The 44,410-nt window shown below is 47.6% G+C and carries 28 protein-coding genes and 1 tRNA gene; 8 read left to right on the top strand and 21 right to left on the bottom strand.

Annotated features, from left to right (window positions below; genetic code table 11):
• Positions 1-346: 346 nt before the first annotated feature.
• Positions 347-1,192: an Rpn family recombination-promoting nuclease/putative transposase gene (locus tag GKG43_RS02890; RefSeq protein WP_129879253.1), complete on the top strand. Its 846-nt coding sequence runs from the start codon at positions 347-349 to the stop codon at positions 1,190-1,192.
• Positions 1,193-1,446: 254 nt separating this feature from the next.
• Here the strand turns inward: GKG43_RS02890 and GKG43_RS02885 are convergent, their stop codons facing one another.
• From GKG43_RS02885 to GKG43_RS02870, 4 genes are all read right to left on the bottom strand, one after another.
• On the bottom strand, positions 1,447-3,972 hold the full coding sequence (locus tag GKG43_RS02885; protein WP_129879252.1) for a heavy metal translocating P-type ATPase: 2,526 nt from the start codon (positions 3,970-3,972) through the stop codon (positions 1,447-1,449).
• Between the two features lie 10 nt (positions 3,973-3,982).
• Complete coding sequence (locus GKG43_RS02880) at positions 3,983-4,285, bottom strand: metal-sensing transcriptional repressor (RefSeq protein WP_050641870.1); 303 nt, start codon at positions 4,283-4,285, stop codon at positions 3,983-3,985.
• Positions 4,286-4,805: 520 nt separating this feature from the next.
• The gene (locus GKG43_RS02875; RefSeq protein WP_129879251.1) at positions 4,806-5,960 is read right to left on the bottom strand and encodes a malic enzyme-like NAD(P)-binding protein; all 1,155 of its coding nucleotides are present in this window, start codon (positions 5,958-5,960) and stop codon (positions 4,806-4,808) included.
• 72 nt (positions 5,961-6,032) lie between these two features.
• Positions 6,033-7,487: an aspartate ammonia-lyase gene (locus tag GKG43_RS02870; RefSeq protein ID WP_129879250.1), complete on the bottom strand. Its 1,455-nt coding sequence runs from the start codon at positions 7,485-7,487 to the stop codon at positions 6,033-6,035.
• A gap of 280 nt (positions 7,488-7,767) precedes the next feature.
• Between GKG43_RS02870 and GKG43_RS02865 the strand changes: the two genes are divergently transcribed.
• Positions 7,768-9,648 (top strand): DUF4914 family protein, encoded by a 1,881-nt coding sequence (locus GKG43_RS02865; RefSeq protein ID WP_050641873.1) that lies wholly within the window; start codon positions 7,768-7,770, stop codon positions 9,646-9,648.
• A 113-nt stretch (positions 9,649-9,761) separates the two neighbouring features.
• Here the strand turns inward: GKG43_RS02865 and GKG43_RS02860 are convergent, their stop codons facing one another.
• The 3 genes from GKG43_RS02860 to GKG43_RS02850 all read right to left on the bottom strand — a co-directional run bounded on the left by GKG43_RS02860 (position 9,762) and on the right by GKG43_RS02850 (position 15,543).
• A complete protein-coding gene (locus GKG43_RS02860; RefSeq protein WP_050641874.1) occupies positions 9,762-11,876 on the bottom strand; it encodes a glutamine synthetase III in 2,115 nt (704 codons plus the stop codon).
• Between the two features lie 214 nt (positions 11,877-12,090).
• A complete protein-coding gene (gene fba, locus GKG43_RS02855; RefSeq protein WP_050641875.1) occupies positions 12,091-12,957 on the bottom strand; it encodes a class II fructose-1,6-bisphosphate aldolase in 867 nt (288 codons plus the stop codon).
• A gap of 537 nt (positions 12,958-13,494) precedes the next feature.
• A complete protein-coding gene (locus GKG43_RS02850; RefSeq protein WP_055154880.1) occupies positions 13,495-15,543 on the bottom strand; it encodes an FAD-dependent oxidoreductase in 2,049 nt (682 codons plus the stop codon).
• 371 nt (positions 15,544-15,914) lie between these two features.
• Here GKG43_RS02850 and GKG43_RS02845 point away from each other — a divergent pair, with 371 nt between their 5' ends.
• A complete protein-coding gene (locus GKG43_RS02845) occupies positions 15,915-16,511 on the top strand; it encodes a TetR/AcrR family transcriptional regulator (RefSeq protein ID WP_055154881.1) in 597 nt (198 codons plus the stop codon).
• Positions 16,512-16,660: 149 nt separating this feature from the next.
• Here GKG43_RS02845 and GKG43_RS02840 read toward each other — a convergent pair.
• From GKG43_RS02840 to GKG43_RS02815, 6 genes are all read right to left on the bottom strand, one after another.
• Positions 16,661-16,732 (bottom strand) — tRNA-Glu (locus tag GKG43_RS02840).
• Between the two features lie 471 nt (positions 16,733-17,203).
• Entirely contained in the window at positions 17,204-19,153 is a 1,950-nt protein-coding gene (locus tag GKG43_RS02835) for a beta-L-arabinofuranosidase domain-containing protein (RefSeq protein WP_129879248.1), read from the bottom strand.
• Positions 19,140-20,786 carry a DUF5597 domain-containing protein gene (locus GKG43_RS02830; protein WP_129879247.1) on the bottom strand — a complete coding sequence of 549 codons (1,647 nt, stop codon included), beginning with the start codon at positions 20,784-20,786 and terminating at the stop codon, positions 19,140-19,142. Before GKG43_RS02830 ends, GKG43_RS02835 begins: the two co-directional genes overlap by 14 nt.
• Positions 20,787-20,792: 6 nt before the next feature.
• Positions 20,793-21,629, bottom strand: a complete 837-nt coding sequence (locus tag GKG43_RS02825) for a carbohydrate ABC transporter permease (RefSeq protein WP_050641880.1) — start codon at positions 21,627-21,629, stop codon at positions 20,793-20,795.
• Complete coding sequence (locus GKG43_RS02820) at positions 21,626-22,486, bottom strand: sugar ABC transporter permease (protein WP_070102501.1); 861 nt, start codon at positions 22,484-22,486, stop codon at positions 21,626-21,628. Before GKG43_RS02820 ends, GKG43_RS02825 begins: the two co-directional genes overlap by 4 nt.
• A gap of 194 nt (positions 22,487-22,680) precedes the next feature.
• On the bottom strand, positions 22,681-23,979 hold the full coding sequence (locus GKG43_RS02815; RefSeq protein ID WP_173020064.1) for an extracellular solute-binding protein: 1,299 nt from the start codon (positions 23,977-23,979) through the stop codon (positions 22,681-22,683).
• Positions 23,980-24,352: 373 nt separating this feature from the next.
• Here GKG43_RS02815 and GKG43_RS02810 point away from each other — a divergent pair, with 373 nt between their 5' ends.
• Together GKG43_RS02810 and GKG43_RS02805 are read left to right on the top strand one after the other, a co-directional pair.
• A complete protein-coding gene (locus tag GKG43_RS02810) occupies positions 24,353-25,240 on the top strand; it encodes a helix-turn-helix transcriptional regulator (RefSeq protein ID WP_050641883.1) in 888 nt (295 codons plus the stop codon).
• A 156-nt stretch (positions 25,241-25,396) separates the two neighbouring features.
• Entirely contained in the window at positions 25,397-27,346 is a 1,950-nt protein-coding gene (locus tag GKG43_RS02805; RefSeq protein WP_173020063.1) for a glycoside hydrolase family 43 protein, read from the top strand.
• Positions 27,347-27,359: 13 nt separating this feature from the next.
• Here the strand turns inward: GKG43_RS02805 and GKG43_RS02800 are convergent, their stop codons facing one another.
• The 5 genes from GKG43_RS02800 to murB form a co-directional block, all read right to left on the bottom strand.
• Positions 27,360-28,301: a YegS/Rv2252/BmrU family lipid kinase gene (locus GKG43_RS02800; protein WP_050641885.1), complete on the bottom strand. Its 942-nt coding sequence runs from the start codon at positions 28,299-28,301 to the stop codon at positions 27,360-27,362.
• Positions 28,302-28,475: 174 nt separating this feature from the next.
• Positions 28,476-28,733 carry an HPr family phosphocarrier protein gene (locus tag GKG43_RS02795; protein ID WP_050641886.1) on the bottom strand — a complete coding sequence of 86 codons (258 nt, stop codon included), beginning with the start codon at positions 28,731-28,733 and terminating at the stop codon, positions 28,476-28,478.
• Positions 28,730-29,689: a DNA-binding protein WhiA gene (gene whiA, locus GKG43_RS02790; protein WP_050641887.1), complete on the bottom strand. Its 960-nt coding sequence runs from the start codon at positions 29,687-29,689 to the stop codon at positions 28,730-28,732. The genes GKG43_RS02795 and whiA overlap by 4 nt, the downstream gene beginning before the upstream one ends.
• 9 nt (positions 29,690-29,698) lie before the next feature.
• Positions 29,699-30,577: an RNase adapter RapZ gene (gene rapZ / locus GKG43_RS02785; RefSeq protein WP_050641888.1), complete on the bottom strand. Its 879-nt coding sequence runs from the start codon at positions 30,575-30,577 to the stop codon at positions 29,699-29,701.
• Between the two features lies 1 nt (position 30,578).
• Complete coding sequence (gene murB / locus GKG43_RS02780) at positions 30,579-31,484, bottom strand: UDP-N-acetylmuramate dehydrogenase (protein WP_050641889.1); 906 nt, start codon at positions 31,482-31,484, stop codon at positions 30,579-30,581.
• Between the two features lie 1,259 nt (positions 31,485-32,743).
• Here murB and GKG43_RS02775 point away from each other — a divergent pair.
• The 3 genes from GKG43_RS02775 to GKG43_RS02765 all read left to right on the top strand — a co-directional run bounded on the left by GKG43_RS02775 (position 32,744) and on the right by GKG43_RS02765 (position 37,778).
• Entirely contained in the window at positions 32,744-34,096 is a 1,353-nt protein-coding gene (locus GKG43_RS02775; RefSeq protein WP_243125857.1) for a hemolysin family protein, read from the top strand.
• Between the two features lie 160 nt (positions 34,097-34,256).
• Positions 34,257-35,021, top strand: a complete 765-nt coding sequence (locus tag GKG43_RS02770) for an N-acetylmuramoyl-L-alanine amidase (protein WP_050641891.1) — start codon at positions 34,257-34,259, stop codon at positions 35,019-35,021.
• Positions 35,022-35,195: 174 nt separating this feature from the next.
• On the top strand, positions 35,196-37,778 hold the full coding sequence (locus GKG43_RS02765; RefSeq protein WP_129879244.1) for a PEP/pyruvate-binding domain-containing protein: 2,583 nt from the start codon (positions 35,196-35,198) through the stop codon (positions 37,776-37,778).
• Between the two features lie 835 nt (positions 37,779-38,613).
• On the opposite strand, the gene GKG43_RS02760 is transcribed toward GKG43_RS02765, so the two are convergent.
• From GKG43_RS02760 to GKG43_RS02750, 3 genes are all read right to left on the bottom strand, one after another.
• The gene (locus GKG43_RS02760; RefSeq protein WP_129879243.1) at positions 38,614-41,094 is read right to left on the bottom strand and encodes an excinuclease ABC subunit UvrA; all 2,481 of its coding nucleotides are present in this window, start codon (positions 41,092-41,094) and stop codon (positions 38,614-38,616) included.
• Between the two features lie 289 nt (positions 41,095-41,383).
• A complete protein-coding gene (gene glmM / locus GKG43_RS02755) occupies positions 41,384-42,730 on the bottom strand; it encodes a phosphoglucosamine mutase (protein ID WP_050641896.1) in 1,347 nt (448 codons plus the stop codon).
• 202 nt (positions 42,731-42,932) lie between these two features.
• Positions 42,933-44,333: an FAD-dependent oxidoreductase gene (locus tag GKG43_RS02750; protein ID WP_129879242.1), complete on the bottom strand. Its 1,401-nt coding sequence runs from the start codon at positions 44,331-44,333 to the stop codon at positions 42,933-42,935.
• Between the last annotated feature and the right edge of the window lie 77 nt (positions 44,334-44,410).

Here is a 44,410-nt window from a genome sequence, read left to right as displayed (position 1 = left end):
AGTCATTGTCTGATACTTTATCAGTACATCATGGGTGAACTCTACACCATTATTTCCGAAGGTAAATTTACGCAATCATGGTTTATAAGTCTGATTGCCAAAAGGATATATGACGTGATATACTAGAAATCAGAGATATCGAAAAGCAATCGCTTTTCATTTTCCAAACGGCGTTTCGCCGAAGTATACCAACACAAAAACTTATTTAACAGCGGAAAAACTTTGATTGAACTTTGTAAGAAATTCTAGTCTTTTATACCTTCTAAATCCGTGGTATGATAAATAAAAAGCAGGGGATTTCCTTTTGTGTACAATTGCAGCTTTTTCTGCACATGAAAGGAGATTTATGGCAAATGATAACTTTATCATGTTACCGACTGTAGACTTCTGTTTTAATAATCTAATGCAGAATTCTAAAGTCAGAAGAGGCTTTATAGCAGCTCTATTAAAAGTTTCACCCAATGAGATCGAAGATACCTGTATTCTTCCAACTCTGCTTTCCAGGGACACCCCGGATGATAAGCTGGGTATTCTGGATGTGAGGGTACTGCTAAAGGATCGAACCCAGATGAATCTGGGAATGCAGGTAAAATATTTTGAATACTGGGATGAACGTATCCTGTTCTATCTCTGTAAAATGTTTGACAGTCAGCTTAAAAAGGGAGACTCTTATGACAATCTGCAAAAATGTATCCATGTAAGTATCCTGGATTTCAACCATTTTCCTGGTGACAACAGTTGTTACCGCAGTTTTCATTTCCGGGATGACCGGACGGGCAGCCTTTACACTGATAAAATGGAGATTCATATACTGGAACTCAAGAAACTGCCTGCAGGTATACATACCGAGGAGGATATTATTGCATGGATGAAGTTCTTCAATGGGAAAGACAGAAAGGAGTTTGAACGAATGGCTAAAACGAACGAATATCTGGATAAAGCGTATCATACACTGGTAAATTTGAGTGCGGATGAACAAAAGCGGCTCGAATATGAGGCGAGGGAAAAAGCTCTCAAGGATTATAATACTCAGATCAGCAGTGCCGAAAAGAGAGGGATTCAAATTGGACAGCACGTCGGGGAGCAACGTGCCCGCCAGGTTTTCAAACTGCATATTCGGGGAAAATCTTTCGATGAGATCGCCGAATACTGTGATTTAACTGTTGAGAAAGTAAAAGAAATTCTGGAATAAACCTTGTTAAAAACATCCATTTGGATAAACGAAGCCTGTGCTGTCCCGGTGAAATATTTGACAGCCAGCACTTGGATATCTGAATATTGTGCAAAAAAAAGTCTTGCAGGTATATACAGCATTAAAAAATGCTGTATATACCTGCAGATTAACATTTGGCAGCCAAAAGCTCTTTTTTCATAAACACCAGAGATTATATATCAGCTTAATCCCTCTGTTTTATCATCATTTTCCAGCTGTTCCTAAGTTTCTGTTTACTTTATCTCCAGTACTTTATAGTCCTGATCTTCTACTGTCTTTTTTAATTCTTCATCTGAGATCTCTGCACTTAAGGTTACGACTGCGGTTCCTGACTCGTGGCTTACTGCCGCTTCATCCACCTGTGAAAGCGCCTCCAGGCTCTTCTTTACTCTGGCCTCACAGTGTCCGCACATCATACCCTCAATTTTCATAGTTTTTTGCATCGTTGTTTCCTCCTCTTTCTTTTTGATTTTTATTTTTTTATCTTTCGCTGCATCATACATTTTAAATAAGTTAAGCCTGAGTGCATTTGTTACTACACAGAAACTTGACAAGCTCATTGCGGCTGCACCGAACATGGGATTTAACTTCCATCCGAGCAGCGGGAACCAGACACCGGCTGCCAGCGGAATACCTATGACATTGTAGATAAATGCCCAGAATAGATTCTCATGGATATTCCGGAGGGTAGCCCTGCTTAACCGGATTGCAGCCGGCACGTCGCTCAGGCGGCTTTTCATCAGGACTACATCTGCCGCATCGATTGCGATATCTGTACCAGCGCCGATGGCAATTCCGATATCCGCCCTGGTCAGTGCGGGTGCATCATTGATTCCGTCTCCCACCATGGCGACTCTGCCCTTACGCTTCAGAGAACGGATCACGTTTTCCTTGCCGTCCGGCAGTACGCCCGCGATCACCTCATCCACTCCGGCCTGACGACCGATGGCCTTCGCTGTCCGCTCATTATCACCGGTCAGCATTACCACATGAATCCCCATGTTCTGTAATTCTTTGACAGCCCGGGGACTGTCTTCCTTAATAACATCTGCTACTGCAATGATGCCAATGAGCTGATTGCTGCGGCTGAAGAATAACGGTGTCTTTCCGTCTTCGGCCAGCTGTTCTGCCTTCTTTCTCATTGCTTCCGGAACTTTGGTATTCTCACTGATAAACTTGAAGCTGCCTCCTGTCAGAAGATCTCCGTCCATTCTGCCGGAAAGTCCATTGCCCGGGAGCGCCTGAAAGTCTGTGATCTCCTGGACATTTTGTATGTCCCGCTCCTCTGCAAGCATAAGGACAGCCCGTGCCAGGGGGTGTTCGCTTTTTTTCTCCAGCCCATAAGCCATAGCCAGGAGCTCTTCTTCTTTCAAGCCTTCTGCCGGAAGCATATCTGTTACTCTGGGCTCACCGCTTGTTATTGTCCCGGTTTTATCAAGTGCCACGATCTGCATCTTTCCGGTCTCCTCAAGGGAAACCGCTGTCTTGAACATGATCCCATGCTTTGCCCCCATACCGTTGCCGACCATGATCGCAACCGGCGTCGCCAGGCCCAGGGCACATGGGCAGCTGATAACCAGTACGGAGATTCCTCTTGCAAGAGCGAAGCCGATGGTCTGCCCGGCAAACAGCCATATCAGAATTGTCAATGCTGCAATCGCAATAACCACCGGCACAAATACACCGGATACCCGGTCTGCAACCTTGGCAATGGGCGCCTTTGTTGCCGCCGCATCGCTGACCATCTGAATAATCTGGGAAAGTGTGGTGTCTTCACCGACCCTGGTCGCCTCACACTTGATAAAACCAGAGTGGTTCAGCGTTGCTGCCGATACCGGATCCCCTGCAGCTTTGTCAATCGGAATGCTTTCTCCGGTCAGAGCAGACTCATTTACTGCACTGCTTCCTTCTATAATAATACCATCCACCGGTATATTTTCCCCGGGTCTTACTACAAAGATATCCCCTTTTACTACCTGATCAATGGATACCACTATCTCTGCTTCTCCGCGCAGAACAGTCGCTGTCTTCGGCGCCAGTTTCATCAGGCTCTTAAGCGCATCTGTGGTTCTGCCCTTGGATCGTGCTTCCAGCATTTTTCCTACGGTAATCAAGGTCAGAATCATAGCCGCTGATTCGAAATAAAACTCATGCATGTAGTTCATCACCCCAGCCATATCGCCGTGCATCTGTGCATCAGTCATTGCAAACAGCGCATAGGTGCTGTAGATGTATGAGGCCCCCGCGCCAAGCGCGACCAGAGTATCCATATTCGGCGCCCGATGCCACAGGCTTCTAAAGCCGCTGATGAAAAACTTCTGGTTCACTACCATGATTACCGTGGTAAACAACAGCTGAATCAGTCCCATTGCCACATGATTTCCATCCAGAACTGCCGGAACAGGCCAGTTCCACATCATATGTCCCATCGATACATACATCAACGGAACCAAAAAACAGAGCGATGCGATCAGCCTCTTTTTTAGTATTGGAGTTTCTCTGTCTTTTAAAAGATCATTTTCCGCCGGAGCCTTCGTTGAAGCGCCTGATTTGTCACCGGAAACTTTCGGGGCAGCTTCATAACCTGCCTCTTCTACTGCTGCAATAATATCAGAAGCCGAAGCGCCGCCTTCTACTCCCATGGAATTTGTCAGCAGGCTGACCGAACAGGACGTAACTCCCGGAACTTTGGCGACTGCCTTTTCCACACGGGCACTGCAGGCTGCACAGCTCATTCCTGTTACTGAATATTGTTCCATCTTCTGCCTCCTATCTCATTAATTTCTGTAAAGTTACAACCAACTCGTCTATCGTCTCTTCCTTTCCTGCCCTGATGTCATCCGCAACGCAGGTTCTGATATGATTCGCAAGAAGTACTTTATTAAAACTGTTCAGAGCGGCATTAACTGCCGACACCTGTATCAGAATGTCTGTACAGTAAGTATCGCTCTCCACCATTCTTTTTATACCACGGATCTGCCCCTCAATCCTGTTCAGACGGTTTACGAGATCCTTATATTCCTTCTCTGAACGTTCTTTTTTCTTGTGGCAGCATTCCTTGTTCTCTTCCATTTGTATCACCTCTTTCCAAGGTCATTATATACCCCCACCAGGTATATTGCAAGTGGAAATATTAAAAAATATATTCAAAGGGGGGAGCCGGACTTCTGCGGGGCAGGAAACTTCTGGGCACCTTTTCGAAGGCTGGCCGTTTGCCTAGAGTCACTAGATAAAAACCACAGCGAATAGGGAGGCACCAACCGGCATTCACCCCGCAATTCTGATGAATTGCGCGGCTCAGGCCGGTTTAAATGCTGCTTCGAAAGCAGCATTTATCCTCCCTATCCGCTGTGGTTTTTATCAAGTGACTCTATGGCGCTCTCTATGCCTTCCGAAAAGGTGCCCAGAAGTTTCCTGCCCCGCAGAAGTCCGGCTCCCCACAGGCTGTGTGCTTCCAGTAGGATGGATATGCTTTTTTGGAGGAGGTTCTTGCGGTTGAAGCGGATGGGATTGGATACACGGTGGTTGTAATCTTTTGTTTGGTAATAGCTTTTTGGGATTTTGTTCCTTCTTTTGTTTTATTTTAAACAGCTTATTTTTGAACGCATTTTGCGACTTCCTGAGCTACTTTGGCGGCTACCCGTTTGTCGAATGGGGAGGGGATGATATAGTCTGGGTTCAATTCTTTTTCGTTTACCAGTGATGCTATTGCACGGGCGGCTGCCAGCTTCATGTCGTAGGTGATGTCTCTTGCTCCTGCGTCCAGTGCTCCCCTGAAGAGACCGGGGAAGGCAAGGACGTTGTTGATTTGGTTCGGGTAGTCGGAACGTCCGGTTCCGATTATTTTTACTCCTGCTTCTTTGGCATCTTCGTAAGTAATTTCCGGCGTGGGGTTTGCCATTGCGAATACGATTGGTTCCGGCGCCATCGTGCGCACCATTTTTTTTGTCAAAATGTTTCCCGCGGAAACTCCTATGAAGACATCTGCCCCCCTGACTGCATCCTGGAGGGTTCCGGTGATTTTCTCCGGATTTGTAAGTCTTGCTAGCTCCAGTTTATGCCCAACGGCAAAGGAACATCCTTCCGCCAGTATCCCTCCCAGGTCACAGATCGTCATATGCTTTACGCCTGCATGAAACAGCATTTTGGCAATTGCGGTGCCTGCGCTGCCCGGACCGTTAAGTACAACTTTTATGCCGTCTATTTTCTTGCCCACTACCTTAAGCGCATTCATCAGCGCAGCCGTCGTTACAATTGCCGTTCCGTGCTGGTCGTCATGGAAAACCGGTATGTCCAGTTCCTTTTCTAGTCTCTGCTCGATCTCGAAACATTTGGGCGAACAAATATCCTCCAGGTTAATACCGCCGAAACCTGGGGCAATACGTTTCACGGTCTCAATAATTTCTTCCGTATCTTTCGTATCCAGACATATGGGAAATGCATCCACACCTCCAAACGCTTTAAACAGGATGGCTTTTCCTTCCATGACCGGCATCGCTGCTTTCGGGCCGATGTCACCCAGTCCCAGCACTGCCGTACCATCCGTTACAACAGCTACTAAATTGCCTTTTGCGGTATAGTTATATGCTTTTTTCTCATCCCTGTGTATTTCCATACAGGGCCGGGCAACGCCGGGCGTATAGGCGGTACTTAGGTCTTCCCTTGTTTCCAGGGGAACTTTACTGCAAACCTCGATTTTCCCATGGAATTTTTCATGCATATGCAGTGCTTCTTTTTCGTAATCCATAACTGACACCTCTTTCTTCTTCCTTTACCTGTTATTTGTCTATCCTGTTGTACGATTCACCTTTTTGCATCCTTATGCTTCTATTTGTTTTTTGAGCAGCAGCTCTTTCCCTGATATCCCGGGCTCTGTCATATTCTTCACATCCAGTATTTCATTCAGCTCCGCCTCATTGAGCAATCCCTCATCCAGGATCAGCTTTCTGACAGGGACTTTACTTTTCAAAGCCTCTTTCGCCAGAGCAGCAGATTTCGCATAGCCGACATGAGGACAGAGAGCCGTCACGATCCCCACGCTGTTATCCACTAATTCCCTGCAGCGTTCCTTGTTTGCTGTAATCCCATTTACACAATTATCCACAAAAGTCTCCACCGCATATGCCAGTGTATCAATTGACTGAAACAGGCAGTAGAACACGATCGGTTCAAAAGCATTTAATTCCAGCTGTCCTGCTTCGGCAGCCATTGTGATTGTCATATCATTTCCAATAATAAGAAAGGCAACCTGGTTCACAACTTCCGGGATGACCGGATTCACCTTCCCCGGCATTATGGAAGAACCATTCTGTTTTGCTGGCAGATTGATCTCCCCAAAACCGCATCTTGGCCCCGAAGACATCAGACGGAAGTCATTTGCAATTTTAGAAAGCGTTACGGCACAGGCCTTAACTGCCCCCGATACAGCCACAAACGGATCCAGATTCTGGGTGGCATCGATCAGATCATATGCCTGCACAAAATCCATTCCGCTGATCTGTGCAAGGTTCGGAACGATCCGCCGCAGGTATGCTTCATCCGCATTAATGCCGGTCCCGATCGCCGTCCCGCCTAAATTCAGAGTCCGCATCTCCTCCTGCGCTTTTTCCATACGGTTAAGATCTCTTTGTATTGCCGCGGAATAAGCCCTGAACTCCTGCCCGAGCCTGATCGGAACTGCATCCTGCATCTGCGTCCTGCCCATTTTTACGATAGAGTCAAATTCCTCCGCTTTAACGCGCAGAGCCTTATGTAAACGCTCCAATTCCTTCCTGGCATTCTTGAGCAGCTTCAGAGAAGTCATCTTCCCCGCCGTAGGTATTACATCGTTGGTTGACTGTCCGCAGTTGACATGGTCATTCGGATGCACAATGGAATAGTCCCCCTTCTGCCCGCCCAATATCTCAATTGCACGGTTGGCAATCACCTCGTTAGCGTTCATATTAATGGAGGTTCCTGCGCCCCCCTGAATCGGGTCTACTATAAAAGCATTGTGCAGCTTTCCCTCCAGTATTTCATCACAAGCTTTTACAACCGCCTCAGCAATATGTTTATCCAGCAGTCCGGCCTCACAATTAGTGATCGCCGCTGCCTTCTTAATCTGCGCCAGACTGTTGATAATCTCCGGATGCATTGACAGCCCCGTAATCCTGAAGTTTTCTGCAGCCCGCAGAGACTGAACCCCATAGTAGACCCCTTCCGGAATATCCTTCGTTCCAATCGAGTCCTTCTCAGTCCGGCACTCCATTCCATCCACATTTTTTGTCATAACCATAACATAAGACCTCCTAACCATAACTTCCATTTGCTAGCCATATTATAAATCCAGAATTTTCTATAATCAAAGACATATATTTGTATATCAGATATAAGTATTTGATTATATTCGGGGCATCCATCTGTTTTCTCAATATTCTCAAATTTCGTTTTGCAAGTTTTATGTTAAGAACTTGCAAATTTATATTGACAGCATTATGTGGAAGGTGGTAAAGTACTCTGAAATACCCTAATTTCAAATACGCAAAAATATTATATGAAAGTCAGGAGGTAAAATTATGCATTCCTTGATTCAAAAGTTTATTCTTCCCAAAGAACTTGAAAACATTGTCTCCAACAGCCCAAGTGTGATCATTCCAGAAAGCAAAGAAATGCTCTTTGAACTAATCTTTGGAAATGAGCACACCGACGAAATTGAAGTCCTCTATAATGTAGAAGGCAGAATGGTGCTGGAAGCCACGGTCGCCCGCTGCCGCAATGGCGCTGCCGTCAATTTTGCCGAAGATTATATGCGCCGCCGCGATGCGGATTCTATGCGGATTGGGGATGATCTGCCAACTGATAAGCTCCGGTTTCAAGATGCTTATGGTTATGAATTTTCTTCCGTCAAAGAGCAGACTTTTCAGTGGCTTTCAGGTCAGGAGATAATCATCATACCGTTTAAAGCCGGAGGGGTTGAGTATGGCTACAATTCATTGCTGGTCTGTCCCCGCAACGCTGCATTTTTTGCATTTGCCGTTTCACAGCTTCAGGCGTTTGTGAATGCAAGAACGATAGAAGAACCGTACAGGCCGCGGGCAATTGTCTATGTGGCGCCGCCGTTCCGGCATACTCATTTTCACGGCAGACAGGTCTGTGTACACTGCCGTACCAGCGAATTGCATGAAGTATTTTCCTACAATCTTTATCCCGGCCCTTCTGCCAAAAAAGGGATTTACAGTGTACTTCTTGACATTGGTGAGCAGGAAGGCTGGGTAACGGCCCATGCTTCAGCAGCCCGCATTATTACGCCCTATGAGAATGAAATGGTTATGATGCATGAAGGTGCATCCGGAGGCGGTAAGAGCGAACTGCTGCAGGATGTGCACCGTGAGTCTGACGGCCGCGTCCTTCTTGGCGTCAATACACTGACGGGAGATAAACGCTATATCACCATGAGCGATACCTGTACAATCGAGCCGGTTACGGATGACATGGCGAACTGCAATCCCCGCATCCAGACAGGCAGTGGGAAACTGGCGCTTACAGATGGCGAGGATGGCTGGTTTGTCCGGGTAGACGGAATTACAGAATACGGATGCGATCCGCTTTATGAAAAAATTGCTGTTCACTCTAAGGAGCCGCTGGTATTTTTTAATCTTCAGGCTGTTCCGCGTTCGACCTGTCTTCCGTGGGACCATACCATTGAGTCAGATGGAAAACCATGCCCGAACCCCCGGGTCATCATACCGCGCCGCTTGATTCCGAACATCGTCACCAGCCCGGTGGAAGTCAATGTGCGGAGCTTTGGCGTACGGACTCCTCCGACCACCGCAAAACATCCGGATTACGGCATACTCGGACTGATGCAGGTCATTCCGCCGGCAATTGCATGGCTGTGGCGTCTGGTCGCGCCGCGCGGATACAATAATCCAAGTATTAACGGAAGCTCTCCGCTTGCCGCCGAGGGAGTTGGTTCCTACTGGCCATTTGCGACCGGGCAGCGGGTAAAACAGGCGAATTATCTTTTAGAGCAGATCCTAAGCTGCCCGAAAACAAGATATGTATTGATCCCCAACCAGCACATCGGGATTTACAAAGTTGGATTTGCTGCCGAATGGATTTCCCGGGAATACCTGGCCCGCCGCGGAGGCGTTAATATGAAAATGGACCGTCTGACCCCGGCCCGCTGTTCCCTGCTTGGATATTCACTGAAACAGATGAAAGTAGACGGCCAGTCGATTTCTTCCAAATTCCTTCGTCCGGAAAACCAGGAAACCCTTGGAGAAGCAGGCTATGATAAAGGCGCGGGGATTCTTTACGACTTCTTTGAAAAAGAACTTTCTGTTTACGATACAGAGGAACTTCATCCGGTAGGAAAAGAAATTCTGGAATGCTTTAAAAACCGAGGTTCTGCAGAGGATTACTGCAAGATAATCAAATTAGGACTCCAGCCGTAAGATGACAGATTAGATGGCGGATCAGGAAAAAGATCACAAAAAGAAGGCTGTGCACAGCTGATATGAATCAGTCAGTGCAGCAGCCCCCTGTTTACATCCTTTTATAGAATTTCTTACACTTCGAATATCAAATCGCCATAGGATGGCATCGGCCATACATCTTTATCCACGATCATCTCCAGCGCATCTACCGGTTTCCGTAGATTTTCCATAGCCGGAAATACAGCGGAATGATAGAAGTTCGCCTGTACAGCGCCCTCTTCCTTCTCTGCTGCTTCTTCCGTCACTTTAATCAGTGTTTTCAGATTGGTTTTCGTTTCGACAAGAAGCGCTGATACTTCATTAAGCAGTTCACTCTGCACACTGGTATCTGCCCCGGCAGCCTTTACTGCAAGAATTGTATCTGCAAGTGTCTTTGTATAGTTCATGATTGCAGGGATGATCTGCTTGCTCGCCATATCGATCATGGTGCGGGCCTCAATGTTGATGGCCTTGGCATAGCTTTCGTACTGGATTTCCGCACGTGATTCCAGTTCAGCCCTTGTAAAGACATTGAACTTCTCAAACAAGGTTACCGCCTTTTCAGTCGTCATTGCCGGAATTGCTTCGACCATGGATTTGATGTTCGGAAGCCCCCGTCTTTCGGCCTCCGCTACCCATGCTTCTGAGTAGCCGTCACCATTGAATACGATCTTCTGGTTTTCTATCGCATATTCTTTGATCAGATCGTGAACAGCCATATCAAAGTCGTCAGCTTTCTCAAGCACATCGCATGCTTCTGAAAATGCCTCCGCTACGATTGTGTTTAACACAATATTCGGGGCAGCTACAGAGTCGCGTGAACCAACCATGCGGAATTCAAATTTATTTCCGGTAAATGCAAACGGGGAGGTTCTGTTTCGGTCCGTTGCGTCCTTCGCAAGATCCGGCAGAGTCTTCACTCCGGTCTCCAGCTTTCCGCCCTTAAGGCTATGTGTTGCCTCGCCTGTGCTGACCAGCTGCTCCAGTACATCCTCGAGCTGTTCGCCGAGGAAAACAGAAATGATAGCCGGCGGAGCCTCATTTGCACCTAATCTGTGATCATTTCCCGGGTCTGCAGCCGATTCACGCAGCAAATCTGCATGCCTGTTAACCGCCTTCAGAATACAGGTCAGCACCATCAGAAACTGTGTGTTTTCATGCGGGGTCTTTCCCGGTTCGAGCATGTTGATTCCATCGTCCGTAGTCAGGGACCAGTTATCGTGCTTGCCGGAACCATTCACACCTGCAAAGGGCTTTTCATGGAGCAGGCACTTCATGCCATGCTGGCATGCTACCCTCTTCAGAGTCTGCATTACCAGGTGATTGTGATCTACTGCAATATTCGCTTCCGCATAGATGGGAGCCAGCTCATGCTGTGCCGGGGCTACTTCATTATGCTGTGTCTTTGCCGATACACCTACCTTCCAGAGTTCTTCGTTGACATCCTTCATGAAGGATGCAACTCTCTGGCGTATCGTTCCGAAATAGTGGTCATCCAGCTCCTGCCCCTTCGGAGGCATCGCCCCAAACAGCGTACGTCCTGTATAGATCAGGTCCTTCCTCTGTCTGAATTTCTGCGCATCTACCAGAAAATACTCCTGTTCCGGTCCAACAGATGGAGTCACTTTTTTAGATGTCGTATTTCCAAACAGACGGAGCAGTCTGAGAGACTGTTTGCTGACAGCCTCCATAGAACGGAGCAGAGGTGTCTTCTGATCCAGTGCCTCCCCCTTATAAGAGCAGAATGCCGTCGGTATACAAAGTGTCGCTCCCGCAGCGTCCTGTCTCACAAATGCCGGTGAAGTACAGTCCCAGGCCGTATATCCTCTCGCCTCAAATGTAGCGCGCAGCCCTCCCGACGGGAAGGAGGATGCATCCGGTTCTCCTTTGATCAGTTCTTTTCCAGAGAAGCTCATCAGCACTTTGCCGCTCGGCAGAGGCGCTGAAATGAAGGAGTCATGCTTCTCGGCGGTCACACCTGTCAGAGGCTGGAACCAGTGCGTGTAGTGAGTTGCCCCCTTCTCGATCGCCCATTCCTTCATTTCATGTGCAATGACATCGGCTGTTTCAAGATCCAGTTCCTTTCCTTCCTCTATCGTTCTCTTCAGGTTTTTATAGATTTTTTTCGGCAAACGTTCCTGCATCACAGTATCGTTAAAAACATTTTCCCCAAAAATCTCTGCAACATTGACTAGTTCTGCGCTCATAAATCCTTCCTTTCTCTTCGCTTTTCAAATTTGTAGAACCGGGCAGACTTGCGAATCCCCGTTTTCAATTACTTTATTTTATGGGCCGGCATAAGGCTTATGTATACCCATAAAGTAAAAGGGCACTCCAAGTTATCTTGGAACGCCCTTGTTCGTATCTACGTTTGTCAGTATACCTCAATCGTCCAGGAAATTCAAGTAAAAATTAAAATTTTTATTCAGCTTTACCAACTGATCCAAACAATTCCATTTTTTCCTTAACGGTCTCCATAATTGCATCTGTACCTGGTTTCAGTAACTTACGCGGGTCAAAGCCTTTTCCTTCCAGGTCTTTTCCAGCCTCAATATATTTACGTGTAGCAGCCGCGAATGATAACTGGCATTCTGTATTTACATTGATCTTTGCTACGCCCAGATCAATTGCCTTTTTGATCATATCTTCCGGAATTCCTGTACCGCCATGAAGCACCAGAGGCATGTCCCCAGTCAGCTGCTGGATTGCATCCAAAGTCTCAAAGCTCAGCCCTTCCCAGTTGTCCGGGTATTTTCCATGGATATTGCCGATTCCTGCTGCCAGGAAATCAATTCCAAGGTCTGCAACCATCTTGCATTCCTGCGGATCAGCACACTCGCCCTTACCGATCACGCCGTCCTCCTCGCCGCCGATGGAGCCGACTTCTGCTTCCAGAGACATTCCGTGTTCTTTTACGATCTGCACAAGCTCTTTTGTCTTTGCAACGTTCTCCTCGATTGGATAGTGGGAACCGTCAAACATGATAGAAGAAAATCCTGCTTCCACACACTTCAGGCATCCTTCGTAGCTGCCGTGATCCAGATGAAGTGCAACTGGGACAGTGATGTTGAGTTCTTCCATCATCCCATTTACCATACCTACCACTGTCTTATAACCTGTCATATATTTTCCTGCGCCTTCCGATACACCTAAAATTACCGGAGAGCTGCACTCCTGGGCTGCTGTCAAAATTGCTTTTGTCCATTCCAGGTTGTTGATGTTAAACTGTCCGACTGCGTAATGGCCAGCCTTTGCCTTTTGAAGCATTTCTTTTGCTGATACTAACATATAATCCTCCTTCACTACTATGACTTGCCGGGGTAAACCGGTAAGCATGTTTGTTATCAAATCTTTTTACATTATAGCTTATTGATGGGGAAAAGACAATCTAAAAATCATAATTAATGCTGGCAGGGGGGACGCCAGAGGCGGAACGGGACGGGGACAGACGGAAGCATCTATGTGTCTGGTATGCGGACGCTGCGCTAAGCAGCAGTAAGAGGAAACGCACAAAATCTGCCGGCACTGTACACATTCACCGCCTACTCTGATGAGTAGACGGCTCAGGTGTACAGAAAAGTTGCTTCGGTAGCAACTTTTCTCCGGCAGATTTTGTGCGTTCCCTCTAACTGCTGCTAAGCTCGTTTTATGCATACCAGACACATAGATGCTTCCGTCTGTCCCCGTCCCATTCCGCCCCTGGCTGGCTCATCCTGTCAGAAGGAATTATGACCGTCTCCGACGGTATCTTAGGCCGGGTACGGCGGATGGGCGGAGATGTTTCGGCGGTGGTATTTAGGGGGGGTTATATTTTTTTGGACAGGTTTATATTGTCATTGCGGACTCGTAGGCTGCCCATATTGCGTCCATTACGTTGGTGGGCTGTTTGGCGTCTCCTATTAGGTGGACATTGTCTGCTTTGATTTTTTCATATAGGTTCTGATCCGGGGTATAACCGACGGATACTACTATGTGGTCGGCTGGGATTTCGTGTTTTACTTTCATTCCCTGCGGGCCGAGGGCGAACATGCGCTTTGCACGGTTGGCAGCGTTCGGATAGTTCTTTTCTGTTTCACATACAACGGCAATCCCTTCTTTGTAGCTCTCGACTACTGCGTTTTTGATTACTTTGACTTTGTAGTAGTCAAGCAGTTCCATTAACATGTTGTAGTTTGCTGCGGCAAGGCCGAAGGCGTTCAGAATGGTGTCGGCCATTTCTACTATGGTTACTTTTTTGCCTTCCCGGCCTAACATGTAGGCTATCTCGCATCCTGTCAGACCGCCTCCTACGATTAGGACGTTGTCGCCTTTTATGTCGGCGCTTCTGAGGGTTTCTATGGCGTATGTGACGTTTTCGGCATCGAATCCCGGTGTGTCCAGTTTCCTTTCGTTGGCTCCTGTTGCTACGAATATCTCGTCGTATCCTGCGGACATTTCTGCTGTTGCTTCTGTATTCATATGTACATTGACCGGAAGGTCGCTCATTTGTTTTTTGTACCATTTCAGGAGATTTTTATCATCGTCTTTGAAGTCGGGGGTTGCTGCGGCTACAAAGACGCCTCCGAGTTCTCCTGTTTTTTCAAACAGATCTACTTCATGGCCGCGCAGTGCGCAGACTCTTGCTGCCTCCATGCCTCCCAGGCCGCCTCCGATTACCATGACTTTTTTCTTTGTCTCTGCCGGTTTTAATGCGTAGCTCTTTTCTCTACCGCAGGCCGGGTTGACCGCACAGCTGATGTCTTTGCCCTGGAAGATTCTTCCCAGGCACCCCTGATGGCAGGATATACATGGACGTACGTCATCCAGGCGCTCTTCATAGAACTTGCGGCCCAGCTCCGGATCTGCCAACAGCGGTCGGCCCATGCCCATGATATCGATCTGGCCCTCAGATATTGCTTTTTCGGCAAGTTCAGGATCATCAAAACGTCCTGCGCATACGACTGGTATATTTACTGCTTTTTTAACTGCCGCCACATCCTTTAAGTTGCAGGCTTTTGGCATATACACCGGCGGATGCGGCCAGAACCAGGAATCATAGCTTCCATTATCGCAGTTGAGCATATCGTAACCGTATTCCTCCAGCATTTTTGCAACTGTTACGCCTTCCTCTAAATCCCGACCCATTTCTTCGAATTCTTCTCCCGGAAGCGCTCCGCGGTTGTAATCCTTCACATAGCTGCGCACACTGTAGCGCACGGATACAGGGAAATCTTTTCCACACTTTTCTTTGATGGCCTCCACGATCTCTTTGGGGAATCTTAAACGGTTCTCCAGGCAGCCGCCATACTCGTCCGTACGTTTGTTATAGAATCCGATTGCAAACTGATCCAGCAGATAGCCTTCATGGACGGCGTGGATTTCAACGCCATCGCAGCCAGCCTGCTTCACCAGATACGCTGCCTGTGCAAAATTTTCTACGTATTTGTGAATCTCCTCTTTGGAGATTCCCCTGTTCTTTATGGTTGGATCCCATACATTTTGAATCGGCGCCGGCGCCGGAAGCATCTTCCAGTCTGTTTCGCTCTCAATATGCCCTGCTCTCCCCGTCATGGCCGTCAGTTGGACAAATACCTTGGAACCATATTCATGGACTCCGTCCGCCAGATATTTCATCGCAGGTACATATTCATCCGGAAAATTAACTGGATTTCTTACCGGAATCGGTATAATCGGCACTAATCCTGTCACGATCAGACCGGTACCGCCTTTGGCACGCTCAATATAATAGTCCGCGCCGTCCTTTGTATATGCTCCGGTCTTCTGATTCATCAGACGTGGTGAAAACACACCCATCGGCATCATGGCAATGCGGTTTGGCACCTCTGTGTTTCCTACTTTAATCGGCGAAAATAAATGTTTGTACTTTGTAGACATAGACAACTCCTTTCAGCTTTTCAACAAGTTCTGTTAAAATTATAACACTTTATTTGGTGCAAATCTATTGACACAGAATACAATTCGCCGAATGTTATTTTGTTAAAATTGACTATAAACGATACTGTTCAGACCGTGCCGTGCACCCCGCTGCACGGCACGGAGCCGATGACGTGATGGTCTCGGGGCATCTGCACCTCGCCATAGGCGACTTTAAATGGGCAGATGCCGTTACTGTGCACGCCGGCAGGGTGTGCACAATAACTTATAATTGTACTACCGCCTTGTCAAAAAGGGAATACTCGTGTTATCCTAAAAAAAGATTTACACAACATAGACACGGCATGTATCATACCGAATTAGGGGGATTTATGAAGCCACAGACTAACCGCCAGAGACAGGCAATTGCAACAAAACATAAGATTTTCTCCTGTGCAGTATCTCTGTTCGCAGAGAAGTCTTATGAAAACGTAACGGTCCAGGATATCTGTGATAAGGCAGAGGTATCCGTAGGCGCCTTTTATCATCATTTTAAAAGCAAGGAGAATATATTGGACGAGGGTTACCGTCTGTTTGACCAGCAGTCCGAAGAAGCCTGGAAGAACGGACACCCCGATTCTCCGCTGGAGGCCATCCATTTTCTTATCTCAGGGCAGGCCCGCTCTATGGAAGATATGGGCGCCATGGCCGCACTCCAGTATTTTAAACATCAGCTGTCCAGCAAAGAAAAATATATCCTGAACAAGGACCGATTCTTTTATCAGACGATCTATCACGCCGTGCTGGAAGAGACTTCCGCCGGCACCCTTCTGGGCGATCCGGCCGCGATCACAGAAGACATCCTGGGAATTACCAGGGGAATGATCTATGACTGGTGTCTCCACGAGGGCGGATACGCCCTGTCAGAACGTACAAACCACGCGCTGGATATGATTCTCAGCTATTACCAAAAACAGGGGACGAACTAAGGGGGAGAGCTGTCATTAACGCAGTATTTTCTCGACATAGAGGGAGGTAAATTGAACATTACCAGACGATTTGCCCCCCTTTTTGAAATTTTAAGAACAAAAAAATACCGGAACCCTCATTCTCAAAGGATTTCCGGTAATTAGTTAAATGACTCCAAGGGGAATCGAACCCCTGATTCCAGCGTGAGAGGCTAGCGTCTTAACCGCTTGACCATGGAGCCATGTTCTATATTGCTTTTACAAGCGAATTTCATTATACTACACCATTTCCAAATATGCAAGCACTTTTTAAAATCTTTTGTCGATTTTTTCAACGATTTTTTTAATATTTAAAAATCCCTAAAAACGATGTCAAATTTCACCCCCTATTATAACCCTCCCCAATCGACGCTCTTAACATCTGATCGGATGCACTCAGCGAAATAAAGGGATAGCCGCCAGCCTCCTAAGGGCGCATATGCCGTTGCGAATTGCTAAAGCAGGCCTAAGAAATTCTAAGAAGCAGCCAGCTGCGAAAGTGGGGAGCATTTATGATTCCGAATCATAAATGCGGATGGCCCAGCGCGAGAAATCATGGGATTTCTCGTGATGTGCCATCCCGTGCCCCACTTTCGCGGCTGGCTGCTTCTTAGAATTTCTTAGGTTTGTGTCCGCAATTCGCAACGGCATATGCGCCCTTAGGAGGCTGGCGGCTATCCCTTTATTTCGCGCCCCCCTCCAGTCATTTCCGGCATCCACACCCTCATATCCCCTTCTTCCCGGTTCCCCCAGGCAAAATAGGGCACAGCAGTGAGCCGGACCTTTTCAGCGAAAGGCTTTGTTTCCGAATATAAGGAGTCCCATCCCTTCATATGTAATCCGTCCGCCTTAAGAAGCACCATTCCATTCAGTATCCCGCTGCTGCACGTGTACGCTTTTACCTCTGCGTCACATGGAATCCGATAGGCATGCAAAGGCCCCTCCTGGTCCACGGTCTCGAAACAGTATACCACAGGCCCTCTAAGGAAGGCCGCACATCCTGTATCTGCACGCACTTCCGGATTGGCGTACACTCTTCTTATTTTCAGGTCAAACTGTATCCGGACTGTATCCCCTTCCATCCATTCACGCCGCAGATACAGGTAACCTTTTTCTATTTTATCTGCCGCATCTGCTCTACTTCCGTTTACAAGCAGGGTAAACTCTTCTATATAATCAGGTATATGGATTGCAAGCGTAAAATTTTTCTTCGCCTTCGGGTATACCGTATAACATACATCCCCCTCCCACGGGTACCTGCTTTCCACATGAATCTCTGCTTTTTTCAGGTCAGCAGCCTGGCCCAGATATAAATGTGAATAAATGATATCCTCTTTTTCAGACCATGCATACGTCCCCAATGATGTCATCAGGCGCACAATATTCGGCGGGCAGCAAGCACAGGTATACCATTTCGGACGTCTGGGCAATACATGTTTATAACCTGCCTGCTTTCCCGATACCCCCTGCACAACCTCCAGCGGATTGACATAAAAAAATGCTTTTCCATCCAGCTGCATCCCGCTCAGAATCCCATTATAGAGCTCTCTTTCCATGATATCCGCATATTGTCCATGGGCCTCAATATCCAGCATTCTCTTTGCAAACATGACCATGGCAATGGACGCACAGGTTTCGGCATATGCGGTGTCATTCGGCAGGTCATAATCAAGAGTGAAGGCTTCTCCTTCCGCTGTGGATCCGATCCCTCCGGTAATATACATTCTTTTATTGACGATATTGTCCCAGAGCCTCCTGCATGCATCATACATGGATTCATCTTTCATCTCCATCGCCAGATCTGCCATTGCCATATACATATAGACCGCTCTCACACTATGCCCCACAGCCTTGTCCTGCTCCCTGACCGGAGCATGGCACTGGGAATACTCCCGGTCCTCAGGATCCATTCCAAAATGTATCCATCCCCGTTTCTTTTTTTCCTCCAGAAAATAATCAGGATTCTTCCCCCGTTCCTCAATAAACCATGATGCAAGCCTTAAGTATTTCTCTGCCCCTGTTGCCTTATACAGCTTTATCAGCCCTACCTCGATCTCCTGATGCCCCGGAATTCCCTGCACCCTGCCGGGCCCGAACCGTTCCTCTATATGATCTGCCAGTCGTTCTGCAACTTTGAGCAGACTGGTCTTCCCCGTCTCATTATAATAGGCTGCGGCGGCCTCCATCAGGTGCCCTGCACAATATAACTCATGACACTCCTGCAGATTCTGCCACTTATGTTCCGGCTCCTTCAGTAAAAAATACGTATCCAGGTATCCGTCTTCTTCCTGGGCTGAAGCGATGCACTCTATGACTTCATCTGCACGTTTTTCCAATTCCGGATTGCTTCTTACCGATAAAGCATACGCAACTCCTTCCAGCCATTTGACCACATCGCTGTCTTGAAATACCACCCCATAAAACCCGTCTTCCCCCTGTCCGGCCGCATTCTTAAAGTTCGCTATGGCATGGCTTTTTTCGATACCGGGTATTTCATCCTTTAAAACTTTTTCCTGATAGGGGATGGCTTCCTCAATAATCAGGTTCTGTATTTTTGACCAAAATGCATCCTTTACTTCTATGTCACTCACTTTTGTCTGGTAAATACTTTCAAATGTCCTCATGTCGATTCTCCTCGTTCCAGCCGCATAGGCGCACCCTTACAACCTTTACATCCGGCTCCACCCAGATTCCAAAGTCTGCCTCATCTCCGTTTCTTCTTCTGTGCACCTCAAACTCTCCGTCTTCATTAAATACGCCTTCTTCTATCGATATAAAATCCAGGCTCCGGGTCAGATGAAAATCACTGCCCGCCAGGTAATTAACAGGCGTCTCACCGTCCGCCGGCAGCAGGTTCAGTTGAAATCCGTCCCCTGCAATTAAGAATTCATTCTCATCACTCTGAATGATAATCCCCCGACCGCGGCATCCTCCCCGCTGCTGCCTCTTAAGATAGTCTTTGTGCTGATAATTATGCCAGTTCCAATCAGTCCCCATGCGCCCTACAAGGGAATTGCAGTTTGTAAAATAAGCAATCCCGACGTAATGACCCAGTTCCAGGTATTGGTACTGGGCGTACTCCTCCTGCATAACCGCCGTCATAGGTTTATCGTGGTAGCGGACAAGCCCTGGCGCCAGCGCCCCCAGAATCTGCAGACTTTCCGCAACAGCCTGCTCCTGGGCGCCAATCTCCCCATCATTCAGGATACTTTCAATCCCAAAGGCACAGATTCCGATTGCCCTATAGTCTGCAACCGCAGAAAACATGAACCTTGAATTCCACTCCAAAAGCCCGGACTCCGGGATAAAAAGAGGATTATCATTTCTGCTGTAGCAGTCACAGCAAGCCATATACCCCTGATTTGTCTGCTGATAGTTATCGGGAGAAATAAAATCAAGCGCATCCGCCACATACTTCCATACATCCATTACCAGGCTGACCGCGCCTCCGGAAGGGTAATCCTTCCCCGGAATCTTTAATCTGTGATTGTCCACCCACACGTTCGTGTATACCGTCGTTTGATAGCATGTACGTCCTCTGCGGGCAACTTCGTTTACATACCCTGCAACCGCATATGCGGTGAATATCTCCTCCGCATGCCTGCCGAAAGCTTCGCTCCAGCTTTGGGTCTTTCTGCCATTCGCTTCCCAGCATCCCGCAACCTGTGAATCCGGAAATGCGACCAGCATTCCCAGCATTTTCTCCGGCAATGGACAAGTAAACGCCTCTGTTGCCCGGCTCCCATAATCTCTTGCGGGGCCGTTCATAATGCCGGGTTCATTCTCTGCCTGAACAGCAAGGATGGTTTCACCCTCAGGATCCAGGATGGCAAGACGCTCCATTAACTTTTGAAAAGCCTTCCCGTCCGCCTCCATCGTTTCCCGGCAGTGCGGCGATAAAACAGGGATCTTCGCCCCATTTTCTGCTACTACCCTGTGAAAACGGCGGCCGTCCAGTTTTACCCAGGACGGTGCATACTTGCAGGTACCGTTTTTCCATGTACCAAACCAAAGCACGATCAGATAGAGGCCGTTTTCTCTCACTTTATGGTATATCTGTTCCACATCACCAAAATAAAACTGTCCTTCCTTCGGCTCAATATTCTCCCAATAGACCGGTATCTCTACCGTGTTGCCGCCAACCGCCCTGACTGCTGCGCACGCTTCATCGACCGACGCGCCGTAAGAACTGGAGTTATGGGCCTGGCCTCCTACTACGAACACCTTTTTCCCTTTACTTTCCATAAATGTTTTCATACTTCATCATCCTTTCACTGCCCCGTTTGTGATCCCGCTGATTAACAGTTTCTGTGCAAACAAAAAGAAAATAATAACCGGTATCATGGACAGGCAGGCTGATGCAAACCCAAGATTCAGATTAATGGTAAACTGTCCGAAAAAGTGATACTGCTGAATGGGCAGTGTCCGCATGGCCTCCTTCTGCAATACGATAAATGACATATTGAATTCATTCCACATCCAGAGCACATGCAGAATCCCCACAGTGGAGGTAATCGGCTTCAACAGCGGAAATACAATTTTCCAAAAAGTCTGCCAGATATTGCACCCGTCAATCCGCGCAGCGTCCTCCAGCGCCACCGGTATAGATTTGATGAATCCCATGACCAGATACGATGCGTATGGAAGACTTGTGCCGATCATCAAAATGATGATTCCCCGGTAAGTGTTGAGAAGCCCCATATTCTTAAACATCTTATAAACCGGTATCATAATCACCTGAAAAGGTATCATGATACCAATAAACAAGGCGCTTCCAAACATTCTGTACAGCCGGCTTTCCTGATTACGGCATATACTGTAAGCCATCATTGCGCTAAATAACACAATTCCCAAGGTAGATACTACCGTTATAAAGATACTGTTTCCAAAAGACTGCAGGAAATTGCTTTTCTCCATAGCCTCCGCAAAGTTGCTCAAATCAAGCCCCTTTGGCAGGCTCCACGTAGATACCGCCGTTTCCGCCGGGGTCTTAAAGGCTGTTACAATACAGATATAGAAGGGGACCAGGAAGATAACCGCCAGCAAAAAAAGCAGTATATTAATCCACATTCCTTTTTTAGAAAATCTTTTTGTTCTCATGCCTCTACCTCCCTGCTCCTGAGTACTTTGGACAGGATTCCCCCGCAGACAATCAGAATCAGTACAAATACAATTGCCACAGCCTGCCCATATCCTGCCTGATAGTATGAATACAGGTTTTTATAGATATGTATGGACACCATCTCACTTGCTTTCCCCGGTCCCCCTCCTGTTGCCGCCATTGTGGTCGCAAATTCTTTGAGACCTCCGATCAGGGTCATTGTCACGCATACTGTAATAGACGGCATCAGCATCGGAACCGTCACACTTTTAAAACTTTGCAGGGCATTCGCTCCATCCACTCTGGCCGCCTCATATAGTTCACGGGAAATATTAGACAGCCCTGCGAGATAGATCACCACATTAATTCCCAAGCCATTCCACAATGCAATTAATACAATACCCGGTATTACAGTCTTATAGTTTCCGAGAAGGCTCATCCCGCCGAACAGAGGGGCCAGCGATTCCCGAAATAAAAAGCTCCAGATAAATGCAGCCAGTACCGTACTCAGGCATGTCGGAAAGAAGAACGCAGTCCTAAGCGCGCCTCTGCCTTTAAATGCACGGTTCAGCCCCAAAGCCACCGCCAGAGACAGCACATTATTCGATACAGTAATTAAAATAGCAAAATAAAAACTATGGCCTACTGAATTCCAGAAATCCGGCGACCTCAGCAGCAGCAGGTAGTTTTTAACACCCACATATTTCATAACCTGGCCGATTCCGTCCCAACTGGTAAAAGACACCTGGATTCCGGAAATAAACGGAATAACGATGGAAAAAATAAACAGGGCGAAACCGGGCAGAAGCAGCGCCGTATACCAGAATTTTTCTTTCGCTTTCTTTCGCTTTTGCATATCATGCCTCCATATGTCAGAATGTGCTTCCTTGTTCTTGCTTCCCGCAGCACGGAATCTGCAGCTCATGTTTACGTCGCCGCAGGGTCCGCGTGCAGGTATAGTAACAGATCAGGCAAGCCCGAACTATTGTAACAGTTCAGACAGGCCTGAACTGTTACCAGTTATAAGCATTACGTGTAAAATCTGCTTGTCTACTGTCTTGATTGTATCTCGTCAAACTTCTTATCCAATGCAGCGGCTGCATCCTCGGGTGTTTTAATTTCCCCAAGCAGATATTTCGTCAGAATCTCCACATTTGCATCGTAATATTCGCCCGTAAACTCATTCTGCATGGATGATACATCGAAGAGTTTTCCTTTATTCATATATGCACTGATTTCACCAAGCGCAGGATCGGCCGCGTCCGGGAGATCTTTGATAACGGATAGCCTCTTGGCGTCGTTCTGCCAGATATTTCCTGACTCCTTACCTGTCATTACCTTTAAGAAGTCCATGACCTCTTGTTTTACCTCTGAGCCTGAATATACGACAAATCCGTCGCCGCTCCATGTCGTCAGCCTGGTATCTTCCGGTTTTTCTGTAGCCGGCACAGGGAAACACTTAATTTCTACATCAGGATTCTTTTCCTGTATGGCACTGATTGACCAGCTGCCGTTAATAACCATTGCCGCTTCTCCTGTAGCTACCATTTCTGTGGCCTTATTCCAGTCTGTGCCAAATTGCTCTTTATTTCCATAATTATGCCGTTCTTTGAACTTTTCCAGGGTCTCCAGAAATGTCTTATCGTCCGCGAATTTGGCATCCCGTGCTTCCAAGTCTTTCATCCAGTCAGGATTCTCCCCCAGAACCTGCTGTAGCATGTCCGCACGGTAATCATTTGTGATTGTCCATGCCTCCTGCGCTCCAAATGCAATCGGAACAACTCCGCTGCCCTCCAGCTTCTTTAACACATCAATAAACTCTGTATATGTCTCCGGAAGCTCTGTAATTCCTGCTTTTTCAAAGACTTCTGCATTATAATAGGCGGCCGACGCATTTGCTTCGAATGGCATAAAGTAGTTCACTCCATCCACTTTTGAGCTTTCCTTTGCACTCTCAATCAGATTGTCCCAGAATTCTGCGCCGCTCAAATCCTCCACATAGCCATTCTCTTTAAACTGTTTCAGGTCTGACGCTGTCAGGTCGAACAGATCCGGGGCATCATCACTTGCAATTTTTGCTTTTAATAAAGTCTGGTATTCATCATAGGAAACCGCCTGTATGTCAAACTCGACACCTGTTTCCTCCGTATATTGCCGGGTGATCTCCTCGATCCATTTTCTGGTGGAATCCTCACTGTAGTGATGAAGCCATTTAATTGTCTTTTTATCTGCTTTCGCTGAGCTGCCGCCAGAAGCATCCTCTGACTTTCCGCCGGAGCATCCCGTTGCAAGTATGGCTGCTGCCATTCCTATGGCAAATAATCTTTTGAATTTCTTGTTCTTATTCATTTTTCCTCTCCTAACTGTTATTTCACTGACTGCCGCACTCATTTCCCTGCGGCATATTATTTTGGGTCCATAAAGATGTTTCAGAAACCGGCGCCGGATTTCTTTTTCATAATTGAATTATATTTCCATAGTTCCCTTTAGTAAACTACATAAACCTTCGAATAAGTGTCAATTTCTTATATATTGTCAACTGATTATTGTATAAGTTTTTGATCATTGATAAAATTCTAATATGGCATATATGCGTAAGACTTTTTGTTTTCTGCCAAAAACTTATACAATAACACGATTTTATGACTGTGTTTTGCCATTGTACGTTTATATAACATAAAAATATGGGTATATTTCTCAGGATGGAGGTAATATAAGAAAAATGCAATTTCTGGAATTTAAAATAGACACCCCCTTATCCTATGATATGGCGGGTAAATTCGAGGCACCGTCTCAAAACTGGATGCATACGGATGAGTATCCCTTGAAAAATTATGAGCTTATCATTCCAACAAAGGATACTTTATATCTGAATTTCGCCAAAAAGAACCACACGATCCCTACCGGTTCTTATATCCTTCTCCCGCCCTGGCAGGCGCCTATGAACCGCAGGATTGGGTTCAGGCCCTCTGCCTGCTCCTTCTACTGGGTTCATTTTGAGGCGGGACATGAGATCATACAGAAAGACATCCCGGCATTGGAGGTAGGAAGCTATAAGAATGCTTTGGCCAAAAACACGCTCTCCATCCCAAACGAAGGAGAGCTTGCGAATGTAGATAAAATCGTCATTCTCATGAAGCAGCTGCAGGATGCCGTTAAGGAACAGTATCCCCCGGGAATCCTGAATTATTTTACTACAACCATACTTTGTGAGCTTCATTTTCAAATGAATCCACTGCTCATTAACAGTGTATCCCAGAAAAAAAGCCAAAAGCAGATATATTACGATATTATTGACTTCGTAAAGCAGAATATCAACCGCCCGCTAAAGGTATCCGATATTGCCGCACATTTTAATTATAACGAGTCTTACCTTTCCCACTTTTTCACCTCGGTTGCTGATATCCCCCTAAAGCAGCTGATCCTGAACCTTAAAATCGATACTGCTAATATCCTGCTTGTGGATACGAATATGACAATCAATGAGATTGCCGCCGAGCTGTCCTTTTCCAGTGCACAGCATTTTGTGAAAGTGTACAAGAGAAAAACCGGACTGACGCCAACTGCATATAGAAATGCTTTTTCACAAAGGCTGTTGTACCACAAGTAAACCATGGTAACAGTTCAGGCAGGCCTGAAGTGTTGCAAACCGTGCGCAGCTGCCCCAAGCCCATCATATGATCGGCACCGGTACAGCGCAGTAGAGTGCACGGTCTGCACAATAACCGGAGAACTTTTTATAAATACAAACTTTAAAGGAGATTCTATGAATAAAAATTATCATCTGCCCAGGTTAAACCGCCAGTCCTTTTATACAAATCCGGCAGCTTACACTGAACCGGGCACAATACCGACCAATCCGGACCCCTATGTTATCAAGTTTAACGGAATCTATTATTGCTATTCTACCGACGAAAACGGAGTCAACGTCAGCAGTTCAGAAAACCTGACGGTCTGGAAGTTTCTCGGCAGGGTTGCAAAGGAGGAGGACAAGCATGATTACTGGGCCCCTTGTGTCATATATGATAACGGTACCTTTTATCTCTATTGCTCTAACACGGGGATTAGCACAAAAGACAATCATCAGGAATATCTCCAGCTGTATACTGCTGCCAGCCCGGAAGGTCCGTTTACTTATGTCAAAACTTTTTTCCAGAAGTTTTCCATTGACGCGCACGTTGTCAGGGACTATGACGGAACCGTCTATTTGTTCTATTCTGTAAATGATTATATGGGAACAGATGAATACCGCCCGGGAACTTCAATTCTCGTGGATCGTCTGATTCATTTCACAGAATTGGCCGGAGAAGAAAAGCCGGTTGTAACCCCCACTATAAAAGAGGAAATGTTTGAAGAAAACCGTTTCGGGGATGAAAGAGACTGGTATACCGTAGAAGGCGCTTTTTTTCTGCGCAGGCATAACCGGGCATATTTGCTTTATGCCGCAAATGCCTACGTACGGGAAAACTATTACCTGGGCTATAGTTTTGCAGAGGGGAATACACCCATTCCGGATATTTCCTGGCAGAAATATCCCTCTGACCATACATATTCCCCTCTGGTCTGCAGAAATAAAATGGTGGAGGGCACGGGCCATTGCTCCGTGATACAAGCGCCCAACCTGACCGATGACTGGATCATTTACCATGGAAGGAATCAGGACCGCCCGCTAACGGCACAGACAGAAGAAAGGGTAATGCGCCTGGACCCACTGTATTACAGTGGCTGCCGCCTGCTGACAAATGCGCCTTCTTATGAGGCGCAGGACTGCCCCGAGCCGCCTGCCTATTCGTGTTTTGGAGAATTGGACAGACCGGACTTTCAAAGCACAGAACAAAATGGGATTGTCAGAAAGATCCTGAACCGCAGTTTTGAAAATTATGTGATGGAATGGGATATCGTCAGCCAGCCCACCCACATGGGCGCAAGATATGGTATCTTATTATCTTATTTGGATCACGCAAATTATATCGAATTGCTTTTTGACAGCGGCAGACGCAGTGTTACTGTAATAGAAGAAACTAATCATTTTAAAAAGACAATTTCCAGTTACAGGCTTTCCGCCGTCTACAATCATGAAGTATCCCATCATATACGGGTACTCCGAAATTATAGTCACTTTATGATTTATCTGGATGGAATCTTGATCCTGGAACCAATGATTGATACAGCCTACGGAAAAGTCGGCTTTGTCACCCGGTATACATCCGCTTCCCCTGCATTTTTTGCGGTCACGGAACACACCGGGCTTTATGGCCGGGATTTGTTTTGGCTTTCAAAAATCTTTCGCAGCAGTGAACCACTTTTATTTGACACCGCGGTACACTGCATGACAAAGGCCCCGGCAGTATTGGAAGAGATAAAACCTGCCCGCAGCTATAAAAAATCCATCGAATGTAATCTGCTTAGCAGCGCTTCTTTTCTTCGGGCCGATCTATATGAACAGGATCAAAGGGTACTTTCCATATTGGTGAAAGGCGGGATTTATCTGATTGTCGGCTATGAAGGCGGACACGAGACCGTGGTGGCGCAATGCCCTTATACCGAAAAAAACTTTACGCTCTATTTCACGCAGAAAGGGAACAAAACCGCCTTATATCTGGAGCATAATTACTATGCGTTTCAACGTCCCGCAGACAGATCCCAGACGCTTCGTCTGACTGCTTATGAGATTGAGATTGTGGGATATGAAACATCAAGCCTGGCAGGCATATAGCCCGCCAGGCTCCCTATGACTCCCTGCTGCCCTCAATTCTTCCCTTTACGGAAAGATGTTCAATACTTCTCTCCGCCACCATAATCCGAAGCCCCTGCTTCTTGTTTTTAATCACTACATCATCATGTTCCCCGCCGAACTCTCCGTCCAATGTCCATGGAATCTCTTCCACGGATTCAAAACGAATATGGCCTGTGCGGAAGGAATACATATGCTTGGAATCAATCTGCTTAATTACAAGGGAAGCAATAATTTCGTTGAGCTCTATGGGGTTCTTTGGGGTCTTAATCAGCGTTACCTCAAATTCACCGTCGTCGAACACTACATCTTTGCCGATAATGCCCTTAAACCCCCCCACAGACCTGGAGTTAGTCACCATGCCGAATACGAACTCATCCTCCAGCACTTCATCGTTATATGTCACCTTAATATGGTAAGAAGGGATATTAAAAATACGCTTCGTGCCCTCCAGCACATAGGCCAGATGCCCCAGCACATTCTTCATACTCTGCTTTGTCTCGTAGGATACATCTGTAAACAAGCCAAACGCGGCAATATAGACAAAGATATCGTCATTAAAAACACCCACATCGCATGGAAACGGAACCCCGTTAGCTGCAGTATCCGCCGCCTCCAGCATATCCTTTGAGATATGCAGGCTGTTGGCAAAATCATTCGTAGTCCCTGCCGGGATATAGCCGACCGGCACCTGCTTATCCCTTTTGGACATTCCCGTCACCACCTCATCCAGCGTGCCGTCACCACCGCTGCAGACAACCAGATCGTAATCGCCCTCATAACTTATGGTCTTAGACAGTGCATCGTGATAGCGCTGCGTCGGATATACCGTCACCTCGTATCCTCCCTTTACAAAAATGTCCAGTACGTCGGAAAGTTTCGGTTTTAACAGCCCCGTTCCGGCGTTTGGATTGTAAATAAACAGCATTTTTTTCATAATCCAGATCTCCTCCATCCTATCCAAACAACAGATCAGCCATAACGCTGACCACAATTATTACTCCATATCCATTCATTATAAAAGAGGCTGCACAAAAGTACAACCTCTTTCCATATAGTTCTTTCTTCTTAATTCTTTATCTGCCGTTATTCTATTTTAAAATGCATCTGACTATTTTTTCTTAGTAAAAAAGGTTTTAATTCCTTCTGCAGCCTTCTGCTCATCTTCGCCTTCTGTTACTACCGTAAGCTTCTCGCCCTCTGAAAGGTTCAGGCTCATCATCCCCATAATGCTTTTTGCATTGATCTTCTTCCCATCTACCCGAATATAAATTGAACTTGAGTACTGGCTTGCCTCCTGTACTAACAATGCGATTGGTCTTCCGTCAAGTCCCTTGTCCTGTTTCACAACAACCGGTGTTTCAATCATAATAATCCTCCTTGTTTTTGCCTAACCTTCTCTGCCATCTCGCTCAGTTTTCTAAGTCTGTGATTGACCCCAGACTTTCCAACGGGCGGTGATAAGAGTTCCCCTAACTCTTTGAGTGTCGCATCGGGATGTGAAAGGCGGGCAAGCGCTACTTCCTCCAGTCCCTCCGACATTTTTTCAAAACCTATTGTATCTCTCAGATATGTAATATCCTCCACCTGTTTGACTGCGGCTGATACTGTTTTGTTGATATTGGCAGTTTCACAATTTACCTTGCGGTTTACGGTATTGCGCATCTCTTTTAGAATCCGGACATTTTCCAGTTCCATGAGGGAAATATGCGCTTCCATAATATTCAGGATATCCACTATCTGCGAGCCTTCCTTTAGATACACAACATAGGACTTCTTCCGCTGGACAATCTTGGCATCCATGGAGAATCCACATATCAGCTCCCGAATCTGACGTGCCATCTTCTCGGAGGCACAGACAATCTCAAAGTGATACGACTTGTTTGGATCACTCATCGAGCCTGCGGCGAGAAAAGCACCTCTGATAAAAGAGCGTCTGCAGCATGTCTGCTGTACAACGAGAGGATTCACAATGTGGACCTCTTCGAATTCTGACTGAAATTCTTCGATCAGTTTTGCTGCCTGAAGGATACGAAGCGCGTCTTCATGCCGTTTTACCACCACAGCATAAGAGACACTTTCCTTCGCAATGTTCCTGCGGATAGAGATATCAGCTTCTATATTAAATGTTTTTGTGATCAATGTAAAGCATTTTCTTGCAACAGCCAAATTTTCCGAATGAATTTTTACGCTGTAATGCCCATAACTATTGATTACGATGGAGCCGCACATACTGATCAGGGCTGCAAGTTCAGCAATCTGGCAGTGCCTTGCGGTGTTCCATTGCTTCGAAAGTTCTTCTTTCACATTTCCAGAAAATGACATAGCTCTCTCCTATTTCGCCTTCGTTATAGCATCTTTCCCAATATCCCGGTGTTCGATACGCACTCCATAACTTTCCTTCGGCTCCAGAAACTGGTACAGGGCGTTTGCAAGCGTAACGGACCGATGCTTGCCGCCAGTACATCCTATGGCAATCACCAGCTGATTTTTTCCCTCCAGTATATAGTTGGGTATTAAAAATTCCATCATTTCAGTTAATTTCCCCAGAAATTCCCTGGCTTTGTCATTGTCCATTACATATTCGCGCACTTCCTGGTCATTGCCTGTCTTCGGCCTCAAATCCATAATATAATATGGATTGGGAAGAAAACGGACATCAAACACCAGGTCGGCATCCTGCGGGATCCCATATTTAAATCCAAACGACATCACCGTGATATAAAGGTTCTTAAAATCCTTCCCTTCCACAAAAATTTTTTCAAGCTCCAGCCGCAGCTCTCGTGTAAGCATCTTGCTTGTATCAAGTATATACGTGGACTGCATTTTTAAGAACGCAATTTTTTCTCTTTCTTTTGCAATGCCAATATCAATGTGCCCTGCTCCGCCCAAAGGATGCTGCCGCCTGGTCTCCTTGTAACGCTTAACCAGAACATCATCCCCGGCATCCAGAAACAGAATCTCGTAGCCCAGCCCGAGCTCATCAATCTGCTTTAGCTTCTCTTCCAGTCCTTTAAAGGCCTGGCCGCCCCGGATATCAATCCCCAGGGCCGCCTTGTCTATCTCGGTATCCGGCGCCGCCAGCATCTCCGCAAACTTCTGAATCAGAGGAATGGGCAGATTATCCACACAGAAATACCCCATATCCTCCAGCATCTTCAGCGCAGTGGATTTGCCGGCGCCCGACATACCAGTTACAATCACAAATCTCATTTCAGAATTCTCCTATCCGTTTCACTTCCGGCTCCAGCCTGACGCCGGATGCCGCCTCCACCTTATCAGCAACCTGCTCCATCAGGGAGATCACTTCTGCTGCCGTAGCGCCGCCCCGGTTAATCACGAATCCGCAGTGTTTCTGTGACACCTGCGCATTTCCCACCTGAAATCCCCGCAGCCCTGCATCCTCTATCAGCCTGCCTGCAAAATACCCCTCCGGCCGTTTGAACGTGCTCCCCGCGCTGGGGTATTCCAACGGCTGCTTTGACACTCTTTTTTCTTTCAGCTCCTCCATATAAGAACGGATATCACCGGCATCTCCCGGCTCCAGCCTGATCACTGCTTCCAGAACAATATAATTCTTTTTGGCAACGATACTCGTTCGGTACCCCAATTCCAACTCATCTTCCCCGAGCGTCTTTACCTCACCTTCCGGAGTCATAACAACCACGCTCTCCAGAACCTGCTTCATCTCACCTCCATAGGCCCCTGCATTCATCATCACAGCTCCGCCCAGTGTCCCCGGTATCCCGGATGCAAACTCAAACCCCTTCAGGCTGTGCGAAAGAGCTTCCGCCGCTATCCTGGACAACAGAGCGCCTGCCTGCGCATAAATCCGATTCTCCTCAGCATGTATCCCACTCATATTTTTATAAATCTGAATCACAACGCCTCTATATCCTTTGTCTCCCACCAGAAGATTGCTGCCGTTCCCCAGAATATAATAAGGCACCTCTTCCTCTTTGCACAAACCGATGACCTTTTTTACGCCTTCGGTATCACAGGGAACTGCAAAATAATCCGCCGGCCCTCCTATACGGAATGTCGTATGGCGGCTCATTGGTTCATCTGCAAAAACGCATTTCTCTCCCAGTATGTCACATAATTTTTCGTATAAACTCATACATGATCTCCAATTCTTTTGAACTTTCACCTCAATCATACAACAAACCCCCGCCAAATTCAACGTTTAGTACGCAAGCTTTAGACTTGCGGAGGGAAGGGGGCGCGAAATGAAGGGGACGCGAAATGAAGAGATCGCCGAAAGCCTTCCAAATGCACCTATGCCGTTGCGATGTGCGGGCACGAGCCTAAGAAATTCTAGGAAGCCGACAGCTGAAAAAGCGGGGCACAGGCGACACATCACGAGAAATCCGATGATTTCTCGCGCTGGGTCGCCTGATTTTGTGATTTGGTGATCACAAAATCTCCCCGCTTTTTCAGCTGTCGGCTTCCAAGAATTTCTAAGGCCCGCTTTAGCACATCGCAACGGCATAGGTGCATTTGGAAGGCTTTCGGCGATCCCTTCATTTCGCTGGGCGTATCCAGACGGTAGTTAAGACCCCATCTTGGGGGAGGCTGCGTAACGGGAGCAGCGTATTGATTCGCTTGGTGGATCATTAAAGCCCCATTAGTTTATTAACGGCACGAGTGTACCTGACAGAAAAATGAGCAATTACGCTGTAAAAACACAAAAGTTCCCCTTTACAATTGAGCTCACTTTTTACTGTTCAAAATTTTCGCACATGCAATGCAGTAAATTGCGGAATAAGGTATACCCAAAGGGCACCCCGTAACACATACCCTGACGGGCAGGTCTGCAGTAAACTGCCGAACAATGTATAACTTGCTCTTTCTATGTACCGGATCTATCCAGTATCACCAAACGAATCCATACACTGCCCCCGTCATGGAGCCCACTCTGGCAGGCAGGCTTATCTGCCGATTGGATGCACCCAGCAAAATGAAGGGATAGCCGCCAGCCTCCGAAGGGCACACATGCCGTTCTAAATTGCTAAAGCAGGCCTTAGAAATTCTTAGAACCAGACAGCCGCGAGAGTGGGGAGCTTTTATGATTCCGAATCATAAAAGCGGATGGCCCAGCGCGAGAAATCATCGAATTTCTCGTGATGTGCCATCCGTGCCCCACTCTCGCGGCTGGCTGCTTCTTAGAATTTCTTAGGTTCTGTGTCCGCAATTTAGAACGGCATGTGTGCCCTTCGGAGGCTGGCGGCTATCCCTTCATTTTGCGCCCCCTCCCACCGCACCACTAAAGCCGCACACGAAACTCCACTTGCAAAAAAGCCCCGAATGTTGTATATTTAGGGGGTATACATGCTTTGAGCAATTACGCAATAAAATAATAAAGGAGTGAACAGATAATTGGACTCGAGTGATGCCATACAATTTGTTATATTAATCGTTTTATTGATACTGTCTGCATTTTTTTCATCCGCGGAGACGGCGCTTACCACGGTGAGCAAGATCCGCATGCGTTCTCTGGCAGACGACGGAAACAAACGTGCCAGGATAGTTCTGGACGTTACGGAAAAACATTCCCGTAAGATGCTGAGCGCAATCTTAATCGGCAACAACATTGTAAATATTTCCGCTTCCTCATTAGCCACCACACTGGCCTACAGCTTCGGTGGTTACATGGTCAGCATTGCAACGGCAATCCTGACAGTTGCGATCCTCGTATTTGGAGAGATTACTCCAAAGAGCATGGCAACCTTAAATGCAGTGAAGCTGTCCCTTGCCTATATCCCGGTGATCCGGGCATTTATGGTGGTGATGACCCCATTTATCTTCATCATTAACCTGATCTCACATGGAATACTGTTTATATTCCGCATTGATCCCAATGCCAAGAACAGCGCCATGACAGAGGACGAACTTCGTACGATTGTGGATGTAAGCCACGAAGACGGAATCATTGAATCCGAAGAGAAGGAAATGATCTACAATGTGTTCGACCTGGGCGATGCCCGTGCCAAGGATGTAATGGTGCCGCGTGTACACGTGACATTTGCAGATGTAAACAGTACTTATAAAGAACTGATTGATATTTTCAAAGAAGACAAATTCACACGTCTCCCTGTTTATGAGGATACAACCGATAATGTTATCGGTACCATTAATATGAAAGACCTTCTGCTTTTTGACAGTACGGAGCAGTTTTCTGTGCGCAACATACTGCGCGAAGCATATTTTACTTACGAATATAAAAATATATCCGAGCTGCTCGTGGAAATGCGGGATGCCTCTTTTAATATCGCTATTGTGCTAGATGAATACGGTGAAACAGCCGGTCTTGTTACTCTGGAGGATATTCTGGAGGAAATCGTAGGGGAAATCCATGATGAATATGACGAGAAAGAAGATGACTTCGTAAAGCAGCTTGGCGAAAACGAATATATTATCGAAGGCTCCATGAGCCTGGATGATGTCAATGACCGTCTGGACCTGGAACTGCAGTCAGAGGATTATGACTCCCTCGGCGGTTTTATTATAGAGCATCTGGACAGGCTCCCCGAAGTGGGTGACGAGGTTACGACAGACAGCGGAATTATGCTGGTCGTTGAAACACTGGATAAGAACAGGGTGGAAAGCGTACACGTCTATCTGCCTGAGAAGAAAGCAATCGATGAAGAGGACGGAGAATCCGAGGATCCGGATGACGTCCCGTCAAAAAAAGAATATGGAGAACGGCATAAGGAATACGGCGGATCATAATTCTGCCATGCCAATCATCCTATCGGACTTCCAATTGGCGTCTGAACTGCGCGTAAGCAGTCAGGCTCCATGCGGGGGTCCGATTTTCTTTGGCAGACAGGAACATCCTGGCATTTTCTACATATCATAAAATAGAACAATGTGAAAGGAATCTTTACTTATGCCTTATTCAATCATGTTAGATGCAGGACACGGGGGGCGTGACCCAGGCGCCGTATATAATGGACGCCAGGAAAAAGACGATACTCTGCGCCTTACATTAGCCGTTGGTGAAATTCTTCAGAACCATGATATCGACGTAGAATACACCAGAACTACGGATGTATACGAATCTCCTTATGAAAAAGCAATGGAAGCAAACAATGCGGGGGTGGATTTTTTCATTTCCATACACCGGAACTCTTTTCCCACAGACAACGTAGTATCAGGAGTGGAGTCACTGGTATATGATCTCTCCGGAATTAAACTTGAGATGGCTGAAAATATCAATGAACAGCTCGAGGCCGTAGGATTTGTGAATCTCGGCGTAAAGGCGCGCCCCAACCTGGTGGTGCTCCGCCGCACAAAAATGCCCGCTGTTCTGGTAGAGGTTGGATTTATCAATTCCAACACAGATAACCAGCTTTTTGATGACAATTTCGACGCAATCGCCCAGGCAATCGCTTCCGGGATTCTCGACACACTGGAGATGGATCAGGTGATCGATCCGCCGGGATATAAGGTACAGGTGGGCGCTTTCCGAAATCCCACTTATGCGAACCGGCTGCTGAATGAACTTCTGGAACAGGATTTCCCCGCATCTATCGTCGATACGGACGGATTCTTCCGGGTTCAGGTCGGCAATTACGATACTCTGGACGATGCAACAGCCATGGAGCAGCGTCTCAAAAGAGCCGGCTATCCAACCATTATTGTCAGCCGATAACATCTGTCCCTTTTGCCTGCGGTTTTTCCTGCCATGCAGCTCCCCACGATATGGCAGGAATGCCCCTGGACAATACCCTCCGGGAAATGTATGGATTCCCAACATTTGATTTTTTTTCTATTTGTGTTAAACTGGAAATAATATTGGCTGTCCATGCAGGAATGGAGGAAAACTATGGAAAGCATTGAACAAATAAGTACCGGACTGGCCGGGGCAGACGAGGTAATCGGCGGCCTCCGGCCCGGTGATCATATCATCTGGCAGGTGGACACTCTGGAGTCCTACGCATTTGCCGCCCGCAAGTTTGTCAGGCAGGCTGCCGCGGACCGCAGGCGCATCCTTTATATACACTTTGGCAGTCACGCGCCCCTGGTGGATGATGCCGCACTGAAAGACGAAGGCGCTGATTTTCAAATGTATACCATCGATGTCTGTCATGGTTTTGAATCTTTCACCAGCGATATATACCGGATTATCACGGCAGAGGGGAAGCATTGCTTCTATCTGTTCGACTGTCTCACCGAGCTGCAGCAGCACTGGTGCTCCGATTTGATGATCGGGAATTTCTTTCAGGTGGCCTGCCCTTATCTGTCGGAATTCGAGACGGTTTCCTGTTTTGCGCTTGACAGGAATGCCCATACGCAGGATACCATTGCACGGATCCGGGAAGCTGTGAGGCTTCTTTTGAATCTCTATTTTGTAGACGGAAACTATTATCTGCATCCGCTGAAGGTCTGGGAACGCTACTCCCCCGTTATGTTTCTGCCCCACCTGCTTACAGAATCCGGCGCAGAGTGCATCACGGACAGTGCAAGCTCTGCCGAGTTATTTTCCAGGCTCCAGATTCATACTAAAAAGCTGGATTACTGGGATGTAAGCTTTGAGGAGGCCAAGCCCTATCTGAACGCCGCTTCCGCAGAGCAGGCATATGTAAAAGAGAACCTGCTGAATCTGCTCATCGGACAGCGCTCCAGAATTGCTTCCCTGAGCAGGGAATACTTCACACTGGCGGATCTGATTCAGATCGGCAGCCGGGTGATCGGTACCGGATATATTGGCGGCAAGTCGGTGGGCATGCTTTTAGCCCGCAAAATACTGGAAACGAAAAACCCGGATTTTTACCGGGAACATATGGAGCGGCACGATTCCTATTATATCGGCTCGGATGTGTTCTATACTTACATTGTACAAAATGGCTGCTGGCGCCTCCGGATGGAACAAAAGACGGAGGAAGGATATTTCCGTGCGGCTCCCGCACTTCGGGAAAAGCTTTTGACCGGGCATTTTCCTCCTGCAATCAAGGAGCAGATCATGGTCATGCTGGAATATTACGGCCAGTCTCCCATCATTGTCCGCTCCAGCTCTCTTCTGGAAGATAACTTTGGAAATGCATTTGCCGGAAAATACGACAGTTTCTTCTGTCCCAACCAGGGATCACCGGAAGACCGTTATGATGCTTTTCTCGAGGCCGTGCGCAAGGTGTATGCCAGTGTCATGAGCCAGGAGGCTCTGGAATACCGCAAGAACCGAGGCCTCTCAGGCGAGGACGAGCAGATGGCTCTGCTGGTGCAGAGAGTATCCGGCGATTACCACGGCAAATACTTCTTCCCCCATTGTGCCGGAGTTGGTAATTCTTCTAATCTGTTCGTTTGGGATAAGAACACCGATCCGTCCAAGGGGATGCTGCGTCTCGTATTCGGAATGGGCACCCGCGCCGTAGACCGGGTTAATTCGGACTATCCGCGGATTGTGGCGCTGGACAAACCAGAGCGCCCTCCCCTGCTCAACTATGGAGATGAAAGGAAATTTTCCCAGCACTACGTGGATGTGATTAATCTGGAGGAAAATGAATTCCAGACCGTGCCCATCGAGGACACCGCAGGTCTCCCTCTGAAGACCAATATCCGGCTCTTCATGGAACCTGACTACGAGCTTGCCAGACATTTCCGTGAAATCGGCCAGCCGGGCCGCAAAGTTCCGGACATTGTCAGTTTCACCCGCCTGCTGAGGCATACGGATTTTCCCAGGGCGCTGGAAAATATTCTGGCCGTATTATCGCATACTTACGACTATCCCGTAGACATCGAATTCACCTGCAACTTCAATAAACAAGAAGATTACCGGATCAATCTGCTGCAATGCCGCCCCCTGCAGACAAAGGGTCTTGGAAAAACCATAGAATTCCCTGAAAATACGGGCAGGGACCGCAGCTATTTCTCCTCAAAAGGAAACTTTATGGGTGGAAATGTCCGTCTTCCGGTCCACTATATCATTTTTGTAAAAATTAAACCTTACCTGGAGCTGAATGAGCACCAGAAATATGCCATAGCCAACCAGATCGGCACCCTGAACCGTCTGCTTCGGAACCGCCACGCCGTCCTGATCGGCCCCGGCCGCTGGGGAACCACCACGCCCGCCCTGGGTGTCCCGGTGCGTTTCACAGACCTGTGCAGCATGGATGCCATCTGCGAAGTATCCTACGAGAATCTGGGCCTGATGCCCGAGCTCTCCTACGGAAGCCACTTTTTCCAGGATATCGTAGAATCCAACATCTTCTACATCGCCCTGTTCCAGAGGGACAGCCAGGTGCATTTTAACGAAGGAAAAATACTCGCACACCCAAACCTCCTGGAGAACCTGCTAAAAGAAACCACAGAAGAAGAAATCTATTCCGACGTCATCCACGTAGCAGAACTCCAAGCAGAAGGGGTGGAGATATACTCCGATATTGTGGGGCAGCGGGTGGTTTGTGTTTAGAGAGGGGCCGCCTGTGGAGAGCGGGAGGGGAAGGCTGCGGAAACACACGGCGGGTGATTTCGAAGCTTTCCATTTGCGAAGAGCCCGTAACATCAAAGCGGGAGCCTCACATGGTCCAACAGCATTCACTGCGTAATCCTGATGGATTACACAGCTCAGGCTGTTTCAGAATCTGCTTCGGAAGCAGATTCTGCCCATGTGAGGCTCCCGCTTTGATGTAACGGGCTCTAATCGCGCATTCTACACTTCCGAAATCACCCGCCGTGTGTTTCCGCAGCCTTCCCCTCCCGCTCCCCACAGGCTACGTGCATCCGGCCGGTAGGTTCAAGGATCGCAATCTCGGACGGTATAAAAACGGTTGCGGCGGATTGAATTCCTATACAGAAACGAATCGACTGAAGAGGTATACTCAAGATATGTATACTTGCATTGCGTATCCTCGCCCAGGCCTTAACTACACGCCCAGCCATTCCCATCCGCAGCTCCCGTCCCCAGCCCGTCCCGGTTTATGCCCCACCATCCGCCTTGATGCACCAGCGAAGTGTCCGGATGGACGGGAGGCTGCGGGGGTGTATATGCCCTTTTAAACTGCTCAAAGTGCGCTTAGTGCTCCTTGGGGACAATACTGCCGGGAATGTGGGAGGAAACATGATTCCGAATCATGTTTCCGGATGACCCAGCGTGGGAAAATATCAATTTTCCCATGCTGTGTCATCCGTGCCCACATTCCCGGCAGTATTGTCCCCTAGGAGCACTTAGCAAACGGCCGCAATTTAAAAGGGCATATACACCCCCGCAGCCCTCCCGTCCATCCTGGCACGGAGCGTCCCTCCGTCTAGCAATACCCGTCTGGTGTCCCCATAAACATAATCCGCCCCCCTTTTGTGCCGCCCCCAGGACCCAGATCGATTACCCAGTCGCTGTTTTGGATGAGCTGCTGGTTATGCTCTGCGACCACTACGGTATTCCCGGCATCTGTTATGCGGTTCAGGAGTTTCAGGAAGTGTTCGATGTCGATTGGATGCAGGCCGGTTGTGGGCTCATCCATGAGATACAGGCTTTTTCTGCCTGAACTGTTCCCGATTAGTTCTTTTGCAAACTTGAGGCGCTGGCACTCTCCTCCTGATAATGTTGTCAGGCTTTGGCCCAGTTGAAGGTAGCCCAAACCTGCCTCCCGGAGAAGATACAGGATTTTTGAGATTTTGGGGATGCCCTCAAAATGGTCGTCGGCTTCTTCTATAGAAAGGTCCAGGATGTCTTTGATGGAAAGACCTTTGTATTTGACGGACAGCACCTGCTGCCGGAACTGATTTCCCCTGCACACAGGGCATACGGCTTTTGTATCCGCAAAGAACAGCATATTGTTGTCCACATAGCCCAGGCCCTGACAGTTTTCGCATCTGCCGCCTGGGGTATTGAATGAAAAATGCCGGGAAGTCAGCCCCGCTTTTTTTGCAGACTCAGTTTTGGCGAAGACCGCCCTGATTTCTGTATATACTCCGGAATAGGTTGCCACATTTGAACGTTTCATTTTCGAGATCGGCGCCTGCCCAATCTCTATGATACTGTCAAATTGTTCCAGTCCTTTTACTTGATTCCCCGGTTTTACTGCGGAACCGCCTGCCGGGCATAGATGGCTTGATTCCCCTGGATGCACCTGGTTTTGCGCTGTTTTTGCTCCGCCTTTTGCAAGAACTTCGAAAATAAGGGTTGACTTTCCGGAATCTGAGGGGCCCGTAATGGCAGTAAAACAGCCGACTGGAATATCTGCGGAAAGATGGTCCAGATTATATTTTACGGCGTTCTGAATCCTGATCTTTCCCTGCGCACTCCGGTAATCCTGTTTCACGGGATGGGGCGCCTGAAGATAGGTTCCTGTCACGGATGCTTTCTGCCGCATGATCTCTTCCAGGGTACCGGATGCGATGATTTCTCCCCCATGTCTGCCGGATCCCGGACCGATATCTATGATATAATCGGCGGCAGCCATGATATCGGTATCGTGCTCAATGACGAGCACCGTATTCTCCAGATCCCGCATCTTTTTTAGTATTTCCAGGAGTCCCGCCGTATCTTTGGGATGGAGCCCTGCAGTTGGTTCGTCCAGTATATAAATCACACCGGATAATTCCGAATCCAGTGCGGCCGCCAGCCGCAGTCTCTGCAGTTCGCCTCCCGACAGAGTAACGATCTGCCTGTCCAGAGACAGATAGCCCAGCCCCACTTTGATAAAGCGGTTCAGTTTAGTCTTTATATCCCGAATATAGGCGTTTACAAGCGCTGCATGCCGTTCTGCCATGGAAACTTCCAGCTGCCCGATCCAGTCCTCTAATTGTTCCAGAGAATAAAACGACAATTCCGGCAGGCGGGTGCCATTTACAGTCACATTTCTGCTCAGTTCGCAGAGACGCTCGCCTTTACAGTCCGGGCAGTCGACAATATCAAAATACGCCTCCAGTTGTCTGGCCTCCCCATTCTTATCTGCCAGCCGCCTCCATAATATCGGCAGCACTCCCTCGAACCTGCCTGCAGCGGTTGTTTTAGGAGGACTGATACCGGGGAATTCCGTTTTAACCCGGCTGCTGTCTATGCCGTTGTATAAAATCTCTTTTTGTATCTCACTGAAACGCTCTACGGGGATGTCTTTGTCTCCTAAAATACCGTAATGCTCAAAAGCGGCATATAAGACTCCCGTCTGATATTTTCCATATTGTTTTTCCCAAAAACGAACCGCACCGTTTTCCAGCGACAGGGTTTCATCGACCACCTGTTCCTTTTTCACGGTATGCACTTTTCCCAGTCCCTCACAGGCCGGACAGGCTCCTTCCTTTGTATTAAAAGAGAAATAGGTGCGGGTAATCTTGTCCATTCTCTTTCCACATTTACTGCAATACATATAGACGTAGAAATCCGCATTGATCTTCTCCGTCTCTTCCCTGCAGTCTGCCGCCGAAATAATCCCGCCGCAGTGCGGGCAGGTACGCATCCCCAGCTTCTCATAGATCATCCGCAGGTCCGTATATATATCCGACTGGGTTCCCACCGTAGAACGGGGATTTCTGTTTCCATCCGTCTGGGAAATCAGGATGGCCGGGGAAGCTCCCTTAACGTTCTCTACATCTGGCTTGTGGATTCCCTCCAGCGTGATTGCCTCGAGATACTGCCTCTGACATTCCTGAAACAGAACATCGATCAGCAAAGTAGACTTGCCCGAGCCGGAAAGCCCCGTAAATACAACCAGTTTATTTTTGGGTATTTGGAGCGAAATATTTTTCAGATTGCCTTCGTTCGCACCAGTAATTCTGATATCACTCATGTGATACCTCCTCTTCTTCCTTTTTGCCGGACACCGCACATCCATTTTCAGGTTACATAATCTCAGTATACAATATCACACAGAGGAAGAGGGATTTTTTTAGTGGGGCTGCGCTGAGGCTTTTGCGTCTGTGCTATCGGAGGCCGTAGAAAAAGGAAGGGAGACAGGACTGCTCCTGTTTCCCTTCCTTTTCCATTACGCCGGCCTACTGCTGCCGTCCTGTATCCGATCGCCGGTTTCGTCCGGTTCCCGAACCCATTGCAGCTTTGCAGTCTCTCACAGCGGCCGCTTACCCAATAATAAGTCCTTCCTTTTCCATAACCTGGATGACTTGATTTACATGCTTTTCACAGATTTCGTCTGTTGCAGCTTCTACCATAACACGGATGACCGGTTCGGTTCCGCTTTCTCTGACGAGTATGCGACCCTCGCTGCCCAGGGCTGCGGTTACTTCCTCTACTGCCTTCTGTACCGCCGGATTTTCACGCGCTGTTTTTTTGTCTGTCACGCGGACATTCTTCAGCAGCTGCGGATAGATTTTTACATCTTCACACAGTTTGGCAAGACTCTGCTTCTTTTCCATAATAACTTCCATGATCATCAGGGAAGTCAGCACACCGTCTCCGGTTCTTGCGTGCTTGCTGAATATGATGTGGCCGGACTGCTCCCCGCCCAGCACGTAACCATTCTGAAGCATGTTCTCATACACGTATTTATCGCCGACTGCCGTCTGCTCATAGTTCATGCCCACTCTATCACAGGCTTTGTAGAGCCCCAGATTGGACATTACCGTTGTAACGATGGTGTTATCCTCCAGGCGGCCCTGCTCCATCAGATACTTCCCGCATACATAAAGGATCAGGTCGCCGTCTACTACATTGCCGTTTCCATCTACTGCGATACACCTGTCTGCATCACCGTCAAATGCAAATCCGACATCCAGTTTCTTTTCCCTTACATACTGCTGCAGTATCTCTATATGTGTGGAACCGCAGTTGGTATTAATATTTGTTCCGTTCGGCTCATTGTTGATGACATAGGTTTTAGCCCCCAGCGCATCATAGACACTCTTTGCAATGCTGAATGCGCTTCCGTTTGCACAGTCCAGTCCGATCTTCATGTCTTTAAAAGACCGGGTAGCAAGTGAAATCAAATGTCCGATATAGCGGTTTCTTCCTGCCGCATAGTCAATTGTGCAGCCGATGTCTTCCTTTGTTGCCAGAGGGAGTTCTTCGATCTCACCGTCAATATAGGCTTCTATCTTTGCTTCAACTTCGGCCTCCATCTTATGGCCCTGACCGTTAATCACCTTGATTCCATTGTCGTAGAATGGATTATGGCTGGCAGAAATCATCAGGCCGCAGTCAAAATCTTCCGTCCTCACAACATAAGATACACTTGGTGTTGTTGTAACATGGAGCAGATATGCATCCGCTCCCGATGCGGTTAAGCCCGACGCCAGTGCGTATTCAAACATATAACTGCTTCGTCTTGTATCCTTGCCGATTACGATTCTGGCCTTGTGCTCCCGGCCAAAATACCAACCCAGATAACGGCCTACCTTAAAGGCGTGCTCCACTGTCAATACTACGTTTGCTTCTCCTCGAAATCCGTCTGTCCCAAAATATTTGCCCATATACTTTTCCTCTTATTAATTTGTCTGGTTACATATAATAATGCTTCCTGTTATGGCAGCATTTATTACCATTATATTCTCATCTTCTCCAGGATACAACTATTTTTTTACATACGCCGGACTGCTCAGTCATTACTATTCACGGCCGAAGGCCGCGCATAGTAACGCCCTCTCTCCCCATAGTCAGTCTTTGTGTGCATTATTAGCCTTCCATTTTTTCAATAATTGCTCTTGCTACGCAGATCCCATTGGCTGATGCATGCTGGAGTCCCCGCGTCACTGCGGCCCCGTCTCCCATGGCGCGCAGACCTGAAACATTTGTTTCAAATTTTTTATCTACAATGACTTTGTTGGAATAGAATTTTACTTCTACACCATACAGAAGGGTCTCGTCACTGGCAATTCCCGGTGTCACTTTATCCAGAGCCTTGATCATCTCATCGATGGAAACCATGATCCGGTGCGGAAATACGAGTGACAGATCTCCCGGCACTGCGTCTTTCAGCGTTGGTGTGATATTATTTCGTAGCAGACGCTCCTCCGTTGTCCTGCGGCCTCTGCGGAAATCACCGTATCTTTGGAGCAGAATTCTGCCGCCGCTCAGCATATTACCAAGCTGTGCAATATGTTTCCCATATTCGGTCGGAGTTTTGAAGGGTTCCGTAAAGTTCTTGGACACCAGAAGCGCAAAGTTGGTGTTATGCGTTTTCATGTCTTTTGATTTATATGCATGCCCGTTCACAACGGCCAGCCCATTTTCATAATATTCCGTTGCCACCTCACCGGATGGATTCGTACAGAATACTCTCACCTTATCATCAAATGTCGGCGTATAGTACACCAATTTCGCTTCGTAGAGTTTTTCATTGAGTTCCTGCATAATCTCATCACGAACTTCCACGCGGACGCCTACATCGATTGTTCCGTTTTTCGTCTCGATATCATGCCCCTTGCAGATGTGTGAGAACCACTCGGATCCCTCTCTTCCTACTCCCGCCACGACCTCCGGCGCATAGAAGGTGTCTCCTTTATCCGTCACGATTCCCTTTACTACGCCATCCTCGATGATAATATCCGTCACCATCGTTTTAAACAGGATTTCCACGCCTGCGTCCAGAAGATGATGCTGGAGGCGCGTGTAAATCTTATAGCCTTCCTCCGTCCCCAGATGGCGGATCGGACATTCTATCAATTTCAGATTGGCACGGATTGCTTTGGAACGAATATCAGTAATCGCTTGCTGGTCTTCAATACCATACACCTTCTCGTCGGCTCCGAACTGCAGGTAGATGCTGTCCGCTTCGTGAATCATTTCCGTGGCTTTATCATACCCCAATATCGCCGGAAGCGTTCCTCCAACATCCGGTGACAGGGACAGCTTGCCGTCAGAAAACGCACCGGCCCCAGCAAAACCGGTTGTAATCGAACAGGGCTTGCAGCCTACGCACACCTTTGTCTTCCGTTTCGGACACTGTCTCTCTTCAATACATCGGCCCTTCTCAACCATCAATACACTCAGATCCGGCTTCTGACGCTTCAGTTCATACGCACAGAAAATCCCGGACGGACCTGCACCAATAATTATTACATCATACTGTTTCATCTTATCCCTCAGCTTTCTCTGAATTCAATTTTCATGTCCCTCTAAGTTATTCGAAGTGTGTGGGAATTGCGTGGGGG

This window comes from Eubacterium sp. BIOML-A2, from assembly GCF_009680135.1.
Lineage (GTDB): Bacteria > Bacillota > Clostridia > Lachnospirales > Lachnospiraceae > Faecalicatena > Faecalicatena contortus_B.
Note: the sequence above shows the minus strand (reverse complement) of the source record. Positions and strands in the feature narration are given on the sequence as shown.

What these genes read in the sequence shown, in the direction of transcription:
- GKG43_RS02890 (WP_129879253.1), top strand. Translation starts at nt 347, where the DNA reads ATGGCAAATGATAACTTTATCATGTTACCGACTGTAGACTTCTGTTTT.
- GKG43_RS02885 (WP_129879252.1), bottom strand. Translation starts at nt 3,972, where the DNA reads ATGGAACAATATTCAGTAACAGGAATGAGCTGTGCAGCCTGCAGTGCC.
- GKG43_RS02880 (WP_050641870.1), bottom strand. Translation starts at nt 4,285, where the DNA reads ATGGAAGAGAACAAGGAATGCTGCCACAAGAAAAAAGAACGTTCAGAG.
- GKG43_RS02875 (WP_129879251.1), bottom strand. Translation starts at nt 5,960, where the DNA reads ATGGATTACGAAAAAGAAGCACTGCATATGCATGAAAAATTCCATGGG.
- GKG43_RS02870 (WP_129879250.1), bottom strand. Translation starts at nt 7,487, where the DNA reads ATGGTTATGACAAAAAATGTGGATGGAATGGAGTGCCGGACTGAGAAG.
- GKG43_RS02865 (WP_050641873.1), top strand. Translation starts at nt 7,768, where the DNA reads ATGCATTCCTTGATTCAAAAGTTTATTCTTCCCAAAGAACTTGAAAAC.
- GKG43_RS02860 (WP_050641874.1), bottom strand. Translation starts at nt 11,876, where the DNA reads ATGAGCGCAGAACTAGTCAATGTTGCAGAGATTTTTGGGGAAAATGTT.
- fba (WP_050641875.1), bottom strand. Translation starts at nt 12,957, where the DNA reads ATGTTAGTATCAGCAAAAGAAATGCTTCAAAAGGCAAAGGCTGGCCAT.
- GKG43_RS02850 (WP_055154880.1), bottom strand. Translation starts at nt 15,543, where the DNA reads ATGTCTACAAAGTACAAACATTTATTTTCGCCGATTAAAGTAGGAAAC.
- GKG43_RS02845 (WP_055154881.1), top strand. Translation starts at nt 15,915, where the DNA reads ATGAAGCCACAGACTAACCGCCAGAGACAGGCAATTGCAACAAAACAT.
- GKG43_RS02835 (WP_129879248.1), bottom strand. Translation starts at nt 19,153, where the DNA reads ATGAGGACATTTGAAAGTATTTACCAGACAAAAGTGAGTGACATAGAA.
- GKG43_RS02830 (WP_129879247.1), bottom strand. Translation starts at nt 20,786, where the DNA reads ATGAAAACATTTATGGAAAGTAAAGGGAAAAAGGTGTTCGTAGTAGGA.
- GKG43_RS02825 (WP_050641880.1), bottom strand. Translation starts at nt 21,629, where the DNA reads ATGAGAACAAAAAGATTTTCTAAAAAAGGAATGTGGATTAATATACTG.
- GKG43_RS02820 (WP_070102501.1), bottom strand. Translation starts at nt 22,486, where the DNA reads ATGCAAAAGCGAAAGAAAGCGAAAGAAAAATTCTGGTATACGGCGCTG.
- GKG43_RS02815 (WP_173020064.1), bottom strand. Translation starts at nt 23,979, where the DNA reads ATGAATAAGAACAAGAAATTCAAAAGATTATTTGCCATAGGAATGGCA.
- GKG43_RS02810 (WP_050641883.1), top strand. Translation starts at nt 24,353, where the DNA reads ATGCAATTTCTGGAATTTAAAATAGACACCCCCTTATCCTATGATATG.
- GKG43_RS02805 (WP_173020063.1), top strand. Translation starts at nt 25,397, where the DNA reads ATGAATAAAAATTATCATCTGCCCAGGTTAAACCGCCAGTCCTTTTAT.
- GKG43_RS02800 (WP_050641885.1), bottom strand. Translation starts at nt 28,301, where the DNA reads ATGAAAAAAATGCTGTTTATTTACAATCCAAACGCCGGAACGGGGCTG.
- GKG43_RS02795 (WP_050641886.1), bottom strand. Translation starts at nt 28,733, where the DNA reads ATGATTGAAACACCGGTTGTTGTGAAACAGGACAAGGGACTTGACGGA.
- whiA (WP_050641887.1), bottom strand. Translation starts at nt 29,689, where the DNA reads ATGTCATTTTCTGGAAATGTGAAAGAAGAACTTTCGAAGCAATGGAAC.
- rapZ (WP_050641888.1), bottom strand. Translation starts at nt 30,577, where the DNA reads ATGAGATTTGTGATTGTAACTGGTATGTCGGGCGCCGGCAAATCCACT.
- murB (WP_050641889.1), bottom strand. Translation starts at nt 31,484, where the DNA reads ATGAGTTTATACGAAAAATTATGTGACATACTGGGAGAGAAATGCGTT.
- GKG43_RS02770 (WP_050641891.1), top strand. Translation starts at nt 34,257, where the DNA reads ATGCCTTATTCAATCATGTTAGATGCAGGACACGGGGGGCGTGACCCA.
- GKG43_RS02765 (WP_129879244.1), top strand. Translation starts at nt 35,196, where the DNA reads ATGGAAAGCATTGAACAAATAAGTACCGGACTGGCCGGGGCAGACGAG.
- GKG43_RS02760 (WP_129879243.1), bottom strand. Translation starts at nt 41,094, where the DNA reads ATGAGTGATATCAGAATTACTGGTGCGAACGAAGGCAATCTGAAAAAT.
- glmM (WP_050641896.1), bottom strand. Translation starts at nt 42,730, where the DNA reads ATGGGCAAATATTTTGGGACAGACGGATTTCGAGGAGAAGCAAACGTA.
- GKG43_RS02750 (WP_129879242.1), bottom strand. Translation starts at nt 44,333, where the DNA reads ATGAAACAGTATGATGTAATAATTATTGGTGCAGGTCCGTCCGGGATT.